The organism is Paucibacter soli, from assembly GCF_037482845.1.
In the GTDB taxonomy this organism is placed as follows: domain Bacteria; phylum Pseudomonadota; class Gammaproteobacteria; order Burkholderiales; family Burkholderiaceae_C; genus Paucibacter_B; species Paucibacter_B soli.
On the sequence record NZ_JBBHJW010000005.1, the window covers coordinates 338,534 to 385,332 of the forward strand.

The window sequence follows — 46,799 nt, forward strand, 5'->3', positions numbered from 1 at the left end:
AGCCCAGCGGAGCCCGCGGATCCGGCTTTGCCGGTCCGACGGGCTTGCCCCCTTGAGGGGGCGCGCGCAGCGCGTAGGGGGAGGGCCGTCACCTATGCTCTCCTAGGACACATCAATTCGATCATGAAACCGGGGCTGTAGCGCAGCACCTGCATGCTGCCGGCGAGCTCGCCCATGCGCTCCTGCATGCCCTTGAGGCCATTGCCCTCGCGCAGCCTGGGGGCACCCTGGCCGTTGTCTTCGATGGTGACGCGCACGCGCTGTGCATCGCCCTCGCCCTGCACGCTCAGGCAGACCTCCACCTGGGTGGCGCGCGCATGGCGCACGCTGTTGGTCACCGCCTCCTGCACGCAGCGTAGCAGGGCATGGGCGGCGCGCGGCGAGAGGTCGCGCGCGGCCTCGTCCAGGCTGAGCGTGATCTGGGTGCTGGCAATGCCCTCGGCCAGGGTGTGGAGGGCGGTGCTGAGGTCGATGCAGGCCGAGTTGCGCTCGCGCGAGACGGCGGCGCGCACGTCGTCCAGCAGATGCGCCGCGCCTTCGCGCGCCTTGCCCACGGCCTGCGCCGCGGCGGCGGGGTCGGCGCGCTGCAGCAGGGCCTCGCTGAGCTGCAGATGCAGGTTCAGCGCGGTGAGGTGGTGGCCCATCACATCGTGCAGCTCGCGTGCCATGCTCATGCGCTCGGCATAGCGCATCTGCTCCAGCTGCAGGCGTTCGCCGCTGTGCTTCTCGGCCAGCATGGCCTGCAGCCAGCGGCGCTTCTCCGCCTCGGCGGCGGCCATGCGGCCCAGGCCGAAGGCCATGCCATGCAGGCCCACCATGGCCATCATCAGGCCCAGGCTGTTGACCCACCAGGGCGTGTCGCTGCGCAGCTGCTCCAGCAACTGGCCATCGCTGGGCAGCCACCAGTAGAGCGCCAGATTGATCGCCACCTGGCTGAGCGCAAACATGAAGGCGGCGCGCACGCGCAGCAGCACCGCCGCCAGCGCGGTGACCAGAAAGGGCAGGCCCGGCGTGACCGCCAGCGCCACCAGGTCCAGCAGCAGGATGCGCGGCAGGGCCTGAGGCGGCGGCTGGTCCATGCTGTTCTCGCGCGCCAGGCGCCAGAACTGGTAGGCAAACAGGCACACCAGGGTGAAGCTGGCCAGCACGATCAGCCGGTCGCCGGGCTCGCCACCGAAGCGCCGATAGAGATTGGCGAGCACGCCGTCATAGGCCTCGGTCTTGCGGCCCAGCAGTGCCCCGACGGTGGCGAACAGTTCCAGCAGGCAGACCGCCAACGCGGCAATGCGCAGCACGAAGGCGGGCTGCGCGATGCGGGCAAGCAGGCGGTCCAAGGCGTGGAGGGGGTTCACAGACGAAGGCGCGAATCTGCCACGGCGCGCAGGGTTGTGGATGTGCGCTTCGTCATGCTGATTCCCCTCAGATGGGTGGCGTCGCGATGGCCTCGGCGATCACGCCGCCGCCCAGGCAGACCTCGCCGTCGTAGAGCACCGCGCTCTGGCCCGGGGTGACGGCCCATTGCGGCTGCGCGAAATCGAGCCGGAACTGGCCCGGCGCGGGGCTCTCGGGCGTGAAGGCGCAGGCCGCATCGGCCTGGCGGTAGCGCGTCTTGGCGCCAAAACCTCCATAGACAGGCGGGCGACCGGTCCAGGAGATGTCGTCGGCGATCAGGCCGTGGCTCAGCAGCCAGGGATGCTCATGCCCTTGCACCACATAGAGGGTGTTGCTCTGCATGTCCTTGCGTGCCACGAACCAGGGTGCGTGTTGGCCACCGCCGCGCGGGCTGCCCTTCTCCTTCACGCCGCCAATGCCCAGGCCCTGGCGCTGGCCCAGGGTGTAGAAGGACAGGCCGACATGCTCGCCCAGCTTGCGGCCGCGCTCGTCCTTGATCGGGCCGGGCTGGTGCGCCAGATAGCGGTTCAGGAATTCGCGGAAGGGCCGCTCGCCGATGAAGCAGATGCCGGTCGAGTCCTTTTTCCTGGCGTTGGGCAGGCCGATCTCCTCGGCGATGCGGCGCACCTCGGTCTTGGCCAGCTCGCCCACCGGGAACAGGGTCTTGGCCAACTGCGCCTGGTTCAAGCGGTGCAGGAAGTAGCTCTGGTCCTTGAGTGGATCCAGGCCTTTCAGCAACTGCACCTGTCCGCCCTGCTCGCGCACGCGGGCGTAATGCCCGGTGGCAATCTTCTCGGCCCCGAGCCGCATCGCATGGTCGAGAAAGGCCTTGAACTTGATCTCGGCATTGCACAACACATCCGGGTTGGGCGTGCGGCCGGCCTGGTATTCGCGCAGGAAGGCGGCGAACACGCGGTCCTTGTAGTCGGCCGCGAAGTTCACATGCTCGATCTCGATGCCGATCACATCGGCCACCGCGGCGGCGTCGACGAAGTCGATGTTGGACGAGCAGTATTCGCCGTCGTCATCGTCTTCCCAGTTCTTCATGAAGATGCCCACCACCTCGTGGCCGGCCTGCTTCAGCAGCCAGGCGCTGACGGCGGAATCCACGCCGCCGGACAGGCCGACGACGATGCGTTGTTTCTGCGCGGAACTCATGGGGGCGGATTGTCCCGCATAGGCGGACGGCGGTCTTGCCAAGGGGCTTGGGGCCCCTGTCTATTCAGTCGACCGGATGCTGGCGCATATAGGCCTGCAGTGCGGCCTGGCGTATGGCGTCCAGCTCGCCGCTTGCCTGCAGCTTTTGCAGCACGGCCGCCAGGCGCGGCACGAGCTCGACATGCCGGCCGCTCAGGTAGTGATAGAGCAAATGCTCTTCCAGCGCCTGCTCCAGCCGTCTGAGCTTGCCCAGACGCCGCAAGGGCGGGGCCTGGTCGGGTTCGGTACAAAGGGCCAGGTCGGCGATGCCGGCATCCAGCAGCCTGAAGAGTTCGTTCACCGAGCCCGCCTCAACGCGCCGCGCGCCGGCCGGCAGCATCTGCTCAATGCGCAGCACGCCGCGCTGATACGCCACCCGCAGGCCCTGCAGCTGCGCCCAATCCTGTGGCTGCGCGAGCTTGGCGTCGTAGGTGTAGATGCGCACGGCCGAGGCATTGATGGGAGGGGCCACGCGCAACAGCCCTGGATGCGTCGTGGCGACATCGCGTACGCGATGCAGATTGCCGTCGAGCTCGCCGGCCAGCAAGGCTTGCAGCGCGCGCCGGTTGGGCAGCGCGACAAACTCCAGTGGCTGGCCAAGTTCCGCATAAGCGCGGCTCAGCACGGCCTCGCTGACGGCGGTGAGCGGATCGGAGTCGCGATCCCAGCTGCCTATGCGCAGCGGCAAGACCTGGGCCAGGGCGCTGCTGCAATAGCAACAACACAGCAGCGCCAGGATGGTGAGGAGGCGCGGTCGCAGTGCAGGCATGGTGTTGGCTCGGGCTGGGTGTGAGCGCCCGTTCGTTTCCTCATGAGTGTCGCAGCCTCGCGGGCAGCCAGCTAGGGCTGGTACAGCGAGCCATCCACATGCACCGCATCCAGCGGCAGGCGCCGGCCGGCCAGATGGTCTTCCACACAGCGCAGCACCAGCGGGCTGCGATGGTGCGCGGCCGTGCTGCGCAATTCCTCGACCGTCATCCAGAGCGTGCGTACGATGCCATGGTCCAGGGCCCGGCCCGGAATGGGCGCGCCCACCCGGCCGCTATAGGCCAGGCGCAGATAGGTCACGTCCTCCTGCCGCGCGGGCCGCGTGAAGCGCGCCATATAGAGACCCAGCAAGGCCTCGGGCACGAAGGCGCGCGCCGTTTCTTCCAGCGCCTCGCGCACCACGCCTTCAAGTGGCGACTCGCCCGGCTCCAGGTGGCCGGCCGGGTTGTTGAGCATCAACCCTTCGGGCGTCTCTTCTTCCACCAGCAGGAAACGGCCGCCTTCCTCGATCACCGCCGCGACCGTGACGCTGGGTTTCCATCGCACTTCGTTGTTCATGAACTGTCTCTTTCGCGCTTGTACGGGTGTCGAATGACATGCCTATTGTGTAAGCTCGCCGCCAGCTACCCGTATCCAGACGTTCCCAGGCCGCAAGGCGAGGAGGATTCATGCAGATAGGTGTCCCGCGCGAGAGCGCGGCCTCAGAGACCCGTGTGGCGCTCACGCCCGAGACGGCCAAGAAGCTGAAAAGCCAGGGTCATGTCTTGCGTGTGGAGAGCGGCGCCGGCCTCGCGGCCAGCATCACCGACGAGGCCTATGTGGCCGCGGGTGCCGAGATCACCGACCGCGCCGGGGCGCTGGGCGCCGAGCTGGTGCTGAAGGTGAGGAGCCCGAATGCCGAGGAGTTGGCGCTGATGAAGCCCGGCTGTGCCCTGGTGGGCATGCTGAATCCCTTCGACAAGCCCGGCCTGCAGGCCCTGGCCACGGCCGGCCTGACCAGCTTTGCGCTCGAGGCCGCGCCGCGCACCACGCGCGCGCAGAGCATGGACGTGCTGTCCAGCCAGGCCAATATCGCCGGCTACAAGGCGGTGATGATCGCGGCGGACCGCTATCAGCGCTTCTTCCCCATGCTGATGACGGCCGCGGGCACCGTGAAGGCGGCGCGTGTGGTGGTGCTGGGCGTGGGCGTGGCGGGCCTGCAGGCGATTGCCACCGCCAAGCGCCTGGGCGCGGTGATCGAGGCCTCAGATGTACGGCCCTCGGTGAAGGAGCAGGTCGAGTCGCTGGGCGCCAAGTTCATCGAGGTGCCTTACGAGACCGCAGAGGAAAAGGAAGCGGCCGAGGGCGTGGGCGGTTATGCCAAGCCGATGCCGCCGAGCTGGCTGGCGCGCCAGCAGGCCGAGGTGGCCAAGCGCGTGGCGCAGGCCGATGTGGTGATCACCACCGCCCTGATCCCGGGCCGCGCCGCGCCGGTGCTGGTGAGCGAGGAAATGGTCAGGAGCATGAAGCCGGGTTCGGTGATCGTGGACCTGGCGGCCGGCAAGGGCCCCGAGGGCCGCGGCGGCAACTGCCCGCTCACCGAAACCGACCAGACCGTGGTCAAGCATGGCGTGACCCTGGTGGGCGAGACCAATCTGGCCGCACTCGTCGCGGCCGATGCCTCGGCCCTCTATGCCCGCAATGTGCTGGACTTCCTCAAGCTCGTGATCAGCAAGGACGGCGCCTTCCAGGTGCCCATGGATGACGACATCGTCGTCGCCTGCCTGATGACGCAAGACGGACAAGTGAAGCGAGCCTGATATGGACACCGTATCTCCCACCCTGATCAATCTGATCATCTTCGTGCTGGCGATCTACGTCGGCTACCACGTGGTCTGGAATGTCACGCCGGCGCTGCACACGCCGCTGATGGCGGTCACCAACGCGATCTCGGCCATCGTCATCGTCGGCGCCATGCTGGCCGCGGCGCTCACCGAGACCGACCTCGGCAAGTTCATGGGCACCTTGGCGGTGGCGCTGGCAGCCGTCAATGTGTTCGGCGGCTTCCTGGTGACGCGGCGCATGCTGGAGATGTTCCGCAAGAAGGATAAGAAGCAAGCGGAGGCCAAGCAATGAGTCTGAACCTGGTTACCTTCCTGTATCTCGTCGCCAGCATCTGCTTCATCCAGGCGCTCAAGGGGCTCTCGCATCCCACCACCTCGATCAAGGGCAATCTGTTCGGCATGGCGGGCATGGCGATTGCCGCCGTCACCACCGGCGCACTGATCCTCAAGCTGGCGGGCGGCAATGCCTTCGGCCTGAGCTATGTGCTGGTGGGCCTGGTGATAGGCGGCGGCGCCGGCGCCTATATGGCCAACAAGGTCGAGATGACCAAGATGCCCGAGCTGGTGGCCTTTATGCACAGCATGATTGGCCTGGCGGCGGTGTTCATCGCGGTGGCCGCGGTGGCCGAGCCGCATGCCTTCGGCATCAGCGCCAAGGGCATGGCGATTCCGGTGGGCAACCGCATCGAGCTGTTCCTGGGCGCGGCCATCGGTGCCATCACCTTCAGCGGTTCGGTGATCGCCTTCGGCAAGCTCAGCGGCAAGTACAAGTTCCGCCTTTTCCAGGGCGCACCGGTGAGCTTTGCCGGCCAGCACATGCTGAACCTGGCGCTGGGTGTCACCACCCTGGGCCTGGGCGGCTACTTCGCCTGGAGCGAGAGCTGGGGCGCCTTCATGATCATCCTGGCGCTGGCCTTCGTGCTGGGCGTGCTTATCATCATCCCGATCGGTGGCGCCGACATGCCGGTGGTGGTCAGCATGCTCAACAGCTACTCGGGCTGGGCGGCCGCGGGCATCGGCTTCTCGCTCAACAACTCGATGTTGATCATTGCCGGCTCGCTGGTGGGCAGCTCGGGCGCCATCCTCTCGTACATCATGTGCAAGGCGATGAACCGCTCGTTCTTCAACGTCATCCTGGGTGGCTTCGGTGGCGAGGCTGCCACGGCGGCGGCGGGCGGCGGCGCGCAGCGCAGCGTCAAGAGCGGCAGCGCCGACGATGCCGCCTTCATCATGGGCAATGCCGAGAGCGTGATCATCGTGCCGGGCTATGGCCTGGCGGTGGCGCGCGCCCAGCATGCGGTGAAGGAGCTGGCGGCCAAGCTCACCGAGAAGGGTGTCAACGTCAAGTACGCCATCCATCCGGTGGCGGGACGCATGCCCGGCCACATGAACGTCCTGCTGGCCGAGGCCGAGGTGGCTTATGACCAGGTGTTCGAGATGGAGGACATCAATGGCGAGTTCGGCCAGGCCGATGTCGCCATCATCCTGGGCGCCAACGACGTGGTGAACCCTGCCGCGCATGTGAAGGGCAGCGCCATCTACGGCATGCCCATCCTGGAGGCCTACAAGGCCAAGACCGTGATCGTCAACAAGCGCTCGATGGCGGCCGGCTATGCGGGTCTGGACAACGAGCTGTTCTATATGGACAAGACCATGATGGTGTTCGGCGACGCCAAGAAGGTTGTCGAAGACATGCTGAAGGCCGTGGAGTAGCGGCGATGGGCGCTGGTGCCTGGGAGCCGGAGGCCACAAGCGCCACCGCCCCAGCGCGCCGGCTGGGTGGTTGGGCGCAGCTGGCGCTGGCCATGCTGCTGCCGGTCCTGCTGATGCTGGGCCTGCATGCACTCTCGCAGCGCTACAACACCGCGCTGCCGCCCGAGGTCTTGCGCCTCAGCCAGGCCTGGCAGTTCGCCGACGACAGCGAACTGCTGCCGGCGCGAGCGCCTGAACACGCGCGCCTCGTGACGCTGCCGTTTGCGCAGTCGCAGCTCAGGGGCGCGACCCTGGGTGCGAACTGGCTGCTGCTGGACTTCGAGCTCGGCCAGCCGGCGCAGACGCCGTTTCTGCTGAGCCTGCAGCACCGCCCCAGCGTCACCGCCTACCTGGACGGCGAGTTGCTCGCCTACTCCAGCGTGGGCGACGAGGTCGAGATCGCGCAGCGCGGCCTGATGCTGGGCAGCCGCAACCTGCTGGTAAATGTGCCGCCTTCGATGCTCGAGGCGGGGCCGCATCGGCTTGCGCTGCGCCTGTTCGCGCCGGGCTTCGAGGGCAGCAACCTCTCGCCGGTCTTGCTGGGGCCGGCCGAGGCGGTGCGCAGCCTGCAGGAAAGCCGGCGCGCCTGGCAGGGCGCGCGCCTGGTCACCGCGCTCAGCGGCCTCATCATCGGCCTGTTCCTGCTGATGGTCTGGCTGGCGCTGCGCCAGGAATGGCTGAACGGCGTGACCGGCATCTACTGCCTGCTGGCGGCCCTGCTGCTGCTGCCCTATCTGGCGGGCGCGCCGCTGCTGCCGGCGCCCTGGTGGCGCATGCTGCTGGACGCCGCCGACGTGATCTCCAAGGCGCTGATGCTGTTCCTGGTGGCGAAGCTGCTGGGCTGGCCGACGCGCTGGCCGCAGCGCCTTGCGCTGGCCTATGCCTTGCTGGGCCTGCCGCTGGACCTCTGGGCCGCCCATGCGGGGCTGGCCTGGACCGATTTCTCGCAGCCCTGGCCCTGGTGGGCGCTGGGCAGCCGCAGCATCGTCTTGCTGGTGGCTTGGGCGCTGGCGCTGCGCGCCGCCTGGCGCAGCGGCCGCCCGGTGCTGGGCATGGGTGCGGCGGTGGTGGGCCTGTCGGTGCTGGCCTGGATGTATGTGAGTTATTTCGCCCTGCTGGAGCGCGAGCGCTTCAGCGTGGTGGACGTGAATGTGGTAGGTTATGCCTGCCTCATCATGATGGCCGGCTTTGCGCTGCAGCGCCGCTTCGTGCATTCCTTGCGCGCCCAGAACCAGGCGCGCGCCGAGCTGGAGGCGGCGCTGGCGCAGCGCAGCGCCGAGCTGGAGGCACGTTACCGGGAGCTGCAGCACAGCGAGCAGCTGCGCAGCGCGGCCGAGGAGCGCGAGCGCCTCTTGCAGGAGATGCACGACGGCCTGGGTTCGCAGCTGCTGATGGCCAAGCTGGGCGCCGAACAGGGCATGGACCGCGAGACCCTCAGCCGCCTGCTCGACGATTGCGTGGACGAGATGCGCCTCACCGTCGACGCCCTGGCCATCAACGATGGCGATCTGAGCCTGCTGCTGGCCAACTTCCGCCACCGCATGGGCAAGCGCCTGGGCGCTGCGGGCCTGGAAGTGGACTGGCAGCTGGGCGACACGCCCGCACTGCCGCGCCTGATGGGCACGCATGGCCGCGATCTGGTGCGCATCGTGCAGGAGGCGCTCAGCAATGTGCTGCACCATGCCCAGGCCACGCGCGTGCGCTTTCGCACCCGGCTGACCGAGGATGGCGGCGCGGTGCTGCTGAGCATCAACGACAACGGTCGCGGTCTGCCCGAGGCACCGCGCGCCGGCCAGGGCCTGCGCAATATGCGCAAGCGCGCGCAGCGCATCGGCGCCGAGATCGCATGGCGGCCGGGCGAGGAGGGTGGCTGCGAGCTGTGCCTGTTGATACCGGTGGCGCCACTCGAGCGTGCGCTCTAAAGAGCGCTATCGAATCCCCTGATGCTGCGGGCCGCAGCCATGGCCGAGAATGCGCCCACCGTACTGGAGACAAAGCGATGGAGAAAATCTGGCTGAAGCATTATTCCGAGGGCGTGCCCGCGGAGATCAACACCGGGCTTTATCCATCCTTGGTCGACCTGATGGACGCGGCGTTCAAGAAGTATCCCGAGCGCCCAGCCTACAAGCTGATGGGCCGCAGCATCAGCTTCGCGCAGATCGACGCGATGTCGCGTGCCCTGGCCGCCTATCTGCAGAGCCTGGGCCTGGACAAGGGTGACCGCGTCGCCCTCATGATGCCCAACATCCCGCAATACCCGGTGGCGGTGGCGGCGGTGCTGCGCGCCGGCTATGTGGTGGTGAACGTGAACCCGCTCTACACGCCGCGCGAACTCGAGCACCAGCTCAAGGATTGCGGCGCCAAGGCCATCGTCATCATCGAGAATTTTGCCGCCACCCTGCAGCAGGTCATCAACCAGGTGCCCACCAAGCATGTGGTGCTGGCCGCCATGGGTGATCTGCTGGGCTTTCCCAAAGGGCTCATCGTCAACTACGTGGTGCGCAAGGTGAAGAAGCTGGTGCCGGCCTTCGAGCTGCCCAGCGCGGTGCGCTTCAACGACGCCCTGAGCCGCGGCCGTGGCATGGCCTACAAGGCGCCGCATGTGCAGCCTGGCGATATCGCGGTGCTGCAGTACACCGGCGGCACCACCGGCGTCAGCAAGGGCGCGGTGCTGCTGCACCGCAATCTGGTGGCCAATGTGATGCAGGCCGAGGCCTGGTACCAGCCCGCACTCAAGAAGATCCCGGCCGGCGAGCAGATGGTGAGCATTTGCGCGTTGCCGCTCTATCACATCTTCGGTTTCACCACGAACATGATGCTGTCCATGCACATGGGCGGCTGCAATGTGCTGATCCCGAATCCGCGCGACCTGCCGGCGGTATTCAAGGAGCTGGCACAGCATCGTTTCCACAGCCTGCCGGCCGTCAACACGCTGTTCATGGCGATGGCCAACCACCCCGACTTCAACAGCGTGGACTGGAGCCATCTGGCGATCTCGGTGGGCGGTGGCATGGCGGTGCAACAGGCCACCGCCAAGCTCTGGCTGGAAAAGACCGGCTGCCCCATCGTCGAGGGCTATGGCCTCTCGGAAACCTCGCCGGTCGCCACCTGCAACCCCACCGACAGCAAGGCCTACAGCGGCACCATAGGCATGCCCATGTCCAGCACCGAGCTCAAGCTGCTGGACGACGATGGCCAGGAGGTTGGCCCCGGCCAGGCCGGCGAGATCGCCATCAAGGGCCCGCAGGTGATGGCCGGCTACTGGCAGCGCCCCGACGAGACCGCCAAGGTGATGACGCCCGACGGCTTCTTCCGCACCGGCGACATCGGCACGGTGGACGAGCGCGGCTACTTCAAGATCGTGGACCGCAAGAAGGACATGATTCTGGTGAGCGGCTTCAATGTCTATCCGAACGAGATCGAGGATGTGCTGACGCAGATGGAGGGCGTGCTGGAATGTGCCGCCGTGGGCATCCCCGACGAGAAGGCCGGCGAGGCCGTCAAGGTCGTGATCGTGAAGAAGAACCCAGCCATCGGCGAGGCCGATGTGCGCGCCTATTGCGAGGCCAATCTGACCGGCTACAAGCGCCCCAAGATCGTCGAGTTCCGCACCGAGCTGCCCAAGACACCGGTGGGCAAGATCTTGCGGCGTGAACTGCGCGACAAGAAGTAGCAAACCCTGAACCGAGCCACGGAAGGATTGCGGTGCTGGACCTGTTCTATCAGAAGACCGAAGCCGGACGCGCTGAAATCAAGAGCCGTGCCCTGGCCCTCTCGCGCGTGGCCCGCAATCTGCTGCTGGTGCTGGACGCCTCCAAGACCGCGCGCCAGTGGTTGGCGCTGGTGCAGGGCGCCAGCGAGACCGATTTCGAACTGCTGCTGCAGCATGAGCTGGTGGCGGTGCCCCGCGGCGCTGCCGTGGCGGCCGCCGCGCCCGCCACGCCCATCACGCCCATCACACCGCTGCTGGCGCTGGACGGCAGCGAACTGCCGCAACTGGCCTACGAGGAGCTGTACGCTTACCTTACCCGCCATGCCAAGCAATACCTCGGCCTGATGAAGGGCTACAAGGTGGTGCTGGATGTGGAGCGCTGCGGCAATCTGCAGGAGCTGCAGCTGCTGGCGCAACGCTTTGTCGAACAGGTGCGCGAGGCCCAGGGCGAAGACCTGGCCGGCCAGGTGCGGCGCGCCATGGGCATGAGCGGCTGAGGCTCTAAACTCGCGGGCTCAGGAGTTGAGCCATGCCCCCGCGCTTTTTTGTTGAGACCCCGCTTGCCGCCGGCGAGCTGAGCCTGCCGCCCAGCGCGGCCCGCCATGTGCAGGTGCTGCGCCTGCAGCCCGGCAGCCCCGTGACCTTGTTCGACGGCAGCGGCGGCGAGTGGCAGGCCGAGGTGCTGGCGATGGGCCGCAGCGAGGTGCGCGTGCACTTGCAGGCGCGCCAGCTGGTGCAGCGCGAGCTCGCGCAAGACCTGACCCTGGCGCTGGTGATGCCCGCCAACGACCGCATGGATGGCCTGATCGAGAAGGCCACCGAGCTGGGCGCCGCGGCCGTGCAGCCGCTGATGAGCGAGCGCTCGGTGCTGCGCCTGGCCGGCGAGCGCGCCGACAAGAAGGTGGCGCATTGGCAGGGCGTGGCGGTGGCGGCCAGCGAGCAGAGCGGCCGCACGCGCGTGCCGCGCATCGCGCCGGTGCAGCCGCTGGCGGCCTGGCTGGCCGGTCTGGGCGAAGCCTCGCCGGCGCAGCGGCGCTGGCTGCTCAGCCCCGGTGCCGCCAGGCCTCTGCACGAGCTGGTGAACCAGCAGGCCGCTGCGGCCGAGACCCTGGTGCTGAGCGGCCCCGAGGGCGGGCTGAGCCCCACCGAAGAGGACGCCGCGCGTGCGCGCGGCTTCGTGGCCGCCAGGCTCGGCCCGCGCATCCTGCGCGCCGATACCGCGCCGCTGGCGGTGCTCTCCTGGCTGGCGCTGCAGTCGGCATGAGGCGCTTGCTGCTGCTGACCCTGGCGCAAGGGCTTTTTCTCACCAACAACATCACCTTCATCGCCATCAACGGCCTGGTGGGCCTGGCCCTGGCGCCGGTGCCCTGGATGGCGACGCTGCCGGTATGCGCCTATGTGGCGGGCAGCGCGCTGTTCGCGCCCCTGGTGGCGCGGCATCAGCGCGCCTGGGGGCGGCGGCGCGGCTTCCAGCTGGGCCTGCTGGTGGCCATGTGCAGCTGCGGCCTGGCCGGCTGGGGCGCGGCTGAGCAGCAGTTCTGGTGGGTGGTGGCGGCCACCGTGCTGGCGGGTTACTACAACGCCAATGCCGCGCTCTATCGCTTTGCCGCCACCGAGCTGGTGCCTGCCGAACAACGCGAAGCGGCGATTTCGTGGGTGCTGGCGGGCGGCATCCTGGGCGCGGTGATCGGGCCCGCCCTGGCCAGGCTGAGCAAGAACCTGCTGACCGTGCCCTTTGCCGGCGCCTACCTGGTGCTGATAGGCGTGGCCCTGCTGGGCCTGCTGCTGATTTCGCTGATCCGCTTTCCGCCCCTGGCCGAGGGCGGACTCGGCGCGCCGCAGGGCCGCAGCCTGGCCGAGTTGGCGCGCCAGCCCGTCTTTGTGGTGGCGATTGCCGCCTGCGCGCTGGGCTATGGCGTGATGAATCTGCTGATGGCGGCCACGCCCATCGCGATGGCGCAATGCGCCCTGCCCTTCGACGCCGCCGCCCAGGTGCTGCAATGGCATGTGCTGGGCATGTTCGTGCCGAGCTTCTTCACCGGCCGGCTGATCAAGCGATTCGACGCCCTGCCGGTGATGGGCGTGGGCGTGCTGCTGAACCTGGCCTGCGTGCTGTTTGCACTCTCGGGTCAGGACCTGCTGCATTTCAGCGGCGCGCTGCTGACCCTGGGTGTGGGTTGGAACTTTTTGTTCGTGGGCGGCACCACCCTGTTCACACGCGCCTATCTGCCGGCCGAGCGCACTCGCGCCCAGGCCGCCATGGAGGTGTGCATCAACTGCACCATGACCGTCACCGCCTTCAGCTCGGGCGCCCTGGTCACCACCGGTGGCTGGCAGTGGATGAATCTCGGCAGCCTGCTGCCCCTGGCGGCCGTGGGTGCGGCGCTGCTGTGGCTGGCGCTGCAGTCGCGGTCGAAACGGCCGGCCTGATCGTCGCCGGACGCGCAAGCTAGTCGTTGGGTTCCGCGTCCGCAGCATCCGCCCTGGGTGCGCGCGCCGAGCCCGCCACCAGATCGAAGCGGAACAGCCGGCATTCGATCGGGCCGTTCCACATCGGGAAGCGGCGCGATTCCTTCAGCCGCATCTTGCTGGGCAGCTTCATATCGGGGCTGAGCATCCAGGCGGTCCAACCGGCGCTGTTGTGCGTGTAGCCGCGCTTCCAGTGCGAGGCCAGGCGCGGGAAGAAATCGTCGGTGGCGTCGCGCTGCTCGGAGCCGCTGGATTCGCGCACCGCCGCCGCCTTGCCGCGCACCTCGATGCGTTCGCCATAGGGCGGATTCATCATCAGCGTGCCGGGCATGCCCTCGGGCAGCTGCGGCGCGGGGCGCTCCAGCGCGTCGCCGCCGTTGAACTGGATGTACTGGGCCACGCCGGCGCGCTCGGCATTGCGGCGCGCGAAATCCACCATGCGGAAGGCCACGTCGCTGGCGTAGATGGGCACGGCGGGTGCATGCACGCGTGCCTCGGCGGCGCGCTTGAGCTCGGCCCAGCGGTTCTGCAGCGGCTGGAAGGGCAGCTGCCTCTCGAATGCAAAGCGCCTTTGAATGCCGGGCGCCGCGCCGCTGGCGATCAGGGCCGCCTCGATCGGGATGGTGCCCGAGCCGCAGCAGGGGTCGTGCAGGGCACCGCCGGTCTCGGGCGTGCCCTTCCAGCCGGCCGCGGCCAGCATCGCGGCGGCAAGCGTTTCCTTCAGCGGCGCATCGCCCTTGTCGACGCGCCAGCCGCGCTTGAAGAGCGGTTCGCCCGAGCTGTCCACATAGAGGGCGGCACGTTCCTCGCCCACATGCAGCACCACCGGCAGGTCGGGGGCGTAGGTGTCGACGCTGGGGCGCTCGCCGGTGGCATCGCGCAGGGTGTCGCAGATCGCGTCCTTGACCCTCAGGGTGGCGAAGTTGAGGCTCTTGAGCGGCGAGCGGTGCGCGGTGGTGTCGACCTTGATGGTGTGCTGCGGCGTGATCCAGCGCTCCCAATCGACCCGGCGTGCCAGCGCATAGAGATCGTCCTCATGGCGGTAGCCGCCCTCGATCAGCTCCACCAGCACGCGCTGCGCGAGCCGGCTCTCGAGGTTGATGATCAGCACCGCCTCGCTTTCAGCGCGCACCGCGCAGCCGCCGCGCAAGGCCTCGATCTTGCCCTTGGGCAGGATGGCGCGCAGCTCCTGCTCCAGCAGGGCTTCGACACCGCCGGGGCAGGACACAAACAGGTTCAGGGTTTCGGCGCGGGACATGGCGGCAGGGGGCGGGAGAAAACGCCTATTGTCCCCGCGCCAGCGCCTCGAATTCCGCCAGCGGCATGGGCCGGGCGAAGAAATAGCCCTGGAAGGCGTGACAGCCCTGGCCGCGCAGGGCCTGCAACTGGGCCTCGGTTTCCACGCCCTCGGCAATCACCGCCAGCCCCAGGCTGTCGCCCAGCTGTATCACCGCGCGCGCGATCGCCAGGGCATTCGGCTCGGTGAGCAGGTCGCGCACAAAGCTCTGGTCGATCTTGAGCTGGTCCAGCGGCAGGCGCTTCAGATAGGCCAGCGAGGAATAGCCGGTGCCGAAATCGTCCAGCGAGAAACGCAGGCCCAGGCGGCGCAGCTCGCCCATCAGCGCGATCACCGCCTCCACGTCTTCCACCAGGGCGCTTTCGGTGAGTTCGAGCTTGAGCTTGTCGGTGGGCGCGCCGCTGCGCGCCAGCAACTGTTGCATAAAGCCTAGAAAACCCTTCTGGCGGAACTGGTGCGCGCTCAGGTTCACCGCCAGGCTGAGCCCGGCCAACGCAGGCTCCTGCGCCCAGGCGCTGAGCTGGGCGCAGCTCTGCTGCAGCACCCATTCGCCCAGCTGGCCGATCACGCCGCAATGCTCGGCCAGCGGGATGAAGCGCGCCGGCGAGATCCAGCCGCGTTGCGGATGCTGCCAGCGCAGCAGCGCCTCGGCACCCAGCAGCCGGCCCTCGGCATCGACCTGTGGCTGGTAGTACAGCTCGAACTGCTGGTAGTTCACCGCCTGGCGCAGGTCGGCCTCCAGCAGGGCCAGCTCGGCCATCGCGGCCTGGGTCACCGGATCGAAGAAACACAGCCGGTTGCGCCCTCCCGCCTTGGCCTGGTACAGCGCATGGTCGGCATGCTTGAGCAGCTCCTCGGCGCTGGCCTCGGCCTCGCCCCACATCACGATACCGATGCTGGGTGTGCTGTGATGCACGGCATCATCCAGTTGATAAGGCTGGCCCAGCACGCGCAGCAGCTTCTCGGCGGCGGCCTCGGCGTGCAGGGCGGCGCGTTGCGCGTCCTGACCGAGATCCTGCAGCAGCACCACGAACTCGTCGCCGCCCCAGCGCGCCACCGTATCCTCGGCGCGCAGCGAGGCCTGCAGGCGCTTGGCCACGGCCTGCAGCATGCGGTCGCCCATGCCATGGCCCAGGGTGTCGTTGAGCGACTTGAAGTTGTCCAGGTCGATGAACAGCACCGCGCCGTGGCGCGCGCCGCGCCGGCTGGCGGCCAGCGCCTGGTGCAGGCGGTCCAGCAGCAGGCGGCGGTTCGGCAACTCGGTGAGGGGGTCGTAGAAGGCCAGCTGCTCGATCGCCGCCTCGGCGCGCTTGCGCTCGGTGATGTCGCGCGTCAGGCCGATGAAGAGCGGCTCGCCGTCGCGTTCGATGTGCGAGACCGCCAGGCTCATCGGAAAACTCTGCCCGTCCTTGCGCAGGCCGCTGACATCGCGGCCCAGCCCGATCACATGCGGCGCACCGCCTTCGAGGTAACGCTTGATGTGCGCGTCGTGCTGGCTGCGCTCGGGCTCGGCCATGAGGCGGTTGACCTTCTGGCCCAGCAGCTCGGCCTCCTGGTAGCCGAACATGCGGCAGGCCGCCGGGTTGATCGAGGCGATCAGTCCGTGACGGTCGATGGTGACGACGCCGTCGACCATATTGTCGAGGATGGCCTGGGTCTGCTCGGCCTGCGCGCGCAGCGCCTGCGCGGCCTGCCGGTGCAGCCGCGTCAGCAGGCGGCGGCGGCGCTGCCAGAGCCACAGCGCCAGGGCCGCGCCCAGGCTCAGCGCCAGGCCCAGCTGCAGCAGCGCCTGGCGCTGGCGCAGCCAGGGTGCCTCGACGCTGGCCAGCGTGCGCCCGACCGCCACCAGCAATTGCTTGTCGGCATGCAGGCCGGCGGGACGCAGGCTGCGGGTCGCCACCAGGCGCAAGTCGTTGGTGAGGCGCGAATGCGTCAGCTGCAGGCTGGCCTCACGCCCTTCGCTGAGGTGCTGCTGGAGGATCGAACCCGGCCGTTCCAGCAGGTTGCGGTCCATCAACTCCGGGCGTTCGGGCGCCAGCGTGAACAGCAAGCCGTCCTGGTGCGCCAGCGCCGCCCAGGTCTGTTCGGAGGGTTGGGCGGTCTGCAGCACGAGGCTGAAGTAATGCGGGTCCAGCAGGGCCAGCACCAGGCCGATGGGCCGGTCGCGGTGATCGAACAGCAGGCGGGCCAGGCTGATGCAGTGCGCGGCCAGCGGGTCCTGCAGCGGCGGCGAGACATAGAGCAGGGCGGGCTGCGGCTGCTCGCGCAAGGCCAGCACGGCCCGGTGCTGGCGCAGGTCCAGCTGCAGCAGGTCGACATGCGAACTGGCCTGCACCTGGCCATGCGCATCCAGCAGCAGCAAGGCTCGCACGCCCGGCATGGCCTGGGTCAGGGTGCGCATCAAGGTCTCGCCATCCTGCTGCATCAGGCCTTGGCGCCAGCCGGGCGCCTGCGAGGCCACCGTCTGCAGCGCGGCATGGGTGGCAATCATCTGCTGCGCAACAATGCCGTCCAGGGTACGCACCAGGCCTTCGAGCTTCTCGCCCTCGTGGCGGCGCAACGCCTCCCGTTCATTGGCCAGCCAGCCCAGCGCAAGCGCCCAGGCCAGCGCCAGCACCAGCGCCAGCAAGGCCCAGGCGCGCCAAGGCCTCCAGGGGCGGCCGGATGGCAGGGCGGAAACGGAGCGGACAGGCATCAAGGGATGCCACGGTACCCAGTCCATGGGCTTCAAAGCTTGATGCTTCTCAAGCTGAGTCGAGCTACATGGCCTTGCGCAGGTTGGCCGGGGCGATCTTCAGCGCCTCACGGTACTTCGCCACGGTGCGGCGCGCCACCTGGATGCCCTGCTCCTCCAGCATGCTGGACAGCTGGCTGTCCGAGAGCGGCTTGCCGGCATCCTCGGCGGCCACGAACTGCTTGATGAGGGCGCGCACCGCGGTGCTGGAGGCATTGCCGCCCGCCTCGGTGTTGAGCCCCGAGCCGAAGAAGTACTTGAGCTCGAAGGTGCCCCAGGGCGTGGCCATGTATTTGGCGGTGGTCACGCGCGAGATGGTGGACTCGTGCAGGCCCAGCTCATCGGCGATCTCGCGCAGCACCAGCGGCTTCATGGCCAGCTCGCCATGCGAGAAGAAACCCTTCTGGCGCTCGACGATGGCCTCGGAGACGCGCAGGATGGTGTCGAAGCGCTGCTGGATGTTCTTGATGAACCAGCGCGCTTCCTGCAGCTGCGTGCCCAGCGGCGAATTGCTGACGCCGCCGCGCGTCTGGCGCAGCGCCTGAGCGTAAAGCTCGTTGATGCGCAGCTTGGGCATGACGTCGGGGTTGAGCGTGACGCGAAAACCCCGGCCGGACTTGCGCACGATCACGTCCGGCACCACCGCCGCCGCCTCGCTGCGCGCGAACTGGCGGCCCGGCTTGGGCTCCAGCTCGGTGATCATGCCCTGGGCCTCGCGCAGCAAGGCCTCGTCGGCGCCGGTGAGCGACATCAGGCGCCTTAGGTCGCGCCTGGCCAGCAGCTCCAGGTATTGCTTGCAGATCAGGATCGCCACCACCTGGGCCTGGCTGCGCGGCTTGACGCGCAACTGCAGGATCAGGCATTCGGACAGATTGCGCGCGCCCACGCCCACCGGCTCCAGGCTCTGCAGCCACTTGAGCGCGCATTTGAGCGTGTCCAGCAGCTCCTCGCGCGCCTCGGCATCGGCGTCAACGCCCGCGAGCGCCTCGGCGAGCTCTTCCAGGCTGTCTTCCAGATAGCCGTCTTCGTTGAGCGACTCGATCAGCACCATCAGCGCGGCGCGGTCGGTCTGGCTCAGCTGCATGCCGGCGAGCTGGGCGTTCAGATGCTCCTGCAGCGAGATGCCGGGGCCCTGCTGTTCGGGGCGCTCGCCTTCGTCGTCGCCACTGCCGCTGCCGGGGGTTTCTCGGATGCCGTCGAAGTCGTCGCGCTCGGTGCCGTTCTCCCAGTCGTCGCGCTCGGTGGTGCCGAAGTCCTCGCCCTTGATCTCGGCCACTGACTCGCCATCGCCGCTGCTCTCCGCGCTGGTTTCGGCCGCCGCGCCCTCGTCGCGCTGCAGCGGCGCCGCCGCATCCAGACGCAGCGGTGCGGCCTCGCCAAACTCCTCGTCGGTTTCCAGCAGCGGGTTGCTGGTGAGCATCTGCTCCACCTCCTGGTTCAGCTCCAGGGTGGAGAGCTGCAGCAGACGGATCGACTGCTGCAACTGCGGCGTCAGCGACAGATGCTGGGAGAGGCGTACCTGCAGCGACGGCTTCATCGCGTCTTACATGCGGAAGTTTTCGCCGAGATAGACCTTGCGCACGTCCGGGTTCTCGACGATCTCTTGCGGGGTGCCCTCGGCCAGCACGGCGCCCTCGCTGATGATGTAGGCGCGGTCGCAGATGCCCAGGGTCTCGCGCACATTGTGGTCGGTGATCAGCACCCCGATGCCGCGCGCCTTCAGGAAGCTGATGATGCGTTGGATCTCCAGCACCGCAATCGGGTCAACGCCGGCGAAGGGCTCGTCCAGCAGGATGAAGCGCGGCTGCGTGGCCAGGGCGCGCGCGATCTCGACGCGGCGCCGCTCGCCGCCCGAGAGCGCGGGCGCCGGGCTGTCGCGCAGCTTTTCGATGCTCAGCTCGTGCAGCAGGGTATCCAGCGCGGCATCGATGCGGGCGCGGGGCCAGGCCTTGCCATGGTCGTCAAGCTGCAATTCCAGCACCGCGCGGATGTTTTCCTCCACCGTGAGCTTGCGGAAGATCGAGGCCTCCTGCGGCAGATAGCTCAGGCCCAGGCGCGCGCGCTGGTGGATGGGCAGGCGCTGCACCGGCCGGCCGTCGATGCGGATCTCGCCGGCATCGGCGCGCACCAGGCCCACGATCATGTAGAAGCTGGTGGTCTTGCCGGCCCCGTTTGGGCCCAGCAGGCCCACCACCTCGCCGCTGTGCACGTCCACATGCACGTTCTTGACGACGCGGCGCACGCCGTAGGTCTTTTGCAGGCCTTCGGCCTCCAGCCGGCTGGGGGCGATGCCGGTCTCGAGCGCCGGGGTGTGCTGCGTCATGGAGAGGAAGGCTTGCGCGGGCTGGTCTGCAGGGTCGGGCTGGTTTGCAGCGGCAGCGGGGCGGAGGCGGCAGCAGGCGCCGCGCTGCCCTCGGCGCCGCTGGCGGCCCTGGGCATCAGCACCACGCGCACGCGGCCGCTGGGATGCGGCGAGGCCAGGCCGCCGTCGACACTGAAGACCTCGCTGCGGTTGTCGTAGACGATCAGCGCACCGGTGATCTCGTCGGCCACCGTGTCGCCGCGCACGCGGCGCACCACCGCGTTGCCGACGAAGCGTACCGTGTCGGAGCGGCTGTCGTATTCGAGCTGGTCGGCCGTGCCCTCGATGGCCTCGCCGGCTACGTCGCGCGCCTGGCGGAACTGCACCGGCCGGCCGGTCTCGCCGCTGGCGTAGGCCTGGTGGTAGCCGTCCGAGGTCTCACGCACATCCATGCGCTCGGCCTTCAGCAGCATGCTGCCCTTGCTGAGGATCACATTGCCGTTGAACTCGGTGCGCTGGTTCACCACATCGAGCCGGCCGCCGCGCTCCGAGCTGATGTTGAGGGGCTTGTTGCGGTCGGCCTTCTCGGCGCGCGCCAGCCCTGCGGCCAGCAGGGCTGCAAGGCACGCGCAGCACAGCAGGCTGCGGGCGGAGATCGAGCTGGACGTGGCGGTAGGCATAGGCGGCATAGAACTTGCAGGCCATTCTAGGGCCTGGACGAGCCGCTAATGGGAAGGACTCAGCCCTTCCTGATTTTCTGTACCAGGAAATCGGTCACGCTGAGCGCGCGGCGGCCCCCCTCGATCTCGGGCAGGCGTTCGCCACCGGCGGCAATGCTGGGCGAGGTCAGGAAGCGGCCGCCGATGCCGATCGCGGGCACGCCATCGATGCGGTAGGCCTCGCTGAGCTTCTCGGCCTGCTGGCACTTGGTGTTGACGCCGAAGGAGTTGTAGGCGTCCTGGTACTTGGCCGGGTCGACGCCCAGTTTGGCCAGGAAGTCGGCCTGGTTCTTGGCGCTGTCGAGTGCCTGGCCCTGCTGGTGCATGGCGGCGAAGATGGCCGGGCGCACCTGGGCCTCCTTGCCCATCGCCTCCAGCGCATAGAACATGCGCTGGTGGATCTTCACATTGGCGCGGAAGGCCACATGCACCTTGCGGAAGCTCACATCGGCCGGCAGTTGCTGGGCCCAGGCCTCGATGGCCGGCTCGAAGGCATAGCAATGCGGGCAGCCATACCAGAAGAACTCGACGATCTCGATCTTGCCCGGGGTGGTGGGCAGGGCCTGCGAGAGCTTCTGGTAATGCTTGCCCTCGATCGGGCCGCCTTGGGCCAGCGCCAGGCCGGGCAGGCCGGCCGCCAGGGCTGTCAGACCGAGTTGGGCTGAAAAGTCGCGACGCTTCATGCTGAATTTCCTCTGTAGGTGACGCTGAGCAGCGGGCCATTCTCACCCGGCTTGCTTAGGCGATTCTTTATCAACGCTGAACCCGTACCAGATTGGCCTCGAAGCCGGCCGCTTCGATCTTGCGCTGCAGTCCCTCGGCCTCGTCGCGCGCCTCCATCGGGCCCACGCGCACCCGGTAGACGGGGCGGCCGGATTGCTCCTTCTCGAACACCTTGGCGCTGAAGCCCTGGATCGCCAGCTTGGCACGCTGCGCCTCGGCGTCGTCGGTCTTGGTATAGGCGCCCGCCTGCACGAAGTAGATGTAGGGATCGGCGGCCGGGGCGCTCGCGGCCGCTGCCTTCTCGGCCGCCTTGTCGGCGGGCTTGGCCTTGGCGGACGCACTGGCGGCGGGTGCGGCAGCGCTGGCGGCCGGGGCCGGCGCGGCTGCCGCGGGCGCAGTCACCACCGGGGGCGCCGGCGTCGTCACCGCGGGCGCGCCACCCCCAACCACGCCGCTGGCGACCTTGGCGGCGGCCTTGCCGGCCAGCGGGGCGTTGGGATCCCAGTTGCGGTTGCGCGCGGCCTCCTGCGCGTCCTGCTCGGCGGTGCGCTGCGGCACCTTGTCGACGAAGGGGATGGGCACCTTGGTGATGTAGAGCGCCACCCCCAGCGCCACCGCCAGGCCCAGCAGCAGGCCGACGATCAGCCCGAGGACGAAACCACCACGCTCACTGCCGCTTTTATTCGCACCGCTCATGCGTTCTCCGTTTGTTCCCGCGTCATTTGCTCAGGCGCGCTCACGCCCAGTACCGCCAGGGCATTGCGCAGCACCTGGCGCGTGGCGGCCAGCAGCGCGACGCGGGCGCGCGTCAGCTCGGGCGTCTGATCCAGCACGCGCTCGGCCGCATAGTAGCTGTGATAGGCGCCCGCCAGGTCGCGCAGGTAGAAGGCCACGTCGTGCGGGGCCAGGTCTTGCGCGGCGCTGGTGAGCATGGCGGGGAAGTCGGCCAGCTTGAGCATCAGCGCGGCCTCGGTGGGGGCGGTCAGCAGGCTCAGGTCGGCGCCGGCCAGCAGGGCCTCGTCGCCGCCCAGCTCCACCCATTTGCGTATCACCGAGCAGATGCGCGCATGCGCGTACTGCACATAGAACACCGGGTTCTCGTCGTTCTGCTTCAGCGCCAGGTCCACATCGAAGGTGAATTCGGTGTCGGCCTTGCGGCTGATGAGGAAGAAGCGCACGGCGTCGCGGCTGGTCCAGTCGATCAGGTCGCGCAGCGTCACATAGGAGCCGGCGCGCTTGGAGATCTTGACCTCCTCGCCACCCTTCATCACGGTGACCATCTTGTGCAGCACATAGTCGGGGAAGCCCTGTGGGATGCCCACATTGGCCGCCTGCAGGCCGCCGCGCACGCGCGCCATGGTGCCGTGGTGGTCGGTGCCCTGCACATTGATGCACTTGGTGTAGCCGCGCTGGAACTTGTCGATGTGATAGGCGACGTCGGGCACGAAGTAGGTGTAGCCCCCCTCGGACTTGCGCATCACGCGGTCCTTGTCGTCGCCGTAGTCGGTGGTCTTGAGCCAGAGCGCGCCATCGAACTCGTAGGTCTTGCCATTGGCGATCAGACGGGCGACGGTGTCTTCGACGCGGCCCGAGCTGTAGAGGCTGGTTTCAAGAAAGTAGTTGTCGAACTTGAGGCCGAAGGCCTGCAGGTCGAGATCCTGCTCATGGCGCAGATAGGCCACTGCGAACTGGCGGATGCCGTCCAGGTCGTCCACATCGCCCGAGGCGGTGAACTCGCGGTCGTCGGCCTTGACGGTCTTCTTGGCGCGGAAGTCGTCTGCGATGTCCTGGATGTAGTCGCCGTTGTAAGCGGCATCGGGCCAGCCGGCGTCGCCCGGCTTGAGTCCCTTCAGCCGGCATTGCGTGGAGTTGGCCAGCGTGGCGATCTGCACGCCGGCGTCGTTGTAGTAGAACTCGCGTGTGACCTGGCTGCCCTGGGTTTGAAACAGACTGCAAATGGCGTCACCAAGTGCGGCCTGGCGCGCATGGCCCACATGCAGGGGGCCGGTGGGGTTGGCCGAGACGAACTCGACCATCACATGCTGGTCGTTGGCGCCCTGGTGGCCGAAGTGCGCCGCGGCGCTCAGCACCTCACGCACCACCGCCTGCTTGGCGGCCGGCTTGAGGCGGATATTGATGAAGCCGGGGCCGGCGATTTCCATGGCATCGACCCAGCGCGCAAAGGCCTCGTGGCGCTGCAGGGCCTCGATCAGCGCTGCGGCAAGCTCGCGCGGATTCTTCTTCAGCGGGCGCGCCAGCTGCATCGCGGCGGTACAGGCGAGATCGCCATGCGCGGCCTGCTTGGGCGATTCGAAGACCGGGGCCAGGGTGGCGCCGGGGCTCAGTTCTTGGATGGCTGCGCCGAGGGCGGCGAGCAGCTCCTGCTTGGCTTGGATCATGGGCGGATTCTACGGGGGCCCATCCCCAAGCCCGACAGCCTCCTCGCCGCTTGCCGGAGGGGCTGGGCTGGGGCAGGATACGCCCCACCCATGAGCAGCCTCCCACCCGCATCCAGTTCCACGCCCGCCAGCCCCGCGGCCGCCTCCGAGCATGACCTGCCCGGCTACATCGGCAAATACCGCGTGCTGCGGCGTCTGGGCGAGGGTGCCACCAGCGATGTGTTCCTGGCGCTGGACGAATTCCGAGGCATCGAAGTAGCGATCAAGCGGGTGCGCTCCTGGGCCATGGTGAGCCGCAATGGCCCCGACGGCGCGCAGATGACGAGTCGCTTCTTCGCTGCCGAGGCGGCCCTGGCCGGCCGGCTGCAGCATCCCAATGTGGTGCAGATCCTGGACGCCGTGCCCGAGCCCGATTCGCCCTATCTGGTGATGGAGTATGTGCAGGGCGTGACGCTCAAGCATTTCTGCCGCAGCGACCGCCTGCTGCCGCTGGACCAGATCGTCGAGCTGGGTTTCAAGTGCGCGATGGCGTTGGGCTATGTGTTCCGCCAGGGCCTGATCCACCGCGACGTGAAGCCGGCCAATCTGCTCGCGGTTCTGGACGGGCAGGGCGAGCTCACCGATGTGAAGGTGAGCGATTTCGGCAGCGCGCTCAACCTCAATTCCGACAGCACCCAGGTGCACCGTGTTGGCTCGCTGGCCTATATGCCGCCCGAGCAGATCGAGGGCGGCGACGTCGGTTGCCATGCCGACATCTATGCCCTGGGCGCGGTGCTCTACCACCTGGTGGCCGGGCGCCCGCCCTTCGATGCGCCGAGCCAGATGGCGCTGATGCACCAGATCTACCACCAGGCGCCGCAGACCCTGGTGGGGCTGCGCAGCGGCGTTACGCCCGAGCTGGATGCGGTGATTCTGAGGGCGCTGGCCAAGCACCCGGGCGAGCGCTACCCCGACTGGGACGGCTTTGCGCGCGCCCTCTCCGGCCTGGTGGCGAACCAGCTGGTGCCGCTGGCACGGCTTTACGAGGTGAAGGACTCGGAGCGCTTCAACCTGCTGCGCGACCTGGAGTTCTTCGCGGCCTTCGGCGATGTGGAGCTGTGGGAGGTGGTGCACCGCGCGCGCTGGCGCCGCTATCCCGAAGGGCATGCGCTCTACAAGAAGGGCCAGCAAGGCAACAGCTTTCACATCATTGCCCAGGGCGAGGTGGAGGTCTTCCGCGACGGCAACAAGGTGGCGACCCTGGGCCTGGGTACCTCGGTGGGCGAGATGGCCTATTTGTCGCCCAACCCTGAGCTGCGCCGCCACAGCACCGACATCCGCGTGACGCAGATCTGCACCACCATCTCCTTCACGCCCGAGTCCCTGGCCTTGCTGAGCCCGGAATGCCAGCACCGCTTCGACCGCGCCTTCATCCAGGTGCTGGTGCGGCGCCTGCATGCGGCGCATGAGGCCTTGGCGCATCCGCGCCGCATCATGTAGCGTGGTGCCGACGGTGCTTGAGGGTCAGGCCTTGCTGTGTTGGAATGCCCTTGGCAATTGCTGCCACTTCTGCCAATCCCCCAGGGAAGGAAACCCCATGAAAAAGCTGTTCAGCCTGATTGCGTTCTCGCTTGCCTTTGTCGCCGGCGGCGCCCATGCGGCCGACAAGGCGCCCACCGCTCAGCAGAGCAAGATGGGCATGTGCAACAAGGACGCCGGCGACAAGAAGGGCGACGAGCGCAAGGCCTTCATGAAGGAATGCCTGTCGGCCAAGCCCGCCGCGCCGGCTGCCTCGGGCACGCCGCAGCAGATGCGCATGAAGCAGTGCAACGTCGATGCCAAGGACAAGAAGGGCGACGAGCGCAAGGCCTTCATGAAGGAATGCCTGTCCAACAAGTCGTGATCAGAGTCAGGCAGTCCGGGCCCAATAGGCCGGGCTGCCGTAGTGCTGCTTGAGGAAATCGATCCACAAGCGCACCCGCAGTGGCAGGTGCTTGCGCTGCGGGATCACCGCAAAAATGCCGTTCGGCGGCGCCGCGAAGGCGTCCAGCACGGTCTGCAAGCGGCCGGCCTGGATGTCGGCCTCCACCTCCCAGGTGCTGCGCCAGGCCAGGCCCAGACCGGCCAGGCACCAGTCGTGCAAGACCTGGCCGTCGCTGCAATCGAGCCGGCCGCTCGGCCGCGCATGGCTGAGTTCGCCGTCCACCATAAAGGCCCAGCCGCGTGTCTGGCTGGCGTCTGAGCTGAGCATCAGGCATTGGTGGCGGGCCAGTTCGCCGGGGTGTGCCGGCATGCCGGCGCGCTTCAGATAGGCGGGGCTGGCCACGCAGAGCCGGCGGTTGTCGGCCAGGCGCATGCTCACCAGGCTGGAGTCCACCAGATCGCCCACGCGCACCGCGCAGTCGAAGCCCTCGTTGACGATGTCGACCACGCGGTCGCTGAGGTTCAGCGACAGGCTCACGTCCGGATGCAGGGCCAGGAACTCGGGCACCAGGGGCGCCAGGTGGCGGCGCCCGAAGCCGGCCGGTGCGGTGATGCGCAAATGCCCTGCGGCCTTGATGCCGCCGGCGCTGACGCTGGCCTCGGCATTCGCGAAATCCACCAGCAGGCGCTGGCAATCCTCCAGAAAAGCCGTGCCCTCATGGGTGAGGGTGAGCTTGCGGGTGGTGCGCACCAGCAGCTTGACGCCCAGGCGCGCTTCCAGCGCGTCGATGCGTCGACCCATCACCGCGGGCGCCACCCCCTCGGCCTGGGCGGCGGCGGTGAGGCTGCCCTTGGTGGCCACGGAGACGAAAGACTCGATCTGCTTGAGACGATCCATGGCGGTGGATTGTGCTACCGCCGGGATGCAAACAGCCTAATGAAACTAGAAAGCCGTTTCATTTGTGCAAAAAAGTCAGGGATCTAGGGCGTCGCGTCGCAGCAATTCCGCCACCGGGCTCGCGTAAATTCAGGCCCAGTTGTTGAACATCATTGCCAGGAGTCCGTCATGAGCGAGCATCGCACCACCATCCATCGCCTGCAGATCGCCAGCCCGCTGGTCCGCTTCATCGAGGATCAGGTGCTGCCGGGGACAGGTCTTGTCCCGGCCGCGTTCTGGGCCGGTTTCGACGCCATCGCGCACGAGCTGGCGCCGAAGAACCGCGCCCTGCTGGCCGAGCGTGAGCGCCTGCAGACCGCGCTGGATCAATGGCATGGCGCGCATCCCGGTCCGATCCAGGACATGCCGGCCTATCGCGCCTTCCTGGAGCAGATCGGCTACCTGGTGCCGCAGCCCGCGAACGTGCAGGTCAGCACCGCTAACGTCGATGCCGAGCTGGCCCTGCAGGCCGGCCCGCAGCTGGTGGTGCCTATCCTGAATGCGCGCTATGCGCTGAACGCGGCCAATGCACGCTGGGGCTCGCTGTACGACGCGCTCTACGGCACCGACGCGATCCCCGAGACCGATGGTGCCGAACGCGCCGGCGCTTCCTACAACCCGGTGCGCGGCGCCAAGGTGATTGCCTATGCGCGCCGTGTGCTGGACCAGGCCGCGCCGCTGGCCGGCGGCCTGTCACATACCCAGGCCGCGGCCTACTGCGTCGAAGGCGGCCAATTGGTGGTGGAGTTGATCGGCGGTGGCCGGGCCGCGCTGCAAGAAGCCGCGCAATTCGTGGGTTACCAGGGTGAGGCGGCGGCGCCCAGCGCGGTGCTGCTGGTGCATAACGGCCTGCATCTGGACATCCAGATCAACCGCGCCACGCCGATCGGCAAGACCGACGCCGCCGGCGTCAGCGATCTGGTGCTGGAAGCGGCGCTCTCCACCATCCTCGACCTGGAGGACTCGGTCGCCGCGGTGGACGCCGAGGACAAGCTGCTGGCTTATCAAAACTGGCTGGGCATCCAGCTGGGCACGCTGACCGAAGAGGTCAGCAAGGGTGGCAAGACCTTCACGCGCGCGCTCAATGCCGACCGGCGCTACAGCGCTCCGAACGGCGGCGAGCTCGTGCTGCATGGCCGCTCGCTGATGTTCGTGCGTAATGTTGGCCACCTGATGACCAACCCGGCCATCCTGCTGGAGGGCGGCGCCGAGATCCCCGAGGGCATCATGGATGCCGTCATCACGGTGACGATTGCGATGCATGATCTGCAAAGGCGCGGGAATTCGCGCACTGGGTCGATCTACATCGTCAAGCCCAAGATGCACGGCCCGGCCGAGGTGGCGTTTGCGGCCGAGCTGTTCGGCCGCGTCGAGGAGCTGCTGGGCCTGCCCGACAGCACCGTCAAGCTCGGCATCATGGACGAGGAGCGCCGCACCAGCGTGAACCTCAAAGCCTGCATTGCCGCGGCCAGCAGCCGCGTGGCCTTCATCAACACCGGCTTCCTGGACCGTACCGGCGACGAGATGCATACCGCCATGTTGGCGGGCCCGATGATGCGCAAGGGTGATATGAAGAGCTCGACCTGGATCCAGGCCTACGAGCGCAGCAATGTGCTGACCGGGCTGGCCTGCGGTCTGCGCGGCCGCGCCCAGATTGGCAAGGGCATGTGGGCCATGCCCGACCTTATGGCGGCGATGCTGGAGCAGAAGATCGCCCACCCCAAGGCCGGCGCGAACACCGCTTGGGTGCCCTCGCCCACCGCCGCGACCCTGCATGCCCTGCATTACCACCAGGTCAGCGTGACGGCGGTGCAGCAGGAGCTGGAAAAGGTCGACTTCGCGGCCGAACGCGATGCCATCCTCAATCAACTGCTGACCATTCCGGTGGTGGCCGAGGCGCGCTGGAGCGCAGCCGAGCGCCAGCAGGAGCTGGACAACAATGTGCAGGGCATCCTGGGCTATGTGGTGCGCTGGGTGGACCAGGGCGTGGGCTGCTCCAAGGTGCCCGACATCCACAACATCGGCCTGATGGAAGACCGCGCCACCCTGCGCATCTCCAGCCAGCACATCGCCAACTGGCTGCACCATGGGGTGGTGAGCGAGGCCCAGGTGCGCGAGACCTTTGCCCGCATGGCCAAGGTGGTCGACGCCCAGAACGCCGACGACCCGGCCTACCAGAGCCTGGCTGCCCACCCCGAGGGCGCGGCCTTCCAGGCGGCGCTGGAGTTGGTGTTCAAGGGCAAGCAGCAACCCAGCGGCTACACCGAACCGCTGCTGCATGCGTGGCGGTTGAGGGTGAAGAATGCCTGACACAAGGCGACCTTCGCATGCCGTGTCAAAGGTCATGGCGCGCCACCAGGTCAGTTGCATAGGCCCAACAGGGTCCCCCTTTATGTCCAAACGTAAAGCCAACCGTTAAAGTTTGTATACGTGATTGCCACTGCGCCCAGTGCGTCTTCCCACAAGGGAGAGGTCGGGCGCAGTGGTTTTATTGGGCCACCACCTCAGAGGGACTTCATGTCGAGGACTTGTAAATTCAGCGTGATCGGCGCCGCCGTCATCGCAGCCATGGGCGCCATGTCGGCCCATGCACAAAACCAGCTCGAGCGTATCGAGATCACCGGTTCAAGCATCAAGCGCATCGCCAGCGAAGGCGCGCTCCCGGTGCAGGTGATCAGCGCAGAACAGATCCGCGCATCGGGCGCCACCAGCGTGGCCGAAGTGATCCAGAAGCTGCCGTCGATGCAGGGCTTCACGATCGCCGATATCGCCATTGGCAGCAACTCCGGTGGCCGTGTCTCTGCCTCGATCCATGACATCGGCGAGGAGTACACGCTGGTGCTGTTGAATGGCCGTCGCGTGGCGCCGCAAGGCTCGGGTTCGGCCGTCAACCTGAACGCCATCCCCATGAGCGCCATTGAGCGCATTGAGGTGCTGACCGACGGCGCTTCGGCCTTGTACGGCTCCGACGCCATTGCCGGTGTGGTGAACTTTGTGCTCAAGCGCAATCACCAGGGCGGTGACATCACGGCACGCGTCAATGCGCCGCTCGAAGGTGGCGGTGAGTCCGCTACCGTGAGCGCGACCTATGGCTTTGGCGATCTTGACAAGCATGGCTTCAACCTGGTGGGTACCTTCCGCCACGATGACCAGAAGCAGATGAAGTCGGGTGAGCGCAGCTTCGCCAAGTCGGCCTGGATCCCCTTCGACTGGGCTGGCAAGAGCTATATCTATGACCGGACCAGCGGTTTTGCCGACCCGGCCAACGCCGTGGTGACCTTCAAGCGCCTGCCTGGTGAAACGAGCGCGCTGCCTTCGTACTCGTTCAATCCTTTCCACAAGGCCAATGGCGCCAAGTGCGCGCCGAACAATTTCTACGCGCTGACCAATGTGCCCGGGGCTGCAGAGAATTGCGCGTTCGACTTCGTCAGCACGATCGACATCGTGCCCGAGTTCAAGCGCGATTCCGCGCTGATCGCCGGTCAGTTCAAGGTCAATGATCGTGTCAGCCTGTTCACCGATGTCGCGTACACGCGCATCAACCTGATCGCCCGCATCGCGCCCAACCCGGTGCCGGTGACGATCCCGTTGACTTCGGGCCTGATCAACAAGTATGTCGCGCCCTATCTGAGCGCAAATCAGCTGGCCCATCTCAACACGGTGCAGGCCAACTACCGTGCCACCGATTTCGGCACGCGTGACTCGCGCACCATCACGGATTCCAAGCACTTCGTGTTTGGCGGCGATGTCGATCTGGGCAACTGGACGGCCAATGGCGCGGTGACCTGGTCGCAGAACTCTGGCGACGAGCGTTATGTCGGTGGTTACTTCCGCACCAAGGAGTTCGGCGACATCATCAAGAACGTGTCGGTGGATCCCTTCGTGCCTTCGGGCAACCAATCGGCCGCGGCTCAGCAGCTGATCGCCGGCTCGATCTTCGACGGCACGATCCGTACCAGCTCGACCACGCTCAAGGCCGCCGACTTCCGTGCCTCGGGCGAGATTTTCAAGCTGCCCGCTGGCGCTGTCAGCCTCGGCCTGGGCGGTGACTTCCGCAACTACCACTTCAAGCAGGCGCCGTCGGCGGCGGCTGTGGCTGGCGAGATCTACAACTTCTCTGCCAATCCTGCCTATGACCTGAAGCGCGACAACATGGGTCTGTTCAGCGAGGTGCTGGTGCCCGTGGTCAAGGGGCTGGAACTGACCGGAGCGCTGCGCTACGACACCATTGGCACCATCAAGGATGCCGTCAACAACAAGACGGTGGGCCAGAAGATGAGCGCCTCGACCTACAAGGTCTCGGCTCGCTACCAGGTGTCCAACGCCCTGCTGCTGCGCAGCTCGTATGGTACCGGCTTCAAGGCGCCGTCCATGCTGTCGATTGCTCAGCCGCTGGTGAACAATGGTGTGACCGCAGCCAGCTGGCCCTGCCCATTCCCAGGAACCGATGCCTGCCGCGACATCCCCGTCACGCAGTACTACCAGCTCTCCGGCGGCAATGCCGACATGAAGCCCGAGCACTCCAAGCAGGGGACGGTTGGCATACGTTTCGAACCCAGCAATGACTTCGGCATCGGTGCCGACTACTGGCGCGTGAACATGCGCGATGCCATCAGTGCGGTGTCTGCACGTCAAGCCTTTATGGACCCGGGCAAGTATCCCGACGTGTGGGGAACCTTCCAGGGGCCGGCTGATTTGAAGCCGACCTGGGCCTTCAAGAGCCTGTCGATCAATATCGGTCAGGCGCGCTATGCAGGTATCGACTGGGATGTGGTGACCCGTTTCAACACCCCGATGGGTCGCCTGACCACGGGTCTGACCGGCACCTACATGATCGAGTCCTCGTACACCCGGCCGGGCACGCTGGATGACTTCACCGACAGCATGGGCAAGTACGGCGAGAATGCCGCGGTGACCTTCCGCAACATCGTCCGTGCCACGGCCAAGCTCGAGACCGGTGCGTTCACCAATGCCCTGACCTTGAAGGCTCGTTCGGGCTACCAGGACATCTCGGTCAATGTGCGCGATGTCAGCACCAACAAGCTGGTGCCGGTGTCTGTGGTGGTGCCGCGTTATGCCACGCTGGACTGGCAAGGCACCTACAAGCACAACCAGGCGCTCGAGTTGCGTGCGGGTCTGAACAATGTGTTCAACTCCAAGCCCCCCTTCACCCTGCGTGATTCGTCGGGCCACCAGGTTGGCTACGATCCTCGCTACGCGGATCCGATGATGCGAACCCTCTACGTCGAGGGTTCGTACAAGTTCTAAGAACCGTCGTCACCGACAAGCAAAAGGGCCGCATCAGCGGCCCTTTTTTCATCCTCTGGCGCCGTGCGGCGCCGGCACGATTCAGAGGCGATGGTGCGCGTTGGGATCCCCTTGCGCGCGCTCCAGCCGGCGCTGGCACTCCAGGCACCGCAGCGCCTCGGGCTGGTGCTGCAGGCGATCGAAGGCGATGGGCTCGCCGCAGTCGCTGCATAGGCCATAGCCCTGGCCGCGCAAGCGCTGCAAGGCCTCGTTGACCTGGCGCAGCTCGTCCAGATGGCGGTCGCTGCGAGCCAGATCCACCTCGCGGTCGGCGTCGCGGGCGGGTTCATCGTCACCATCCTGCAGCAACAGCTCGCGAGCATGCTCGGCGCGCGACTGCTCGCCCAACTGGCCGTGCAGGCTGCGCTCCAGCTCCTGCTGGCGCTGCTGCAGCAGCATTTCCAGCTGCGCATGCTGGCCGGGTGTCAGGTCTTGAGTCATGGTGATACTCCTTGCATGCATGCTCGCACCGCGGCGGATTGCCTGGTTTGATGTCGGTCAACGCGGTGGGCGTCCCTAGAATGGCGGCTATTGATGAGGAGCGAGCATGTCTGAACCCCTGGCTGCGGCGCCGATGCCGCAGCGATGCGAGGTGCTGGTGGTGGGCGCGGGCCCGGCCGGCAGCGCTTGCGCGCGTGTGCTGGCACGCGCCGGCGTGGATGTGGTGCTGCTCGACCAGCAGCCCCAGGGGCGCGACAAGATCTGCGGCGATGGCCTGATCCCCGATGCCCATGCGGCCCTGCAGCGCTTGGGCCTGCTGGGTCAGGTGATGGCGCGTGCGCAAGGCCTGGCCCATGTGGCCTGCATAGGCCCGCGCGGCGGCCGCATCGACGTGCCGGGCGAGCTGGCGGTGCTGCCGCGGCGCGAGCTCGACGACTTGCTGTGCCAGGCGGCCCAGGATGCCGGCGCACGCTTCGTCGCGCCGGCGCGCTTCGAAAAGCCGCTGGAAGATGGCCAGGGGCGTGTCTGCGGCGCCCTCATCGGCCGGGACGGCGTGCAGCATGAGCTGCAGGCCGACTGGGTGCTGCTCGCCACCGGCGCCTTGCCCAAGGCACTTAGCGCCGCTGGCATGTGCGAACGCCACACGCCCAGCGGCGTGGCGCTGCGCGGCTATGTGCGCGCCCCCGCCATGGTGGGCCGCATCAAGGCCATGGAGGTGGTGTGGAGCCGCGCGGTGCGGCCCGGCTACGGCTGGATCTTCCCTGCGCCTAACGCCTGCTTCAATATTGGCGTGGGCGTGACGGATAGCCACCACGCTGTGGCGGGCAAGGGCAGCAAGAAGGAACTCAATCTGCGCGCCATCTTCGATGCCTTTGTCGAACATTACGAGCCCGCGGCGGCGCTGATGCGCGAGGGCGAGCTGCTGGGCGAGCTCAAGGGTGCGCCGCTGCGCTGCACGCTCGAAGGTGCGCGTTGGTCGCGTCCGGGCCTGCTGGTCACCGGCGAGGCGGCCGGCTCCACCTACAGCTTCACCGGCGAGGGCATAGGCAAGGCGATGGAAACCGGCATGCTGGCGGCCGAGGCGATCCTGCAGGGGCGCCGCAGCCAGGGCGACGATGCGACGGTGCGCGCCGCCTATGAGCAGAGCCTGCGCGCCCTCAAGCCGAAGTTCGATCTCTACCAGCGCGCCAACAAGGTCAACGCCATGCCATGGCTGGCCGATCTGCTGATCTGGCGTGCCCAGCGCAGCCCGCGCCTGCTGCAGCGCATGAGCGGGGTGTTGCGCGAGACCAGCAACCCGGGCAATCTGATCAGCCTGAAGGGCTTCTCGCGCCTCTTCCTGGAATAGCAAGACCATGTGCCAACTCTTGGGCATGAACGCCAGGCTACCCACCGATGTGATGTTCAGCTTCACCGGGCTGGCGCAGCGTGCCGACGAGCACAAAGACGGCTTCGGCATCGCCTTCTTCGAGGGCCGCGGCCTGCGCCATTTCGTCGACCACCACAGCGCGCGCGTCTCGCCCCTGGCCAAGCTGGTGCAGGACTATCCGATCAAGAGCGACAACGTGATCGCCCATATCCGCAAGGCCACGCAGGGCCAGGTGGCGCTGGAGAACACGCACCCCTTTGTGCGCGAGCTGTGGGGGCGCTACTGGGTGTTCGCCCACAACGGCAACCTAAAAGACTTTGCACCGCGCCTGCATGGCGCCTTCCGCCCGGTGGGCCAGACCGACAGCGAGCGCGCCTTCTGCTGGCTGATGCAGGAGCTCGCCAAGGCGCATTGCGATGTGCCCAGCGTCACCGAGCTGAGCCACACCCTGCGCGAGCTGATGCCGCAGCTGAACCGCTATGGCACCTTCAATATGCTGCTCTCCAACGGCCAGGCGCTGTGGGCGCATGGCAGCACGCAGCTGCACTATCTGCTACGCCGCTACCCCTTCGGCCGCGTGCATCTGCAGGACGAGGATCTGAGCGTGGACTTCTCCGAGCACACCACGGCCGAAGACCGCGTCGCGGTGATCGCCACCGAGCCGCTCACGCGCGGCGAGCACTGGGTGGCCATGGCTCCGGGCGAGCTCAAGGTGTTCGTGGGCGGCGAGCTGTTCGCCTGACGCTGCCGGCCATTCATCCCTTGGTGGCGCCATTCGCCGCAGCAAGGTCTTGCGGCCTTGCGGCCGAACCTAGACTCGCGCCATGACGCACCGCCCCGACACCCTCGACTGGACCCAATGGATCTGCCCCGGGCCGCGCCGCCGCTTCTCGGCGCTGGAGTTGCGCCAGGCCGGTGTCCAGCCCTGGCCCAGGGGCATCGACCACTACGTCTACAGCAATACGCTGATCCTGGCCGCGGTGTTCTACAACGAACTGCCCAGGGGCCTGGGCCTGTGGGTGCTGCTGGCCTCCCTGTGCCTGAGCATGGGCAGCCTGCTGACAGCGCGCTGGCTCTGGCGCCAGCCCACCCGCAAGAACCTGAACCTGGCTTCCTGGGGGGCGGTGCTGGTGAGCCTTGTGCTGATCTTTGGGCTGGCCAAGGTGCATGGCAAGGAGACGCTCAGGCTCGCCGCGCCCGTCCTGGTGGCCATCATCACCCTGGTGCTCAGCGCCTGGTGGTTCCTCACGCTCTACCGCGTGCAGCAGATCGAGGCGCGTCTGCGCGAGCTGGCCGACCAGGAGGCCAGCCAGCGCCTGGCACGGCGCCTCGCCACCGCGCAGATCCAGCCGCATTTCCTCTTTAACACCCTGGCCTCGTTGCAGCATTGGGTCGACACCCAGGACACCCGTGCCGCCGGCATGCTGCGCTCCTTCACCCGCTATCTGCGCGCCACGCTGCCGATGTTCGAGCATGAAAGCCTGCCGCTCGACCAGGAGCTGCAGATCGTCGTCAGCTACCTGGAAGTGATGCAGGCGCGCCTGGGTGCGCGCCTTGCCTGGCGGATCGAGGCGGCGCCGGAGCTGCAAGACCTGACCCTGCCGCCCGGCGCCCTGCTGACCCTGGTGGAAAACGCCATCGGCCATGGCATCGAGCCGGCGCTGCGCGGCGGCCGCATCGACGTGCGCGCCTACCGCGAGGGCGCGGCGCTGCGCCTGGAGGTGCAGGACGACGGTGCCGGCCTTTGCGCGGAGACGGCAGGCGACGACGGCCTGGGCGTGGCCAACACCCGCGAGCGCCTGCAGCAACTCTATGGCGCGCGCGCCAGCCTGCAGCTGCTGGCGCAGGAGCCGGGCTGCCTGGCCCGCATCACCATCCATGACGAGGGGGAACAGAGTCAATGAGAGCCTTGATCGCCGACGACGAGGAAGGCCCGCGCGAACAGCTGGCGGCCGCGCTGGCGCGCCTGTGGCCCGAGCTGCAGATCGTGTCGCGCAGCGAGAACGGCATCGACGCGTGGGACGATGCGCTGGCGCTGGAGCCCGACATCTGCTTCCTCGACATACGCATGCCCGGCCTCAGCGGCCTGGACGTGGCGCAACGCCTGGCGCGCTTGAGCGAGCCGCCGCAGCTGGTGTTCGTCACCGCCTATGGCGACCATGCGCTCAGCGCCTTCGAGGCCGGCGCGATCGACTATGTGCTCAAGCCGGTGGACGACGGCCGCCTGGCGCAGACGGTGGCGCGCCTGCGCAATCGGCAGGCCGCGGCGCAACCGAGCGCACAGGCCATGCAGGCCCTGCTGCAGCAGCTGCTGCCCGCGGTGCAGCAGCGCCCGCCGGCCCGCCCCATCCAGGCCAGCCTGGGCCGCGAGATCAGGCTGATCGCGCCCGAGGAGGTGATCTATTTCGAGAGCGACAGCCGCTACACCCGCGTGGTGTTCGAGGGCGGCGAGGCGCTGATACGTACGCCGCTGAAGGAATTGCTGGCCACCCTGGATGGCGCGCAGTTCTGGCAGGTGCACCGCTCGGTGCTGGTGAACAGCCGCTGCATCGCCAGCGCGCTGCGGGTGGACGAGAACAGCATGCAGCTCACGCTCAAGGGGCGCGAGGAGCGGCTGCCGGTGTCGCGCCAGTTCCAGGGCCTGTTCAAAGGGCAGTGAGTGATCGCCGACGCGGCGCACGCGCTGAGCGCACGCCCAGGGCCAGCCCGGGGTAGACAAGCGGTGGTGTGGGCTCACAATCGGCGCCACACCTAGCTCCAACGATCCCGATATGGCTGCTGCCCTTCCATCCCCGCGCTTCGACGAGTTCTACCGCCACGAGGCCCTGACCGAGCTGCTGTTCGCCTATGCCGAGGCGCGGCCCAATCTGGTGTCGGTGCGCTCCATCGGCAAGAGTCACGAGGGCCGCGACATCTGGGTGCTGGTGCTGACCAATACCGCCACCGGCGCCGACGTCGACAAGCCGGCCTTCTGGCTGGACGGCAATATCCACGCCGCCGAACTCAGCGCCTGCACCGCCTGCCTGTTCTACCTGGACGACCTGCTCAACAAGTACGGCCTGGAGCCGCAGGTGACGCAGCTGCTCGATACGCGCGTCGTCTATATGGTGCCGCGCCTGAACCCCGATGGCGCCGAGCTGGCGCTGTTGCCGAGGCCGCGCCACATCCGCTCGTCCACGCGCCCCTACCCCTATGACGAGGAACCGGTGGACGGCCTCAATATCGAGGACGTGGACGGCGATGGCCGTATCCTCACGATGCGCGTACCCGACCCACATGGCGGCTACAAAAAGCACGCCGGCGACCCGCGCCTGATGGTGGCGCGCGAGCCGGGCGAGTTCGGCGGCGAGTACTACCGCCTGATACCCGAGGGCTTCATCAAGCACCACGACGGCCTTACGGTGACGGTCAACCCCGACCGCGAGGGGTTGGACCTGAACCGCAACTTCCCGAGCGAATGGCGCCAGGAATACAAGCAGCTCGGCGCCGGCCCCTACCCGACCAGCGAGCCCGAGGTGCGGGCTATGGTGGACTTCATCGTCGCCCACCCCAATATCGGCGCGGCCATCAGCTACCACACCCACAGCGGCGTGATCCTGCGTCCCATGGGCTCGCAGAGCGACGACGAGATGATTCCCGAGGACCTGTGGAGCTACAAGCAGTTCTCGGCCCTGGGCGAGAAGCACACCGGCTACCCGGCCATCAGCATCTGGCACGACTTCAAGTACCACCCCAAGGACATCATCAGCGGCACGCAGGACTGGGTCTACGAGCACCTGGGCGCGCTGTTCTGGGTGGTGGAGATCTGGTCGCCCAACAAGGCCGCCGGCATCGAGGGCTATAAGTGGATCGACTGGTACCGCGAGCATCCGGTGGAGGACGACCTCAAGCTGCTCAAGTGGAGCGACGAGCAATGCGGCGGGCAGGCCCATGTGGACTGGCAGCCCTTCCAGCATCCGCAGCTCGGCGCGGTGGAGATCGGCGGCTGGGACAAGATGAACTTCTGGCGCAACCCACCGCCGCATCTGCGCGAACGCGAGGCGGCGCGCTTCCCGGCCTGGATGAACCAGATCGCGCTCTCGCTGCCCAAGCTGGAGCTATTGCGCACCGAGGTGCGCGCGCTCGGCCCCGACACCTGGCGCGTGCGCCTGGCGGTGGCCAACAGCGGTTATCTGCCCGCCTACGTGACCCGCCGCGCGCTGGAACGCAAGGTGGTGCGCGGCGTGATGTTCCATATCCACCTGCCCGACCCGCTGCTGAACCCCGAGATCAGCCTGGTGAGCGGCAAGGAGCGCATGGAGGGCCCGCAGTTGGAGGGTCATGCGCCCAAACAGTCGCAGCATGCCTTCCTGCCCAATCGTGAGGTCACCGCGGATCGCGCCGTGGGCGAGTGGGTGGTACGCGCGCCCAAGGGCACGCGTTTGGCGCTCAGCGCCAGCGCCGAGCGGGCAGGGACGGTGCGGACCGAGGTGGTGCTGGATTAGGGCCTGGCCTCAATTCTCCTTAGGCCCCAGCCCCTGTTCCTTGGCCGCCTGCATGGCCTCGCGCCAGACGCGTGCGGGCACAAAGCTGCGCAGCTGCAGCATGGCCTTTTCGATCAGCGCGGGGTGCAGCTCGTGGCCGATGTCGGGCAGGATGTCGGCGGTGATGTCGGCGCCCAGCTGCACCAGGCGCTTGGCGGCCAGCACCTGATCCTGGTAGGGCAGGGTGCCATCCTGCAGGCCATGCATCAGGTGCAGGCTCACGTTCAGCGGCGCGTGCCCGGGCATATTGGCGTAGGCGCCGCTGAAGGCCAGCACGCGGCCGGCGAGGGCCACCTCGGCCTGCACCGCCTCCAGCGCCATCACCGCCCCTTGTGAGAAGCCGGCCAGCGCCACGCGCTCCCAGGGCAGGTCGAACTGCTCGCCCCAGGCCCGCACGGTGGCGATGAAGCCGGGCAGGGCCTCGGCCACGCGCTGGGCATGGTTGGCGTCGTTGGCGTCCTTGAGCGAATACCACTGGTAGCCGGCGCCCCCGCCAGGGATCTGGTCATAGGGCTCGGGCGCATTGATCGACACCACCGCGGCCTGCGGGTACTGGGCGCGCAGGGCCTGGGCCAGCGGGCGCATCTGGCTGGCATCGCCGCCAGCGCCGTGCAGCAGCAAAAACAACAGCTCGGGCAGGCCCTTGTCGGGCAGCAGGGCGAGGGCTTGGGAGCGGGCAGGGGTGTTCATGGGCGGATTGTCCATGCGTTCTGAACTCACAATTGCGCGCTGCCGGCAGCGCGCGCGCCGCGCGCCGATGCATACTCGAATGCAAACGAATTCCAGGGGGCCACGCTGTGCCGGAGGCGTTTCATGGATGAGTTTGCTGACTTCAGCCTGCGCAGCTTGCTTGAACATGCCCATATGGGCGTGATCATTCATCGCTGGGATTCACGCATCGTCTACGCTAACCCTGCGGCGTTGCGCCTGCTGCGCCTGAGCTTCGCGCAGCTGATAGGCAAGGATGCGTTGGACCCACAGTGGAACTTCATCGACGAGCGTAACCGCCGTCTGCATATGGACGAGTTCCCGGTCAACAAGGTGAAGCGCTTCTTGGCGCCGATACGCAACGAGGTGGTGGGGGTGGTGGATGGCTCCACTCCCGATGTGACCTGGTTTTCGGTGAACGCCTATCCCGAGTTGCATGACAGCGACGAGCAGGGCTTCATCGTGGTGATCTTTGCCGAGATCACCACCGACAAGCGCGCCTTCTCATTTCGCGACATCGTCGAGCATGCCGAGGACATCGTGGTGGTGACCGAGGCCGACGATGTCGAGCCACCCTGCGGGCCGAAGATCGTCTATGTGAACCAGGCCTTCGAGCGCCTCACTGGCTATCGTGCCGATGAAGTGATCGGCGAGACACCGCGCCTGTTGCAGGGAAGCCTGACCAGCGCCGAAGCGCGCCTGCGTATCGCCGAGCGTTTGCGCCAGAAGCTGCCGGTGCGCGAAAAGCTGCTCAACTACACCAAGGATGGCCAGCCCTACTGGCTGGACATGAATATCGTGCCGCTGAGCAACCGCTATGGCGAGGTCACGCACTTCGCCGCCATCGAGCGCAATGTCAGCGACCAGACCTTTCGTGCCGAACAGCTCGAAAAACGCAACCAGGATCTCAAGGCCCTGAAGGAAAACCTCAAGGCCCTGGTGGATCAGCGCACGCTGGAATTGCGCGACGCCAATCTCAAGCTGGAGCGCCTGGCCTATTACGACGGCCTCACCAACATCCCGAACCGGCGCAGCTTTCTGGACCAGGCGGCCCAGCAGTTTGCGCGCGCGGCGCGGCGCCAACTGCGCCTGGCCGTGGGCATGGTTGATCTGGACCTGTTCAAGGCCATCAACGACCGGCATGGCCATGAAGCTGGCGACCTGACGCTGGTGGAGGTGGCGGCCTGCCTGACGCGCTTCTTCCGGCAAGAAGACGCGTTCGGCCGCTTTGGCGGCGAGGAGTTTGCGCTCTGTCTGGTGCTGCCCGATGGCGGCGATGCGCGAGCGATCGGCGAGCGTCTGCGCGAGGCGATTGCTTGCCTGGAGGTCAGGCTGGCCGAGCGGCCAGGCTTTGGCGTTACCGCCAGCATCGGCATCGCCGTGGTCGGCGCCGACAGCGAGGTAGCCGCCGCGCTGCGGCTGGCCGATGCTGCGCTCTACCAGGCCAAGCATGAGGGCCGCAACCGCGTCATCGTGCTTGAGAGCGACGCGGGCGCAAGCTAGCGCGGCGTTCAGCTGCGCAGATTGTCCGGATCCTTGTGTCCGATCAGCCGCACCAGGGCCTGGCGCAGGCGCGGCGCGTCGATGGGTTTGGTGAGGAATTCGTTCATGCCTGAGGCCAGCGCCTCGTCGCGTTCCGACACCAGGGCCGCGGCGGTGAGTGCGACGATGGGCAGCTCCTCGGCGTTGAAGCGACGGCGTATCTGGCGGGTAGCCTCGTGGCCGCTCATCACCGGCATCTGCACGTCCATCAGCACCGCGTCGTAGGGCTTGCCCATGCTGGCGGCGGCGTTGACGGCCTCGACCGCCTGGCTGCCGTCGCTGGCCTGCGCCACCTCCAGCCCCCATTGTTCCAGCAGGGCCACGGCAATCATCATATTGACCGGGTTGTCCTCCACCATCAGCACGCGCAGGCCCTGCAGATCCTCGTTGTCGCGCGCCTCGCGCAGCTGGGTGCTGATGGGGGTGGGCGCGGCACACAGCGGCAGCTCGGCCCAGAAGCTCGATCCCTGGCCGGGGGTGCTGTCGCAGCCGACCTGGCCGCCCATCAGGGTGGCAAGCTCGCGGCAGATCGAAAGGCCCAGGCCGGTGCCGCCGAAGCGGCGCGTGGTCGATTCGTCCGCCTGCGTGAAGGGCTGGAACAGTCGGCCCTGCATCTCGGCGCTGATGCCGGGGCCGGTGTCGCTGACCTCGATGCGAATGCGTTCCTCGCTCAGACGGTGCACATGCACGGCCACCGAACCCGACTCGGTGAACTTGAGCGCGTTGGTGAGGTAGTTGCTGAGGATCTGGCGCAGCCGCACCGGGTCGCCCACCACCCAGGCGGGCACGTCCTCGTCGACATCGATCTTGAAGCTCAGGCCGCGCGCCTGCGCCAGCGTCAGATAGGCCATGCGCATGGTGCCCAGCATGTCGCGCAGCGCAAAGGGCAGGGACTCCAGCGTCAGGCGGCCGGCCTCGATCTTGCTCAGGTCCAGGATGTCGGAGATCAGGCCCGAGAGGCTTTCGGCGCTGTCCAGCATCTGGTCCAGGTAATGGCGGCGCGTCTCGTCGTCCAGATCGGGCTGTTGCAGCATGCGCGCCAGGCCCACCACGCCGTTGAGCGGGGTGCGGATCTCGTGGCTGGTGTTGGCCAGGAAGGCGGTCTTGGCGCGGCTGGCGGCCTGGGCCTCGTCCTTGGCCTGGGCCAAGGCGGCCTCGACGCGGCGCTTCTCGGTGACGTCTTCCAGAATCCAGATGGTGCCACCACGGCTGGGGTGGTTGGGGTCCACCGCGCGCGCCAGCAGGCGGCACAGAAAGGTCGAGCCGTCGCGGCGCCGCATCATGCGCTCGGTCTCGACCTGCTCGCCCGAGGCAAGACGTGGCCCCAGCTCGGCGCCCACCGCCGCATAGTCGGCCACGCTGGGCCAGACCACGCTGCCATGCTGGCCGAGCAGGCTGCCGTCGGGCCAGCCGAACATGTCCTCCACCAGCTTGTTGACCTGCACGAACTGCTGGTCGCGCGTCAGCGTGATGCCGATCGAGGCGTTCTCGAGAATCGCCGCATGCACCAGCCGGGTCCGCTCGCTCTCGGTCACATCGCGTGCATTGATGACCAGGTAGGACAGGCCCTCCATCACAAAGGGGGCCGCCGAGATCACCATCGCGATCGGATCGCCATGCTTGTTGACAAAGGTGGCCGGCATCTCGCTCGCGCGGCCGTGCAGGCGGATCGCCTCGACCAGGCGCTCGCGGTCCTCGGCCTTTTGCCAGATGCCCAGCTCGTCGGCGCTGTGGCCCAGCACCTCGTCGCTGCTGTAGCCGGTGAGCTCCTCGAAGGTCTTGTTGACCATCGCGTAGCGGCCGGAATTGATCTCCGTGAGGGTGATCACATCCGGGCTGGTGGCCACCAGATGCGAGAGCAGGCCCTCGGAGCGGCGCAGCGCGTCCTGCGCGCGCGAGGCCTCGGTCTGGTCGATGAAGAAGCTGAGCGTGGCCGGCCCGCTGGCGGCGTCCACGCGCACGCTGGTGGCCTGTACCAGGCGGCGCCGGCGCGACAAGGTGCGCAGCCTGAATTCGGCCATCGGCAGCATCGCGCCCACCGGCATGGCCTCGATCTTGGCGGCACGCTGGCGCGCGCGCTCGTCGTCGCCCGGCTCGTAATGCGAGAACAGGTCCTGGCCTATCATGCTGGAGCGCTGGGTGTAGCCGAACATCGCCATCGCGGCCGGGTTGGCGTCCAGCACCCGGCCCCAGCGGTGCAGCACCAGGGGCGAGGGCGAGCGGCGGAACAGTTCGCGGTAGCGCGTCTCGGTGGCGACGATGGCCTGCTCGGCCTGCACCTCGTCGGTGACATCGCGGCCCACGCCCCAATAGCCGCGGAAATTGCCCTGCGCATCGAAGCGCGGTTCGCCACTCACCGATACGAAGCGCACTGTGCCGTCGGCGCTGCGCCGCCTTGCCACCAGGCCGCGGAAGCTGCGGTGCGATTCGAGGTCGGCGCGGTGCGCGTCCATGTCCTCGTCCGACAGGCCCAGCTGCTCCAACTCCCAGGGCGTCCTGCCCAGGCGCGCCTGCAGGTCCAGACCGGAGACGCCAGGGCGGTCCTCGGCCAGATGGGTGAAGCGGAACTCGCGGTCCATTTCCCAGTACCAGTCCGCCGCCATGCTCAGCAGGTGGCGGAAGCGCGCGCTGCGGTCGCTGGCCTGGCGCACCGAGCGGCGCACGATGCGGGCGGTGCCCAGACCCACCACCAGGCCGACGCTCAACAGCAGACCGTGGGCCTGCAGTCGGGCGGGCAGGCTAATGCCTTGTTGGCTTGGCGCGATCCAGCCGGCCAGTTCGGCGTAGCCCAGGCCCAGCAGACCGACCAGGGCCAGGCAAAAAGTCGCCAGCCCGCCGCGCAGGCCGACGATGGCGGTGGACAGGGTCACCATCAGCCCCAGCACGCCCAGGCCGATCGAGTACAGGCCCAGCTGGCGCGAGACTGCGACGGTGAGCGCCAGCGCGATCACCAGGGTCTGCATCAGCAGCACGACGGCCCGGCCATGCCGGTGCGGCCGGCACCATAGCAGGGTCAGGCCGGCGGCGGCGGTACCCAGGGCCAGCGCCGGCGGCAACCAGCCGCCCAGCGGCTCGTCGGGCCTGATGCTGAATGCCAGCATGGCGGCCACCAGGCCGCAAATGCCAGCGCAGGCCCACAGAAACAGGCGCACGGAGCGCCACAGCAGGCTTTGCTCCAGCGCCGCGGGGCCTTCGCCCGGGGGCAGGTCGTGCCCCACCAGGCTGCTCAAATCGTCCAGGCTGTCCTTGCTGCTGCTCACTGCGGGTGTCCACTCTCGGGCCAGTGGCGCAGTCTCAGCCACAAGAGGGGGTGGTGAACAGCGGGACTGACCCGGAAACCACGCACAGATCGCCCGCAGCGCGAGGATCTGCGCATTTCTTGGCGCTTCAGCGCGGCTTGGCGCGGTTCAGCTGCTCGCGCGTCTGCAGTGCCACGCGGCGGGCCGCGGCGGCAAAGTCCTCGCCGCTGCTGGCATAGAGCACGGCGCGCGAGGAACTCACGACGACGGGGCTGCCCGGCCGCCAGCCCGCCTTCACGGTGGCGTCGGCATCGCCGCCCTGGGCGCCCACGCCCGGAATCAGCAGGGGCAGGCTGGGGGCCAGCTCGCGCACGCGCGCAATCTCGCCCGGAAAGGTGGCGCCCACCACCAGGCCCAGCTGGCCATTCTTTGCGTTCCACTCGGTCTGCGCCAGGCGGGCCAGGTGCTCGTAGAGGCGCGGCTGTCCGTCCACATCGGCCAGGCGCTGGTTCTGCCAGTCGCTGCCGCCGGGGTTGGAGGTGCGGCACAAGAGGATGGCGCCCTTGTCGGGGTAGCGCAGATAGGGCTCGATGCTGTCGAAGCCCATGAAGGGCGAGAGCGTCACCGCGTCGGCCTGGTAGCGCACAAAGGCCTCGCGGGCATATTGCTCGGCGGTGGAGCCGATATCGCCGCGCTTGGCGTCCAGGATCACCGGCACATGGGGGGCGACGCGCTTGATATGCGCCATCAGGCGCTCCAGCTGGCTTTCGGCGCCATGCGCGGCAAAGTAGGCGATCTGCGGCTTGAAGGCGATCACCAGGTCCTTGGTGGCGTCGACGATGGCGGCGCAGAAGTCGTAGATGCGCGCCGCGTCGTTCTTCCAGGCGCCCGGGAACTTGGCGGGTTCGGGGTCCAGCCCCACGCACAGCAGCGAGTCGTTGAGTTGTTCGGCGGCGTGGAGTTGCTGGATGAAATTCATGGGGCTCTTGGGGGGCTGGTGGCAGGTGGCGTATTGTCGCGCTTTTGCCATTTGACGAAGGAGCTGGCATGGAGGTGTTGCGGACCGAGAGACTGAGGCTGCGCTGGTTCACGCTGGACGACGCGCCCCAGCTGCTGGCGCTGCTCAACGAGCCGGGCTGGATCAGCAATATCTCCGACCCGGGCGTGCGCGATCTGGCGCAGGCGCGCGACTGGATGCAGAGCCGCCTGCTGGACCATTATTGGAAGTTGGGCCATGGATTCTGGGCGCTGGAGCGCCTGGCCGATGGCGAGTTCCTGGGCCTGTGCGGCGTGTTCAAGCGCGATGCGCTGGAACATCCCGATGTCGGCTATGCCCTGCTGGAGCGCCACCAGGGCCAGGGCTATGCGCGCGAGGCAGCGGCGGCCAGCCTGCGTTATGCCCATGAGGTGCTGGGCCTGGACTGTGTGCAGGCCATCATTGCGCCGCACAACCAGGCCTCGGCGCGGGTGCTCTTGGCCATCGGCATGCAGGAACAGGGCCAGCGCCAAGTGGCGGGCTATGACGGTGGCTCGCTGCTGTTCGAATGGCGTGCCGCCAGCGGCGCCGCCGACGACGACGCGGCCCAGATCGATGCCCTGGCCGCGCGCTTTCTGGGCGCCTTCGCGAATCGCGACGGCCGCTGCCCGACGCTGGCGGCGCTGCCCTACTGGATGCTGCCGGACGCGCAGATCCGCTGCCAGGATGGCCAGCAGGGCGCGCAGCTGATGGACGTGCAGGGCTTTGTGCTGCCACGCGCCGAGCTGCTGCGCGAGGGCGGCCGGCTGCAGGACTTCGCCGAATGGGAGCTGGTGCATGAGACACGCATCCACGGCCGGATCGCGCAACGCTGGCTGCGCTACGAGAAGGCCGGGCGCCTGGACGGCGCACCCTATGCCGGCCGCGGGCAGAAAAGCCTGCAGCTGCTGAAGACGGCGCGCGGCTGGAGGATCGCGGCCGTGCTGTGGCAGGACGAGGCCGCCTGACAGGTGCTGGTGCGGACGGATTTCCGTCGTGGCGGCTGCCGCGGCGCACGGAATTCCGTCGCCGCCCCCGTCGCCGCGGGCGCGTCGCGCACAATGAATCAAGCACTTAGCGGCCGCCAACGCGAGCCGGCTCCGGGAAATCCCGCAATGGCACAGCAAGTGCAAGCCTGAAGCCATCATGCGCCTTGCCCAGCTCGTCCGCCCGCTCTGCTGCCTTGCCGCCACGCTGCTGGCCAGCGCGGCGCTGGCGGCCTCGCCGCTGCTGGCGCAGAGCGACACGCTGCGCCGCATTGCCGTCACCGGCACCATCAGCCTGGGCCATCGCGAATCCTCGGTGCCCTTCTCCTATTACGACGAGCGCCGCCAAGTGGTGGGCTATTCGCACGAGCTGATGCTCAAGGTGGCGGAGGGGGTGCGCAAGGAGCTCGCACTGCCGGCCCTGACGCTGCGCCTGGTGCCCGTGACCTCGCAGAACCGCATGGCCCTGGTGCAGAACGGCGCCGTCGACCTGGAATGCGGCTCCAGCTCCAACACCCTGGCACGGCAGCGCCAGGTGGCGTTCTCGACCTCGATCTTCGTGGTCAGCACGCGCATGCTGGTGCGCCGGGACTCGGGGCTGAAGGACTTTGCCGACCTGGCCGGCAAGCGCGCCGTGGTGACGGCCGGCACCACCTCCGAGCGCCTGCTGCGCAGCTGGAACGAAACCCATGGCGGCCGCATCCAGCTGCTCAGCGCGCGCGACCATGGCGATGCCTTCCACTCGCTCGAAACCGGCAAGGTCGATGCGCTGATGCTGGACGACGCCCTGCTGCACGGCGAGCGCGCCAAGGCCGCGCGACCCGAGGACTGGGTGGTCACCGGCACGCCCATGTCGGCCGAGGTCTATGGTTGCATGATGCGGCGCGGTGACCCCGGCTTCAAGGCCTTGGTGGATCGCGAGCTGACCCACCTGCTGCTGAGCGGCGAGGCGCTGAAGATCTACACGCGCTGGTTCCAGCGCCCGATTCCGCCCAAGGGACTGAACCTCAACCAGCCGCCCTCCGAGGCGCTGCTGCGGCTCTACCAGTTGCCCACCGATCAGGCCTTGCCCTGAATACCCCCCCCCAACCCTTCTGGAGACACCATGACAAAGACCCTTGTACTGGCCCTGAGCCTGGCGCTGGCCGCCACCGCCCATGCCGAAGACACGCTGAAGAAGATCAAGGACAGCGGCAGCGTCACCATGGGGGTGCGCGAGTCCTCGGGCGCCTTGTCCTACACCCTGGGCGACGGCAAGTACGTGGGCTACCACGTCGAGATCTGCGAGAAGGTGCTGTCGGACGTGCGCCGCCAGTTGGGCCTCTCCACCATGACGGTCAAGTACCAGCCCGTGACCTCGCAGAACCGCATTCCGCTGGTGCAGAACGGCACCGTGGACATCGAGTGCGGCTCCACCACCAACAACCTGACGCGCCAGAAGGACGTGGCCTTTGCCGTCACCACCTTCGTCGAGGAGGTGCGCATCGCGGTGAAGGCCAACTCGGGCATTACCTCGATCAACCAGCTCAACGGCAAGAACGTC

Annotated in this window: 38 protein-coding genes; 21 read left to right on the forward strand and 17 right to left on the reverse strand. The window is 67.6% G+C overall.

From position 1 onward, the window contains the following. Positions 1-92 precede the first annotated feature (92 nt). The 4 genes from WG898_RS13150 to WG898_RS13165 form a co-directional block, all read right to left on the reverse strand. Positions 93-1,352: a sensor histidine kinase gene (locus tag WG898_RS13150; protein WP_339603249.1), complete on the reverse strand. Its 1,260-nt coding sequence runs from the start codon at positions 1,350-1,352 to the stop codon at positions 93-95. Between the two features lie 67 nt (positions 1,353-1,419). Continuing rightward, positions 1,420-2,550, reverse strand: a complete 1,131-nt coding sequence (gene mnmA / locus WG898_RS13155; protein WP_339603250.1) for a tRNA 2-thiouridine(34) synthase MnmA — start codon at positions 2,548-2,550, stop codon at positions 1,420-1,422. 64 nt (positions 2,551-2,614) lie between these two features. Continuing rightward, positions 2,615-3,358 carry a substrate-binding periplasmic protein gene (locus WG898_RS13160; protein WP_339603251.1) on the reverse strand — a complete coding sequence of 248 codons (744 nt, stop codon included), beginning with the start codon at positions 3,356-3,358 and terminating at the stop codon, positions 2,615-2,617. Positions 3,359-3,429: 71 nt separating this feature from the next. Further along, positions 3,430-3,915 (reverse strand): NUDIX hydrolase, encoded by a 486-nt coding sequence (locus tag WG898_RS13165; RefSeq protein ID WP_339603252.1) that lies wholly within the window; start codon positions 3,913-3,915, stop codon positions 3,430-3,432. 110 nt (positions 3,916-4,025) lie between these two features. On the opposite strand from WG898_RS13165, the gene WG898_RS13170 reads away from it, so the two are divergent. The 8 genes from WG898_RS13170 (at position 4,026) to WG898_RS13205 (ending at position 13,074) form a co-directional block, all read left to right on the forward strand. Further along, positions 4,026-5,156: a Re/Si-specific NAD(P)(+) transhydrogenase subunit alpha gene (locus tag WG898_RS13170; RefSeq protein WP_339603253.1), complete on the forward strand. Its 1,131-nt coding sequence runs from the start codon at positions 4,026-4,028 to the stop codon at positions 5,154-5,156. A 1-nt stretch (position 5,157) separates the two neighbouring features. Next, positions 5,158-5,472, forward strand: coding sequence for an NAD(P) transhydrogenase subunit alpha part 2 (locus WG898_RS13175; RefSeq protein WP_339603254.1), 315 nt, complete (start codon positions 5,158-5,160; stop codon positions 5,470-5,472). Beyond that, on the forward strand, positions 5,469-6,893 hold the full coding sequence (locus tag WG898_RS13180) for an NAD(P)(+) transhydrogenase (Re/Si-specific) subunit beta (RefSeq protein ID WP_339603255.1): 1,425 nt from the start codon (positions 5,469-5,471) through the stop codon (positions 6,891-6,893). Before WG898_RS13175 ends, WG898_RS13180 begins: the two co-directional genes overlap by 4 nt. Before the next feature lie 5 nt (positions 6,894-6,898). Further along, the gene (locus tag WG898_RS13185; protein WP_339603256.1) at positions 6,899-8,854 is read left to right on the forward strand and encodes a sensor histidine kinase; all 1,956 of its coding nucleotides are present in this window, start codon (positions 6,899-6,901) and stop codon (positions 8,852-8,854) included. Positions 8,855-8,931: 77 nt separating this feature from the next. Beyond that, positions 8,932-10,605, forward strand: coding sequence for a long-chain-fatty-acid--CoA ligase (locus WG898_RS13190; RefSeq protein ID WP_339603257.1), 1,674 nt, complete (start codon positions 8,932-8,934; stop codon positions 10,603-10,605). 32 nt (positions 10,606-10,637) lie between these two features. Continuing rightward, on the forward strand, positions 10,638-11,141 hold the full coding sequence (locus WG898_RS13195; RefSeq protein ID WP_339603258.1) for a hypothetical protein: 504 nt from the start codon (positions 10,638-10,640) through the stop codon (positions 11,139-11,141). A gap of 32 nt (positions 11,142-11,173) precedes the next feature. Continuing rightward, entirely contained in the window at positions 11,174-11,908 is a 735-nt protein-coding gene (locus tag WG898_RS13200; protein ID WP_339603259.1) for a 16S rRNA (uracil(1498)-N(3))-methyltransferase, read from the forward strand. Continuing rightward, complete coding sequence (locus WG898_RS13205) at positions 11,905-13,074, forward strand: MFS transporter (protein WP_339603260.1); 1,170 nt, start codon at positions 11,905-11,907, stop codon at positions 13,072-13,074. Before WG898_RS13200 ends, WG898_RS13205 begins: the two co-directional genes overlap by 4 nt. A gap of 19 nt (positions 13,075-13,093) precedes the next feature. Here WG898_RS13205 and WG898_RS13210 read toward each other — a convergent pair whose 3' ends face one another. From WG898_RS13210 to argS, 8 genes are all read right to left on the reverse strand, one after another. After that, the gene (locus WG898_RS13210; protein ID WP_339603261.1) at positions 13,094-14,371 is read right to left on the reverse strand and encodes a THUMP domain-containing class I SAM-dependent RNA methyltransferase; all 1,278 of its coding nucleotides are present in this window, start codon (positions 14,369-14,371) and stop codon (positions 13,094-13,096) included. Positions 14,372-14,396: 25 nt separating this feature from the next. Continuing rightward, entirely contained in the window at positions 14,397-17,105 is a 2,709-nt protein-coding gene (locus WG898_RS13215) for a bifunctional diguanylate cyclase/phosphodiesterase (protein ID WP_339603262.1), read from the reverse strand. 64 nt (positions 17,106-17,169) lie between these two features. Then, complete coding sequence (locus tag WG898_RS13220) at positions 17,170-18,681, reverse strand: RNA polymerase factor sigma-54 (protein WP_339603263.1); 1,512 nt, start codon at positions 18,679-18,681, stop codon at positions 17,170-17,172. A gap of 6 nt (positions 18,682-18,687) precedes the next feature. Next, complete coding sequence (gene lptB, locus WG898_RS13225; protein ID WP_339603264.1) at positions 18,688-19,467, reverse strand: LPS export ABC transporter ATP-binding protein; 780 nt, start codon at positions 19,465-19,467, stop codon at positions 18,688-18,690. Next, a complete protein-coding gene (gene lptA, locus WG898_RS13230; protein WP_339603265.1) occupies positions 19,464-20,135 on the reverse strand; it encodes a lipopolysaccharide transport periplasmic protein LptA in 672 nt (223 codons plus the stop codon). The genes lptB and lptA overlap by 4 nt, the downstream gene beginning before the upstream one ends. A gap of 50 nt (positions 20,136-20,185) precedes the next feature. Then, a complete protein-coding gene (locus tag WG898_RS13235) occupies positions 20,186-20,848 on the reverse strand; it encodes a thiol:disulfide interchange protein DsbA/DsbL (protein WP_339603266.1) in 663 nt (220 codons plus the stop codon). Positions 20,849-20,918: 70 nt separating this feature from the next. Then, the gene (locus tag WG898_RS13240; RefSeq protein ID WP_339603267.1) at positions 20,919-21,584 is read right to left on the reverse strand and encodes an SPOR domain-containing protein; all 666 of its coding nucleotides are present in this window, start codon (positions 21,582-21,584) and stop codon (positions 20,919-20,921) included. Next, a complete protein-coding gene (argS, locus tag WG898_RS13245) occupies positions 21,581-23,287 on the reverse strand; it encodes an arginine--tRNA ligase (protein ID WP_339603268.1) in 1,707 nt (568 codons plus the stop codon). The genes WG898_RS13240 and argS overlap by 4 nt, the downstream gene beginning before the upstream one ends. 90 nt (positions 23,288-23,377) lie before the next feature. Between argS and WG898_RS13250 the strand changes: the two genes are divergently transcribed. Together WG898_RS13250 and WG898_RS13255 are read left to right on the forward strand one after the other, a co-directional pair. Beyond that, the gene (locus tag WG898_RS13250) at positions 23,378-24,766 is read left to right on the forward strand and encodes a serine/threonine-protein kinase (RefSeq protein ID WP_339603269.1); all 1,389 of its coding nucleotides are present in this window, start codon (positions 23,378-23,380) and stop codon (positions 24,764-24,766) included. A gap of 97 nt (positions 24,767-24,863) precedes the next feature. After that, positions 24,864-25,169 carry a PsiF family protein gene (locus WG898_RS13255; RefSeq protein ID WP_339603270.1) on the forward strand — a complete coding sequence of 102 codons (306 nt, stop codon included), beginning with the start codon at positions 24,864-24,866 and terminating at the stop codon, positions 25,167-25,169. Positions 25,170-25,175: 6 nt separating this feature from the next. On the opposite strand, the gene WG898_RS13260 is transcribed toward WG898_RS13255, so the two are convergent. Next, positions 25,176-26,087: a LysR family transcriptional regulator gene (locus tag WG898_RS13260; RefSeq protein WP_339603271.1), complete on the reverse strand. Its 912-nt coding sequence runs from the start codon at positions 26,085-26,087 to the stop codon at positions 25,176-25,178. Between the two features lie 168 nt (positions 26,088-26,255). On the opposite strand from WG898_RS13260, the gene WG898_RS13265 reads away from it, so the two are divergent. Next, the gene (locus WG898_RS13265) at positions 26,256-28,436 is read left to right on the forward strand and encodes a malate synthase G (RefSeq protein WP_339603272.1); all 2,181 of its coding nucleotides are present in this window, start codon (positions 26,256-26,258) and stop codon (positions 28,434-28,436) included. Positions 28,437-28,667: 231 nt separating this feature from the next. After that, positions 28,668-31,394 (forward strand): TonB-dependent receptor, encoded by a 2,727-nt coding sequence (locus tag WG898_RS13270; protein ID WP_339603273.1) that lies wholly within the window; start codon positions 28,668-28,670, stop codon positions 31,392-31,394. A gap of 81 nt (positions 31,395-31,475) precedes the next feature. Here WG898_RS13270 and WG898_RS13275 read toward each other — a convergent pair whose 3' ends face one another. Next, the gene (locus tag WG898_RS13275; RefSeq protein WP_339603274.1) at positions 31,476-31,874 is read right to left on the reverse strand and encodes a TraR/DksA family transcriptional regulator; all 399 of its coding nucleotides are present in this window, start codon (positions 31,872-31,874) and stop codon (positions 31,476-31,478) included. 106 nt (positions 31,875-31,980) lie between these two features. On the opposite strand from WG898_RS13275, the gene WG898_RS13280 reads away from it, so the two are divergent. The 5 genes from WG898_RS13280 to WG898_RS13300 all read left to right on the forward strand — a co-directional run bounded on the left by WG898_RS13280 (position 31,981) and on the right by WG898_RS13300 (position 37,727). Beyond that, the gene (locus WG898_RS13280) at positions 31,981-33,222 is read left to right on the forward strand and encodes an NAD(P)/FAD-dependent oxidoreductase (protein ID WP_339603275.1); all 1,242 of its coding nucleotides are present in this window, start codon (positions 31,981-31,983) and stop codon (positions 33,220-33,222) included. A gap of 7 nt (positions 33,223-33,229) precedes the next feature. Next, complete coding sequence (locus WG898_RS13285) at positions 33,230-33,985, forward strand: class II glutamine amidotransferase (RefSeq protein ID WP_339603276.1); 756 nt, start codon at positions 33,230-33,232, stop codon at positions 33,983-33,985. An 82-nt stretch (positions 33,986-34,067) separates the two neighbouring features. Then, positions 34,068-35,147, forward strand: a complete 1,080-nt coding sequence (locus WG898_RS13290; RefSeq protein WP_339603277.1) for a sensor histidine kinase — start codon at positions 34,068-34,070, stop codon at positions 35,145-35,147. Continuing rightward, positions 35,144-35,902: a LytR/AlgR family response regulator transcription factor gene (locus WG898_RS13295; protein WP_339603278.1), complete on the forward strand. Its 759-nt coding sequence runs from the start codon at positions 35,144-35,146 to the stop codon at positions 35,900-35,902. The genes WG898_RS13290 and WG898_RS13295 overlap by 4 nt, the downstream gene beginning before the upstream one ends. Positions 35,903-36,014: 112 nt before the next feature. Next, the gene (locus WG898_RS13300; RefSeq protein ID WP_339603279.1) at positions 36,015-37,727 is read left to right on the forward strand and encodes a M14 family metallopeptidase; all 1,713 of its coding nucleotides are present in this window, start codon (positions 36,015-36,017) and stop codon (positions 37,725-37,727) included. A gap of 9 nt (positions 37,728-37,736) precedes the next feature. Here the strand turns inward: WG898_RS13300 and ypfH are convergent, their stop codons facing one another. Continuing rightward, on the reverse strand, positions 37,737-38,456 hold the full coding sequence (gene ypfH, locus WG898_RS13305; protein ID WP_339603280.1) for an esterase: 720 nt from the start codon (positions 38,454-38,456) through the stop codon (positions 37,737-37,739). Between the two features lie 123 nt (positions 38,457-38,579). Here ypfH and WG898_RS13310 point away from each other — a divergent pair, with 123 nt between their 5' ends. After that, positions 38,580-39,977: a diguanylate cyclase gene (locus WG898_RS13310; protein WP_339603281.1), complete on the forward strand. Its 1,398-nt coding sequence runs from the start codon at positions 38,580-38,582 to the stop codon at positions 39,975-39,977. Between the two features lie 8 nt (positions 39,978-39,985). On the opposite strand, the gene WG898_RS13315 is transcribed toward WG898_RS13310, so the two are convergent. Beyond that, a complete protein-coding gene (locus WG898_RS13315; RefSeq protein ID WP_339603282.1) occupies positions 39,986-43,276 on the reverse strand; it encodes a PAS domain-containing hybrid sensor histidine kinase/response regulator in 3,291 nt (1,096 codons plus the stop codon). Positions 43,277-43,403: 127 nt separating this feature from the next. Continuing rightward, complete coding sequence (pyrF, locus tag WG898_RS13320; protein WP_339603283.1) at positions 43,404-44,234, reverse strand: orotidine-5'-phosphate decarboxylase; 831 nt, start codon at positions 44,232-44,234, stop codon at positions 43,404-43,406. 68 nt (positions 44,235-44,302) lie between these two features. Between pyrF and WG898_RS13325 the strand changes: the two genes are divergently transcribed. The 3 genes from WG898_RS13325 to WG898_RS13335 form a co-directional block, all read left to right on the forward strand. Next, on the forward strand, positions 44,303-45,238 hold the full coding sequence (locus WG898_RS13325; protein WP_339603284.1) for a GNAT family N-acetyltransferase: 936 nt from the start codon (positions 44,303-44,305) through the stop codon (positions 45,236-45,238). Between the two features lie 178 nt (positions 45,239-45,416). Further along, positions 45,417-46,331 (forward strand): transporter substrate-binding domain-containing protein, encoded by a 915-nt coding sequence (locus WG898_RS13330; protein ID WP_339603285.1) that lies wholly within the window; start codon positions 45,417-45,419, stop codon positions 46,329-46,331. A gap of 30 nt (positions 46,332-46,361) precedes the next feature. Then, positions 46,362-46,799, forward strand: a 438-nt coding sequence (locus WG898_RS13335) for a transporter substrate-binding domain-containing protein (RefSeq protein WP_339603286.1), incomplete at its 3' end; no start/stop codon positions are given.

Bases quoted from the DNA above. Each gene is read 5' to 3' on its own strand.
- mnmA (WP_339603250.1), bottom strand. From the start codon at position 2,550: ATGAGTTCCGCGCAGAAACAACGCATCGTCGTCGGCCTGTCCGGCGGC.
- WG898_RS13160 (WP_339603251.1), bottom strand. From the start codon at position 3,358: ATGCCTGCACTGCGACCGCGCCTCCTCACCATCCTGGCGCTGCTGTGT.
- WG898_RS13165 (WP_339603252.1), bottom strand. From the start codon at position 3,915: ATGAACAACGAAGTGCGATGGAAACCCAGCGTCACGGTCGCGGCGGTG.
- WG898_RS13170 (WP_339603253.1), top strand. From the start codon at position 4,026: ATGCAGATAGGTGTCCCGCGCGAGAGCGCGGCCTCAGAGACCCGTGTG.
- WG898_RS13175 (WP_339603254.1), top strand. From the start codon at position 5,158: ATGGACACCGTATCTCCCACCCTGATCAATCTGATCATCTTCGTGCTG.
- WG898_RS13180 (WP_339603255.1), top strand. From the start codon at position 5,469: ATGAGTCTGAACCTGGTTACCTTCCTGTATCTCGTCGCCAGCATCTGC.
- WG898_RS13185 (WP_339603256.1), top strand. From the start codon at position 6,899: ATGGGCGCTGGTGCCTGGGAGCCGGAGGCCACAAGCGCCACCGCCCCA.
- WG898_RS13190 (WP_339603257.1), top strand. From the start codon at position 8,932: ATGGAGAAAATCTGGCTGAAGCATTATTCCGAGGGCGTGCCCGCGGAG.
- WG898_RS13200 (WP_339603259.1), top strand. From the start codon at position 11,174: ATGCCCCCGCGCTTTTTTGTTGAGACCCCGCTTGCCGCCGGCGAGCTG.
- WG898_RS13205 (WP_339603260.1), top strand. From the start codon at position 11,905: ATGAGGCGCTTGCTGCTGCTGACCCTGGCGCAAGGGCTTTTTCTCACC.
- WG898_RS13210 (WP_339603261.1), bottom strand. From the start codon at position 14,371: ATGTCCCGCGCCGAAACCCTGAACCTGTTTGTGTCCTGCCCCGGCGGT.
- WG898_RS13215 (WP_339603262.1), bottom strand. From the start codon at position 17,105: ATGCCTGTCCGCTCCGTTTCCGCCCTGCCATCCGGCCGCCCCTGGAGG.
- WG898_RS13220 (WP_339603263.1), bottom strand. From the start codon at position 18,681: ATGAAGCCGTCGCTGCAGGTACGCCTCTCCCAGCATCTGTCGCTGACG.
- lptB (WP_339603264.1), bottom strand. From the start codon at position 19,467: ATGACGCAGCACACCCCGGCGCTCGAGACCGGCATCGCCCCCAGCCGG.
- lptA (WP_339603265.1), bottom strand. From the start codon at position 20,135: ATGCCGCCTATGCCTACCGCCACGTCCAGCTCGATCTCCGCCCGCAGC.
- WG898_RS13235 (WP_339603266.1), bottom strand. From the start codon at position 20,848: ATGAAGCGTCGCGACTTTTCAGCCCAACTCGGTCTGACAGCCCTGGCG.
- WG898_RS13240 (WP_339603267.1), bottom strand. From the start codon at position 21,584: ATGAGCGGTGCGAATAAAAGCGGCAGTGAGCGTGGTGGTTTCGTCCTC.
- argS (WP_339603268.1), bottom strand. From the start codon at position 23,287: ATGATCCAAGCCAAGCAGGAGCTGCTCGCCGCCCTCGGCGCAGCCATC.
- WG898_RS13250 (WP_339603269.1), top strand. From the start codon at position 23,378: ATGAGCAGCCTCCCACCCGCATCCAGTTCCACGCCCGCCAGCCCCGCG.
- WG898_RS13255 (WP_339603270.1), top strand. From the start codon at position 24,864: ATGAAAAAGCTGTTCAGCCTGATTGCGTTCTCGCTTGCCTTTGTCGCC.
- WG898_RS13260 (WP_339603271.1), bottom strand. From the start codon at position 26,087: ATGGATCGTCTCAAGCAGATCGAGTCTTTCGTCTCCGTGGCCACCAAG.
- WG898_RS13265 (WP_339603272.1), top strand. From the start codon at position 26,256: ATGAGCGAGCATCGCACCACCATCCATCGCCTGCAGATCGCCAGCCCG.
- WG898_RS13275 (WP_339603274.1), bottom strand. From the start codon at position 31,874: ATGACTCAAGACCTGACACCCGGCCAGCATGCGCAGCTGGAAATGCTG.
- WG898_RS13280 (WP_339603275.1), top strand. From the start codon at position 31,981: ATGTCTGAACCCCTGGCTGCGGCGCCGATGCCGCAGCGATGCGAGGTG.
- WG898_RS13285 (WP_339603276.1), top strand. From the start codon at position 33,230: ATGTGCCAACTCTTGGGCATGAACGCCAGGCTACCCACCGATGTGATG.
- WG898_RS13290 (WP_339603277.1), top strand. From the start codon at position 34,068: ATGACGCACCGCCCCGACACCCTCGACTGGACCCAATGGATCTGCCCC.
- WG898_RS13295 (WP_339603278.1), top strand. From the start codon at position 35,144: ATGAGAGCCTTGATCGCCGACGACGAGGAAGGCCCGCGCGAACAGCTG.
- WG898_RS13300 (WP_339603279.1), top strand. From the start codon at position 36,015: ATGGCTGCTGCCCTTCCATCCCCGCGCTTCGACGAGTTCTACCGCCAC.
- ypfH (WP_339603280.1), bottom strand. From the start codon at position 38,456: ATGAACACCCCTGCCCGCTCCCAAGCCCTCGCCCTGCTGCCCGACAAG.
- WG898_RS13310 (WP_339603281.1), top strand. From the start codon at position 38,580: ATGGATGAGTTTGCTGACTTCAGCCTGCGCAGCTTGCTTGAACATGCC.
- pyrF (WP_339603283.1), bottom strand. From the start codon at position 44,234: ATGAATTTCATCCAGCAACTCCACGCCGCCGAACAACTCAACGACTCG.
- WG898_RS13325 (WP_339603284.1), top strand. From the start codon at position 44,303: ATGGAGGTGTTGCGGACCGAGAGACTGAGGCTGCGCTGGTTCACGCTG.
- WG898_RS13330 (WP_339603285.1), top strand. From the start codon at position 45,417: ATGCGCCTTGCCCAGCTCGTCCGCCCGCTCTGCTGCCTTGCCGCCACG.